Annotated in this window: 54 protein-coding genes and 1 pseudogene; 40 read left to right on the top strand and 15 right to left on the bottom strand. The window is 61.4% G+C overall.

Annotated elements, in window-relative coordinates; genetic code table 11:
• A partial coding sequence (locus J6497_RS31905) for a transposase (protein ID WP_225705104.1) occupies positions 1-280 on the top strand: 280 nt, incomplete at its 5' end.
• 29 nt (positions 281-309) lie between these two features.
• Here the strand turns inward: J6497_RS31905 and J6497_RS31910 are convergent.
• A complete protein-coding gene (locus tag J6497_RS31910) occupies positions 310-897 on the bottom strand; it encodes an ANTAR domain-containing response regulator (RefSeq protein WP_225708192.1) in 588 nt (195 codons plus the stop codon).
• On the bottom strand, positions 894-2,069 hold the full coding sequence (locus tag J6497_RS31915) for a transporter substrate-binding domain-containing protein (protein WP_225708193.1): 1,176 nt from the start codon (positions 2,067-2,069) through the stop codon (positions 894-896). The genes J6497_RS31910 and J6497_RS31915 overlap by 4 nt, the downstream gene beginning before the upstream one ends.
• A gap of 419 nt (positions 2,070-2,488) precedes the next feature.
• Between J6497_RS31915 and J6497_RS31920 the strand changes: the two genes are divergently transcribed.
• The 9 genes from J6497_RS31920 to J6497_RS31960 all read left to right on the top strand — a co-directional run bounded on the left by J6497_RS31920 (position 2,489) and on the right by J6497_RS31960 (position 11,988).
• Positions 2,489-3,889, top strand: coding sequence for an amidase (locus J6497_RS31920; protein ID WP_225708194.1), 1,401 nt, complete (start codon positions 2,489-2,491; stop codon positions 3,887-3,889).
• A gap of 18 nt (positions 3,890-3,907) precedes the next feature.
• Entirely contained in the window at positions 3,908-4,900 is a 993-nt protein-coding gene (locus J6497_RS31925) for an acetamidase/formamidase family protein (protein ID WP_225708195.1), read from the top strand.
• Between the two features lie 33 nt (positions 4,901-4,933).
• Complete coding sequence (locus tag J6497_RS31930) at positions 4,934-6,172, top strand: urea ABC transporter substrate-binding protein (RefSeq protein WP_225708196.1); 1,239 nt, start codon at positions 4,934-4,936, stop codon at positions 6,170-6,172.
• A 104-nt stretch (positions 6,173-6,276) separates the two neighbouring features.
• On the top strand, positions 6,277-7,143 hold the full coding sequence (locus J6497_RS31935; RefSeq protein WP_225708197.1) for an ABC transporter permease subunit: 867 nt from the start codon (positions 6,277-6,279) through the stop codon (positions 7,141-7,143).
• Between the two features lie 11 nt (positions 7,144-7,154).
• Positions 7,155-8,228: a branched-chain amino acid ABC transporter permease gene (locus J6497_RS31940; RefSeq protein WP_225708198.1), complete on the top strand. Its 1,074-nt coding sequence runs from the start codon at positions 7,155-7,157 to the stop codon at positions 8,226-8,228.
• A 1-nt stretch (position 8,229) separates the two neighbouring features.
• The gene (locus J6497_RS31945; protein WP_225708199.1) at positions 8,230-8,949 is read left to right on the top strand and encodes an ABC transporter ATP-binding protein; all 720 of its coding nucleotides are present in this window, start codon (positions 8,230-8,232) and stop codon (positions 8,947-8,949) included.
• Positions 8,939-9,649 carry an ABC transporter ATP-binding protein gene (locus tag J6497_RS31950; RefSeq protein WP_225708200.1) on the top strand — a complete coding sequence of 237 codons (711 nt, stop codon included), beginning with the start codon at positions 8,939-8,941 and terminating at the stop codon, positions 9,647-9,649. The genes J6497_RS31945 and J6497_RS31950 overlap by 11 nt, the downstream gene beginning before the upstream one ends.
• 87 nt (positions 9,650-9,736) lie before the next feature.
• The gene (locus tag J6497_RS31955) at positions 9,737-10,498 is read left to right on the top strand and encodes an SDR family NAD(P)-dependent oxidoreductase (RefSeq protein WP_225708201.1); all 762 of its coding nucleotides are present in this window, start codon (positions 9,737-9,739) and stop codon (positions 10,496-10,498) included.
• Positions 10,499-10,584: 86 nt separating this feature from the next.
• A complete protein-coding gene (locus J6497_RS31960; RefSeq protein WP_225708202.1) occupies positions 10,585-11,988 on the top strand; it encodes an amidase in 1,404 nt (467 codons plus the stop codon).
• A gap of 129 nt (positions 11,989-12,117) precedes the next feature.
• Here J6497_RS31960 and J6497_RS31970 read toward each other — a convergent pair whose 3' ends face one another.
• Positions 12,118-12,483, bottom strand: coding sequence for a hypothetical protein (locus J6497_RS31970; RefSeq protein WP_225708203.1), 366 nt, complete (start codon positions 12,481-12,483; stop codon positions 12,118-12,120).
• Between the two features lie 252 nt (positions 12,484-12,735).
• A complete protein-coding gene (locus J6497_RS31975; protein ID WP_225708204.1) occupies positions 12,736-12,891 on the bottom strand; it encodes a hypothetical protein in 156 nt (51 codons plus the stop codon).
• Between the two features lie 160 nt (positions 12,892-13,051).
• Between J6497_RS31975 and J6497_RS31980 the strand changes: the two genes are divergently transcribed.
• From J6497_RS31980 to J6497_RS32005, 6 genes are all read left to right on the top strand, one after another.
• On the top strand, positions 13,052-13,621 hold the full coding sequence (locus J6497_RS31980; RefSeq protein WP_225708205.1) for a cytochrome c oxidase subunit 3: 570 nt from the start codon (positions 13,052-13,054) through the stop codon (positions 13,619-13,621).
• Between the two features lies 1 nt (position 13,622).
• On the top strand, positions 13,623-13,889 hold the full coding sequence (locus J6497_RS31985) for a cytochrome C oxidase subunit IV family protein (RefSeq protein ID WP_225708206.1): 267 nt from the start codon (positions 13,623-13,625) through the stop codon (positions 13,887-13,889).
• Positions 13,890-13,993: 104 nt separating this feature from the next.
• Positions 13,994-14,446: a c-type cytochrome gene (locus J6497_RS31990; RefSeq protein ID WP_225708207.1), complete on the top strand. Its 453-nt coding sequence runs from the start codon at positions 13,994-13,996 to the stop codon at positions 14,444-14,446.
• Between the two features lie 40 nt (positions 14,447-14,486).
• The gene (locus J6497_RS31995; protein ID WP_225708208.1) at positions 14,487-15,833 is read left to right on the top strand and encodes a cbb3-type cytochrome c oxidase subunit I; all 1,347 of its coding nucleotides are present in this window, start codon (positions 14,487-14,489) and stop codon (positions 15,831-15,833) included.
• A gap of 61 nt (positions 15,834-15,894) precedes the next feature.
• Entirely contained in the window at positions 15,895-16,707 is an 813-nt protein-coding gene (locus J6497_RS32000; RefSeq protein WP_225708209.1) for a CbbQ/NirQ/NorQ/GpvN family protein, read from the top strand.
• A gap of 9 nt (positions 16,708-16,716) precedes the next feature.
• The gene (locus J6497_RS32005) at positions 16,717-18,630 is read left to right on the top strand and encodes a nitric oxide reductase activation protein NorD (RefSeq protein ID WP_225708210.1); all 1,914 of its coding nucleotides are present in this window, start codon (positions 16,717-16,719) and stop codon (positions 18,628-18,630) included.
• Positions 18,631-18,881: 251 nt separating this feature from the next.
• Here J6497_RS32005 and hemN read toward each other — a convergent pair whose 3' ends face one another.
• The 3 genes from hemN to nirK all read right to left on the bottom strand — a co-directional run bounded on the left by hemN (position 18,882) and on the right by nirK (position 22,371).
• Complete coding sequence (gene hemN, locus J6497_RS32010) at positions 18,882-20,234, bottom strand: oxygen-independent coproporphyrinogen III oxidase (RefSeq protein ID WP_225708211.1); 1,353 nt, start codon at positions 20,232-20,234, stop codon at positions 18,882-18,884.
• Between the two features lie 83 nt (positions 20,235-20,317).
• Positions 20,318-21,181 carry an SUMF1/EgtB/PvdO family nonheme iron enzyme gene (locus J6497_RS32015; RefSeq protein WP_225708212.1) on the bottom strand — a complete coding sequence of 288 codons (864 nt, stop codon included), beginning with the start codon at positions 21,179-21,181 and terminating at the stop codon, positions 20,318-20,320.
• Between the two features lie 68 nt (positions 21,182-21,249).
• Positions 21,250-22,371 carry a copper-containing nitrite reductase gene (gene nirK / locus J6497_RS32020; protein WP_225708213.1) on the bottom strand — a complete coding sequence of 374 codons (1,122 nt, stop codon included), beginning with the start codon at positions 22,369-22,371 and terminating at the stop codon, positions 21,250-21,252.
• 220 nt (positions 22,372-22,591) lie between these two features.
• Here nirK and J6497_RS32025 point away from each other — a divergent pair, with 220 nt between their 5' ends.
• From J6497_RS32025 to J6497_RS32055, 7 genes are all read left to right on the top strand, one after another.
• Complete coding sequence (locus J6497_RS32025) at positions 22,592-22,756, top strand: DUF1858 domain-containing protein (RefSeq protein ID WP_376708302.1); 165 nt, start codon at positions 22,592-22,594, stop codon at positions 22,754-22,756.
• A gap of 512 nt (positions 22,757-23,268) precedes the next feature.
• The gene (locus tag J6497_RS32030; RefSeq protein ID WP_225708215.1) at positions 23,269-24,576 is read left to right on the top strand and encodes a hypothetical protein; all 1,308 of its coding nucleotides are present in this window, start codon (positions 23,269-23,271) and stop codon (positions 24,574-24,576) included.
• A gap of 17 nt (positions 24,577-24,593) precedes the next feature.
• Positions 24,594-25,097, top strand: a complete 504-nt coding sequence (locus J6497_RS32035) for a DUF2249 domain-containing protein (protein ID WP_225708216.1) — start codon at positions 24,594-24,596, stop codon at positions 25,095-25,097.
• Positions 25,094-25,408: a metal-sulfur cluster assembly factor gene (locus J6497_RS32040; protein WP_225708217.1), complete on the top strand. Its 315-nt coding sequence runs from the start codon at positions 25,094-25,096 to the stop codon at positions 25,406-25,408. The genes J6497_RS32035 and J6497_RS32040 overlap by 4 nt, the downstream gene beginning before the upstream one ends.
• 234 nt (positions 25,409-25,642) lie before the next feature.
• Positions 25,643-27,502 (top strand): flagellar hook-basal body complex protein, encoded by a 1,860-nt coding sequence (locus J6497_RS32045; protein WP_225708218.1) that lies wholly within the window; start codon positions 25,643-25,645, stop codon positions 27,500-27,502.
• 43 nt (positions 27,503-27,545) lie between these two features.
• A complete protein-coding gene (gene flgK / locus J6497_RS32050) occupies positions 27,546-29,438 on the top strand; it encodes a flagellar hook-associated protein FlgK (RefSeq protein WP_225708219.1) in 1,893 nt (630 codons plus the stop codon).
• Positions 29,439-29,445: 7 nt separating this feature from the next.
• Positions 29,446-31,014: a flagellar biosynthesis protein FlgL gene (locus J6497_RS32055; protein ID WP_225708220.1), complete on the top strand. Its 1,569-nt coding sequence runs from the start codon at positions 29,446-29,448 to the stop codon at positions 31,012-31,014.
• Between the two features lie 117 nt (positions 31,015-31,131).
• Here J6497_RS32055 and J6497_RS32060 read toward each other — a convergent pair whose 3' ends face one another.
• The 4 genes from J6497_RS32060 to J6497_RS42210 all read right to left on the bottom strand — a co-directional run bounded on the left by J6497_RS32060 (position 31,132) and on the right by J6497_RS42210 (position 36,014).
• Positions 31,132-31,602: a hypothetical protein gene (locus J6497_RS32060; protein ID WP_225708221.1), complete on the bottom strand. Its 471-nt coding sequence runs from the start codon at positions 31,600-31,602 to the stop codon at positions 31,132-31,134.
• 68 nt (positions 31,603-31,670) lie between these two features.
• Positions 31,671-32,888, bottom strand: coding sequence for a S1C family serine protease (locus tag J6497_RS32065; protein WP_225708222.1), 1,218 nt, complete (start codon positions 32,886-32,888; stop codon positions 31,671-31,673).
• 301 nt (positions 32,889-33,189) lie between these two features.
• A complete protein-coding gene (locus tag J6497_RS32070) occupies positions 33,190-35,556 on the bottom strand; it encodes a lytic transglycosylase domain-containing protein (RefSeq protein ID WP_225708223.1) in 2,367 nt (788 codons plus the stop codon).
• Positions 35,475-36,014, bottom strand: a complete 540-nt coding sequence (locus J6497_RS42210) for an SH3 domain-containing protein (protein WP_376708301.1) — start codon at positions 36,012-36,014, stop codon at positions 35,475-35,477. Before J6497_RS42210 ends, J6497_RS32070 begins: the two co-directional genes overlap by 82 nt.
• Positions 36,015-36,327: 313 nt before the next feature.
• Between J6497_RS42210 and J6497_RS41695 the strand changes: the two genes are divergently transcribed.
• The 4 genes from J6497_RS41695 (at position 36,328) to J6497_RS32095 (ending at position 41,023) form a co-directional block, all read left to right on the top strand.
• Positions 36,328-38,451, top strand: a complete 2,124-nt coding sequence (locus tag J6497_RS41695; protein WP_225708225.1) for a sensor histidine kinase — start codon at positions 36,328-36,330, stop codon at positions 38,449-38,451.
• A complete protein-coding gene (locus tag J6497_RS32085; RefSeq protein ID WP_225708226.1) occupies positions 38,423-39,076 on the top strand; it encodes a response regulator in 654 nt (217 codons plus the stop codon). Before J6497_RS41695 ends, J6497_RS32085 begins: the two co-directional genes overlap by 29 nt.
• A gap of 1,188 nt (positions 39,077-40,264) precedes the next feature.
• Positions 40,265-40,453: a hypothetical protein gene (locus tag J6497_RS32090; protein ID WP_225708227.1), complete on the top strand. Its 189-nt coding sequence runs from the start codon at positions 40,265-40,267 to the stop codon at positions 40,451-40,453.
• A 228-nt stretch (positions 40,454-40,681) separates the two neighbouring features.
• A complete protein-coding gene (locus J6497_RS32095) occupies positions 40,682-41,023 on the top strand; it encodes an amidohydrolase family protein (RefSeq protein WP_376708303.1) in 342 nt (113 codons plus the stop codon).
• A gap of 122 nt (positions 41,024-41,145) precedes the next feature.
• Here J6497_RS32095 and J6497_RS32100 read toward each other — a convergent pair whose 3' ends face one another.
• The 3 genes from J6497_RS32100 to J6497_RS32110 are packed head-to-tail and all read right to left on the bottom strand — an operon-like array spanning position 41,146 to position 44,055.
• Complete coding sequence (locus J6497_RS32100; RefSeq protein ID WP_225708242.1) at positions 41,146-42,144, bottom strand: SIS domain-containing protein; 999 nt, start codon at positions 42,142-42,144, stop codon at positions 41,146-41,148.
• A gap of 11 nt (positions 42,145-42,155) precedes the next feature.
• Positions 42,156-43,112 carry an N-acetylmuramic acid 6-phosphate etherase gene (locus tag J6497_RS32105; RefSeq protein ID WP_225708243.1) on the bottom strand — a complete coding sequence of 319 codons (957 nt, stop codon included), beginning with the start codon at positions 43,110-43,112 and terminating at the stop codon, positions 42,156-42,158.
• A 19-nt stretch (positions 43,113-43,131) separates the two neighbouring features.
• Complete coding sequence (locus tag J6497_RS32110) at positions 43,132-44,055, bottom strand: glucosamine kinase nucleotide-binding domain-containing protein (protein ID WP_225708228.1); 924 nt, start codon at positions 44,053-44,055, stop codon at positions 43,132-43,134.
• Positions 44,056-44,173: 118 nt separating this feature from the next.
• Between J6497_RS32110 and nagA the strand changes: the two genes are divergently transcribed.
• Both nagA and J6497_RS32120 read left to right on the top strand, forming a co-directional pair.
• Positions 44,174-45,349 (top strand): N-acetylglucosamine-6-phosphate deacetylase, encoded by a 1,176-nt coding sequence (gene nagA / locus J6497_RS32115; RefSeq protein WP_225708229.1) that lies wholly within the window; start codon positions 44,174-44,176, stop codon positions 45,347-45,349.
• Positions 45,350-46,552, top strand: a complete 1,203-nt coding sequence (locus J6497_RS32120) for an aspartate kinase (protein ID WP_225708230.1) — start codon at positions 45,350-45,352, stop codon at positions 46,550-46,552.
• Between the two features lie 221 nt (positions 46,553-46,773).
• On the opposite strand, the gene J6497_RS42215 is transcribed toward J6497_RS32120, so the two are convergent.
• Positions 46,774-47,550, bottom strand: coding sequence for a thiamine pyrophosphate-binding protein (locus J6497_RS42215; protein ID WP_225708244.1), 777 nt, complete (start codon positions 47,548-47,550; stop codon positions 46,774-46,776).
• A gap of 242 nt (positions 47,551-47,792) precedes the next feature.
• On the opposite strand from J6497_RS42215, the pseudogene fdxA reads away from it, so the two are divergent.
• From fdxA to J6497_RS32180, 11 genes and pseudogenes are all read left to right on the top strand, one after another.
• A pseudogene (fdxA, locus tag J6497_RS32130) lies at positions 47,793-48,119 on the top strand (ferredoxin FdxA); the annotation flags it as partial.
• A 104-nt stretch (positions 48,120-48,223) separates the two neighbouring features.
• Complete coding sequence (locus J6497_RS32135) at positions 48,224-48,472, top strand: DUF2249 domain-containing protein (RefSeq protein WP_225708231.1); 249 nt, start codon at positions 48,224-48,226, stop codon at positions 48,470-48,472.
• Between the two features lie 65 nt (positions 48,473-48,537).
• Positions 48,538-48,726, top strand: coding sequence for a hypothetical protein (locus J6497_RS32140; RefSeq protein WP_225708232.1), 189 nt, complete (start codon positions 48,538-48,540; stop codon positions 48,724-48,726).
• A 26-nt stretch (positions 48,727-48,752) separates the two neighbouring features.
• On the top strand, positions 48,753-49,280 hold the full coding sequence (locus J6497_RS32145; RefSeq protein ID WP_225708233.1) for a DUF2249 domain-containing protein: 528 nt from the start codon (positions 48,753-48,755) through the stop codon (positions 49,278-49,280).
• Positions 49,277-49,594 carry a metal-sulfur cluster assembly factor gene (locus tag J6497_RS32150; RefSeq protein WP_225708234.1) on the top strand — a complete coding sequence of 106 codons (318 nt, stop codon included), beginning with the start codon at positions 49,277-49,279 and terminating at the stop codon, positions 49,592-49,594. Before J6497_RS32145 ends, J6497_RS32150 begins: the two co-directional genes overlap by 4 nt.
• A complete protein-coding gene (locus J6497_RS32155; RefSeq protein WP_225708235.1) occupies positions 49,591-49,827 on the top strand; it encodes a hypothetical protein in 237 nt (78 codons plus the stop codon). The genes J6497_RS32150 and J6497_RS32155 overlap by 4 nt, the downstream gene beginning before the upstream one ends.
• 132 nt (positions 49,828-49,959) lie before the next feature.
• Positions 49,960-50,388 carry an RrF2 family transcriptional regulator gene (locus J6497_RS32160; RefSeq protein WP_225708236.1) on the top strand — a complete coding sequence of 143 codons (429 nt, stop codon included), beginning with the start codon at positions 49,960-49,962 and terminating at the stop codon, positions 50,386-50,388.
• 321 nt (positions 50,389-50,709) lie between these two features.
• Positions 50,710-51,366, top strand: a complete 657-nt coding sequence (locus J6497_RS32165) for a secretin and TonB N-terminal domain-containing protein (protein WP_225708237.1) — start codon at positions 50,710-50,712, stop codon at positions 51,364-51,366.
• A 103-nt stretch (positions 51,367-51,469) separates the two neighbouring features.
• Complete coding sequence (locus tag J6497_RS32170; protein WP_249793843.1) at positions 51,470-51,946, top strand: RNA polymerase sigma factor; 477 nt, start codon at positions 51,470-51,472, stop codon at positions 51,944-51,946.
• A gap of 104 nt (positions 51,947-52,050) precedes the next feature.
• Complete coding sequence (locus tag J6497_RS32175) at positions 52,051-52,986, top strand: FecR family protein (RefSeq protein ID WP_225708239.1); 936 nt, start codon at positions 52,051-52,053, stop codon at positions 52,984-52,986.
• 389 nt (positions 52,987-53,375) lie between these two features.
• Positions 53,376-54,555 (top strand): two-partner secretion domain-containing protein (locus J6497_RS32180; protein WP_225708240.1); only part of this gene is annotated, 1,180 nt, incomplete at its 3' end.

Genomic DNA, 54,555 nt, shown 5'->3' on the forward strand with positions numbered 1-54,555 from the left:
GGGATTGGCCTTCGACGCGCTGATCGCCGACAAGGCGTTCGACAGCAACGCCATCATCGCCGAACTCGATGCGCGCGGCGCCAAGGTCGTCATCTCCCAGCATCCGCGCCGCGCCAAGCCTCTCACCATCGACGAGGAGATGTACAAATGGCGGCATCTCATCGAGAACTTCTTCGGCAAGCTCAAGGAGTTCAAACGCATCGCCATGCGCGCCGAAAAGACCGATCAAAGCTTCGCCTCCATGATCCATCTGGTCGCGGCCGTGATAAACTCCCGATGAATCCCAACAGACCCTAGATCATGGTGAAGCTACCCGGTAGCGCGGGGTAGGCTCCCCTTTGCGGCGATCTCGGCCGACATCTGCTCGATGGTTTTACGCTGCTCCATGGCGGCTCGCCGGATCAGTGCAAAGGCGGCCGGTTCGGCGACGGAGTGGGTATGCATCACCTGGAGGACAGCAGCCAACACGAGGCGGCGCGAGCGAAGGCGCTCTTCCAGTTTGACGACCTGCTGCCTCAGCTCGTTGGTGCGCTCGGCCCGTTCGAACGCCATCACCAGCGCCGCGTAAATGCCCGCGGAGCGCAGCGGCTTGACCAGAAACGACGCCGGATCGAGTTCCAGCAGTAGCTTCAGCCGGCTTGGAGTCTCCGTGCCCAAGAGCGCGATGACGGGACATTGTCCAAGCAAAGCCCGCTGCGTAGGCGAGGTAAGCGGCAGGAATTCATCGTCAATCAGCGTCACATCGGCATGACACCCGAGCGCGCCATCTAGCTCCCATGTGAGGACGTCGATGCCAAGACGTTCGAACTGGCGCCTGACGATCGACAGGTCGCGCTCATCCTTGATGGCGACGAGGGCCTTGCGGCCGCGAAGGGAAAATGAAGACGGCTTGCTCATTTCACAACCCGCAAGTGGAGCGCACTCGGCGACGATCCGTCCTTTAACTTCTCACGCGCAGGGCCGACGGCGACGTCGAGCTGCGTCAGGTAGGGATCCGGCTTAACGGGCGCGTCGGACTCCCAGAAAATGTCGAACTGTCCTTGCGCGTTGGAGACGGCGAGGCGTGACGTGAGGACGCAATGGTTATTGCCACCGTCGATCCAGACCGGTCCCTGCGGCGAATTGTAGCGATAGCCGGCAGCCGCGCGACGTACTTCACCAATATTGGATGTTCCGGCTCGCTGCAGCGCACGCGCCAGCAGATACACCGCGACATAGGCGGATTGTCCGTCGACCGAGGGGCTGCTTGTTTCGCCGTGACGTGCCTTCCAGCGTTGCACGAAGGCGAGGTTCTCGGGCAGGCGGATGCTCTCGAAATAGGCTGAGGACGTGATGCATCCGGCCGACGCGGGTCCGACGATCTTAAGCTCCGGTTCGCAGAGACTGCAGCTCAGCATCGGAATGTTGAGACCGGCGGCCGTGGTGGCGGCGTGGAAGGCGCGGATGAAATCGTAGCTCGAGCTGCCGACGAGCGTATTGAAGACGACCGGCGGCTTGCGGCGGACGATTTCGTCCACGATGTGCCCGACTGCGCTTTCGCCCAGTTCGAGCAGCCGTTCGGCCAAAATGCTTCCTTGCGCTGCCGTCACCAGTTCGCGGGTGACGCGATTGGTCTCCCATGTCCAGACATAGTTGGATCCGACGCAGAAAATGTGCCGTGACACGTTGTCGAGCACGTATCGCACCAGCGGCAAGACATTATGGTTGGGCGATGCGCCAACATACATGACATTGTCGGAACACTCGAACCCCTCGTAACGGGCGGGGTACCAGAGCAGCCGATCGGTGCGCTCGACGATCGGCAGCACCTGCTTGCGCGAGGCCGACGTGTAGCAGCCGATGATATGCTCGACCCCAGCGCTGCGAATAAGGTCATCACAGACCGTATGGTATTCCGAAATGATTCCGCGGGGATCGCGGACGTGCGCAGCGAGCGAGAAATCAAAATCGGGGTGATCGTTGATCTCGTCGACCGCCATCAAGGCGCTCTTCAGGATCTCGCGCCCCATGGCCTGATAAGGGCCGGACTGCGAACATATGATTCCAACTGGAACAGACGGCTTTGTCATTGATGGCTTTCGAGGCGGCGGAGCCTTGAGGAAATCATCATCGCCGATGTCGGTGCAAGAGGGCTTGCCGATTTGCTGCGCACGACGCTTGTGAAATTTGTGCAACCTCCCTCGTTGACAATGCGCTGCACACGAACCTAGACTTTTTGACTACCGGGTTTACTGTCGAACCTTAATTTGCTTCGGTCGGGCCGATGACGTCCTGATCTGTGCAGCGACTGCTTCGTTCGATCTTAAGCCCATGCGATAGACCATAGCAGCGGCATTTGAGCCATTCGTCACCTCATTCGGGAGGGGCGGGTGGCTTTTTTCTTTTGCCGCACAAGAAGCTGGCGAAACATGCGTGTCGCCAGGCTGATGGCGCATGCGCGACGATCGGCCGTGATGCGCTTGGGAAACGACGAGCGGGGAACAAGGCGATGCCGACGACAGATATTTGCTATCTCGGGTTGGTTGAGGTTGGGCAGCAGATACAGGCGAAGAAGCTGTCGCCCGTCGAGGTGACGAAGGCGATGCTTGAACGGATTGAGCGGCTCGATGCCAGGCTCAAGAGCTACGCCTATGTCACGGCCGACTCCGCGCTTGCGGAAGCGGCCGTTGCCGAAAAGGAAATCTCCTCCGGCAAGATCAAGGGGCCGCTGCACGGCGTGCCGGTCGCCGTGAAGGATCTTTGCTGGGCAAAGGGGGCACCGGCCGCGCACGGCATGACCATCCATCGCGACTTCCGTCCGAAGGAGGATGCCACGGTGGTCGCACGCCTGAAGGAGGCGGGCGCGATTATCCTCGGCAAGCTGCAGCAGACCGAAGGTGCCTACGCGGACCATCATCCGAAGATCGATCCGCCGAAAAACCCGTGGAATGCAGATCTGTGGTCGGGAGCTTCGTCGAGCGGGTCGGGCTCCGCCACCGCGGCTGGCCTCTGCTTCGGATCGCTCGGTACCGACACTGGCGGATCGATCCGTTTTCCTTCCGCAGCCAATGGCATCACGGGGCTGAAGCCGACCTGGGGGCGGGTCAGTCGCTATGGCGCGTTCGAACTCGCGGCCACGCTGGATCATATCGGGCCGATGACGCGCAGCGCGGTCGATTGCGGCGCCATGCTCGGCGTGATCGCGGGCCAGGACCCCAAGGACACCACGGCTGTGCCGCTGCCGGTGCCGGACTATCTTGCCGGCCTGTCGGGCAATCTGCGGGGCGTCGTGATCGGTGTCGATCGGCGCTGGACCAGCGAGGGCACCGACGAGGCCGCGAGTAAGGTCCTCAGTGAAGGTTTGCGGGTCGCGGCGGACCTTGGCGCTGAGATCAGTGAGATCGCCTTTCCGGATACCAAGGCCATTGTCGACGATTGGTTTCCGCTTTGCGGCATCGAGGCGGCGGTCGCGCACGAGGCGACCTATCCCTCGCGCAAGGACGAATATGGCCCGGCGCTCGCGGGATTGCTCGATCTTGGCCTCCAGCAATCCGGAACTGACTATCAGAAGATCGTGCTGCGGCGTGAAGCGTTTCGCGGCGCGGTGCGGCGGCTGTTCGAGACGGTCGATCTGATCGCTGTGCCGGCGCAGGTCCTCGCTGCGCCGACGCTCGCCAAGATGGCGACGCTTGGCGAGGATGCTTCCCTGATCGCCGGATTGCTGCGCTTCACCTGTCCGTTCGACATGACCGGCAGCCCGACCATTACGCTTCCGGGCGGCTTCGCGCCGAACGGCGGCCCGATCGCCTTCCAGTTTGTCGGCCGCCACTTCGACGAAGCGGGTCTCGTCCACGCGGGTGATGCATTCCAGCGCGTCACCGATTGGCACAAGCGTCATCCCGCTCTCTGAATCCAAGGAGCCGTTCGCATGAAAGATTGGTTGCAGAGTTCCATCATGTCGAAGCGCGCCGTCGCCAAAGGGGCGGCCGGCGCGCCGCGCAGTCTGACGATCGAGCAGCAGGGAGCCTTTCACTATGTCTACGGCCCCTATGCGAAGCCGACGCTGTCGATCGATCCGGGAGAGGTCGTTGTCGTCGAAACCGAGGACGCTTTCGGGGGCGCGCTCACCAGCGAGAGCGACAGTCCGACGGCAAAACTGAACTTTCCGTACCTCAACCCGCAATGCGGACCGATTGCGGTCAAGGGCGCCAAGAAGGGCGATTGCCTCGCTGTCTACATCCACGACGTCGAGACGCGCGGCGAGCAGCCGGCCGGAACGACCTGCATCATTCCCGAGTTCGGCGGACTTGTCGGGACGGGTTCCACGGCAATGCTCAATCCGCCGTTGCCCGAGCGCGTCCGCAAGCTGCATGTCGACAGGAACGGGGTGCGCTGGAACGACAAGATCACGCTGCCCTACGAGCCATTCATCGGCACGATCGGCGTGTCGCCTGAGATCGAGGCGATCTCCTCCCTGCAGCCGGACTATCATGGCGGCAACATGGACCTGCCCGATGTCGCACCCGGGGCCGTTCTCTATTTGCCCGTGCATGCCGAGGGTGGGCTTCTCTACGTCGGCGACTGCCATGCAACACAGGGTGACGGCGAACTCTCCGGCGTCGCGCTCGAGCAGCGCGCAACGGTCACGCTCCAGATCGATCTGATCAAGAACTGGAGCTTTGCCTGGCCGCGCCTGGAGACCCGCGACTTCATCATGACGATCGGCAGCGCACGCCCGCTCGAGGATGCGGCTCGCATCGCCTATCGCGAACTCACGCGATGGATGAGTGCCGACTACGGCTTCGACGAGATCGACGCGTACATGCTGCTCAGTCAGGCGGGACGCATGCGGCTCGGCAACATGGTCGACCCGAAATACACGATGGGTGCATCGATCCTGAAAACTTATCTCAAGGCGTGAAATTGAGCGGCTTTTCAACAAGGGGACATTTCAATGAAATCAGGACATCTGCTTAAGGCTGCGTTTCTTGGCTTCGTGCTGGGAACGGCGGCGTTCGGCGCCGCTCTGGCAGCCGAGCCTCCGTTGAAGGTCGGCCTGCTCGAAGACGTCTCCGGCGATCTCGCGTTCATGGGCATGCCGAAACTCCACGGTTCGCAGCTTGCGGTCGAGGAGATCAACAAGAGCGGGGGCATCCTTGGGCGGCAGATCGAACTGATCCATCTCGATCCGCAGGGCGACAATGCCCGCTATCAGGAGTTTGCGCGACGCCTGCTCAGCCGCGACAAGGTCGACGTGCTGATCGGAGGCATCACCTCTGCGTCGCGCGAAGCTGTCCGGCCGATCATCGATCGGACGACCACGCCGTATTTCTACACCAACCAGTACGAAGGCGGCGTCTGCGACGCCAGCATGATCAGCATGGGGGCGGTGCCCGAGCAGCAGTTCTCGACGCTGATCCCCTGGATGGTCGAGAAATTCGGCAAGAAGGTCTACGTTATCGCCGCCGACTACAATTTCGGACAGATCTCGGCAGAATGGAACCGGAAGATCATGAAGGATCTCGGCGGCGAAGTCGTCGGAGAGGAATTCATTCCGCTCGGCGTTTCACAGTTCGCGCAGACGATCCAGAACATCCAGAAGGCGAAGCCGGATTGGCTGTTGACGATCAATGTCGGCGCCGCCCAGGACTCGTTCTTCGAGCAGGCTGCCGCGGCGAAGCTCAATTTGCCGATGGGCTCCTCGATCAAGATCATGCTCGGCTTCGAGCACAAGCGGTTCAAGCCGCCGGCGCTCAACAACATGCACGCGACGGCGAACTGGTTCGAGGAGATCGATACGCCGGAAGCCAACGACTTCAAGAAGCGCTGGCGCGCGAAATTCCCTGATGAACTCTACATCAACGACATGGGCTATAATGCCTATAATGCGCTCTACATGTACAAGGCGCTGGTCGAGAAGGCGAAATCGACCAAGCTCGAGGACATGCGCAAGGTGATCGCAACTGGTGATGCCTGCATCGATGCTCCCGAAGGCAAGGTCTGCATCGACCCGAAGAGCCAGCACACGTCTCATCGCATGCGCCTGATCTCCGTCGGCCCCCAGCATGAAGTGACCGTGGAGAAGGACTACGGAACGATCAAGCCGTATTGGCTAGGTGATATCGGCTGCGACCTCACCAAGAAGAACCCCAAGGATCAGTACACGCCGAGTCATTTGCCCAACAAGTCGTAACGGATTCGGCGCGAATCTTGCGTCTGTAATCGGATCATGACTTTGGACTGCACGGGGCGCCGCATCGCTGCGGCGCTCTGCGATGAAGGAGCAGGAGACCGACGATGTCGGCTGAACTATTCTCGGTATTCTACCAATTTGCCGACGTCTTTGCGTTTCTGATCCTCTCGGCCGCAGGTCTCGCCATCGTGTTCGGCATGATGGGCGTCATCAACATGGCGCATGGCGAGTTCATCATGTGCGGCGCCTATGTGACGGTCGGACTCGTGAAGCTCGGCGTGCCACTTGCCATTGCCCAGGCGCTTGCCGCAGTGACGGCGGGATTGATCGGAGTTGCCGTCGAATACCTCATTGTGCGTCGCCTGTACAAAAGGCCGCTGGATTCCCTGCTTGCCACTTGGGGACTCAGCCTGATCGTCACGCAATCGATGCTTCTGATCGTGGGATCATCGATAACGGGGATTGGCACGCCGGAGGGCAGCTTTGCGATCGGCGGCTACACATTCTCGACCTATCGCCTCGTGCTGTTCGCCTGCGCGGTCGCGGTGCTGATCGGTCTCTACGTCACCTTCATGAAAACACGGTTCGGCGTGATGGCGCGGGCGACGATGCAGAATGCCGCCATGGCAAAGGCGTTGGGTGCGCGCACGGGGCGAATCTATGCAATCAGTTTCGGCATCGGCGCCGGGCTCGCAGGCCTTTGCGGCGCGCTCTATGCACCGACGATGACGCTGATCCCGACGATGGGTGCGACGTTCGTGGTGGAGAGTTTCGTCACCGTCGTGGTCGGCGGCGCAAATGTCCTGCTTGGCACCGCGCCGGCCGCCGTGTTCCTGGCGATGATTCGAATGGCCCTGAATGCGAGCTACGGGCAGATCATCGGCCAGATCGGCATGCTGTTTGCAGTGATCCTGATCATCCGTGTCTTGCCCGAAGGTCTTTCCAGCGTGCTGGTCCGTCGCGGGCGCTAAGCGGGGGTGTGATGTTCAAACTGCTTGATGGTCCGCAGACGTTAGGACGAGGACGGACGTTCTGGTCCTGCTTCCTTGCTGTGTTGGCAGCCGCGCTGATCTATCCGGCCTTTGCGGACTCCTACGATGTCGGCAACTTCTCCTATTTCCTGATCTGGGTTTTCATGGCGCTCGGCCTCTGCCTGATGTGGGGCTATGGCGGCATGCTCTCGTTCGGCCAGACGTTCTTCTTCGGCATCTCCGGTTATGCCTACGGCGTGCTGGCCATCAACATGGGCGGAGGTTCGACGACGATCGCCGCCCTCGTCCTGTCGGTGATCATCGCGATGATCGCGGCCGGGATTCTCGGCTACTTCATGATCTGGGGCGGCATCAGCGGTATCTTCTTCGGTATCGTGACGCTGTCGGCGACGTTGGTGCTGGCGTTCTTTCTCGGGCAGACGGCCGGGCCGGAATGGCACATCGGCACTGCGCGGCTGAACGGCTTCAACGGCATGAAAGGCATGGATCCGCTTACCGTCGGCGATTTCTACATCGAGGGATCCGCGCTCTACTATGTCATGGTGGCGCTCATCGTGGTCGTCTACATCGCGCTGCGCATGCTCGTGAACTCGCGCATCGGCAACGTGATTGTTGCAACGCGCGAGAACCCGCAGCGCGCCGAGATGCTTGGCTACGATGTCCGCAAGTACCAGTTGTTCACATTCATCATCGGAAGTGGGCTCGCGGGCCTCAGTGGCGCGCTTTACACGTCCTGGGGCCAGTTCATCACCCCGTCGAGCATCGGGTTGCCGGCGGCCGCGATGCCGATCGTGTGGGTCGCATTCTCCGGACGAAGCGATCTGACGGCGACGCTGGTCGGCTCTTTCCTGCTGCTGTTCGGCTTCCAGACCATCACCGTCTACAGCCAGCAGGCGGCGCTCGTGCTGATGGGCACACTTCTGCTCGCCACCGTGATGTTGGCGCCGCAGGGCTTTGTGCTCGGTGTCGGCAAGCTTGTGGTCGATCGATGGACAGGTCGTCGACGGCGCGGGGCGAATCCCGCTCTGGCGGAGAGCAGCCGGCTGCAATCGGACGAGGCCTAACATGGCGCTTGTCGATGTGAAGAGCGTAACAAAACGCTTTGGCGGATTGACGGCGGTCTCCGACGTCGATCTGACTGTCAATACCGGGGAGGTTCACTGCCTGATCGGTCCCAACGGAGCGGGCAAGAGCACGCTGTTCAAGCTGATTGTCGGCCTCTACCCGCCGACCAAAGGCAGCATCTTCTTCGACTCCGTCGATATTACCCAGGAGCGCCCTTTTGCGCGTGTGCAGCGGGGCATGAGCATCAAGATGCAGGCGCCGAGCGTATTCAAGGAATTGCCGGTCCGGCAGAATATCCAGATCGCGCTGCAGGAGCGTTTTTCAGGCGCGGAGCGCGACCTCGAAGAAGAACGGCTCCTTACGATGCTCGATCTGGCGTCGGAGAGCAGTAAATTGGCTGGAGCTCTTTCGCACGGCCAGCAGCAATGGCTCGAGATCGGCATGGCGCTGGCGCTGCAGCCGCAGCTATTGCTGCTGGACGAGCCGACCGCCGGCATGTCGCCGGAGGAGACGTTCAAGACCGGAGAGCTCATCAAGTCGTTCAATGCCGAGGGCATGACGGTTCTCGTCGTCGAGCACGATATGGCGTTTGTGCGTCAGATTGCGCAACGCGTGACCGTGCTGCACCTTGGCAAGATATTTGCGCGAGGCAGTCTCGAGACGATCATTCAGGACGAGAACGTCGCTGAAATCTACCTTGGTAAGACGCATGCCCACTGACCGGATTCTGGACGTATCGGAACTCTGGGCGGGCTACGGCGCCACGCCGATCCTGCAGGGCGTGAGCATGTCGGTGTTGCGCGGCGAGATCGTCGGCGTGATCGGCCGGAACGGCGTCGGCAAGTCAACGCTGATGCGATGCCTCATCGGGCTCCTGGAGACGTGGCGCGGCACGATCACCTTCATGGAGCGGGATGTAACCCAGTTGCAGGCCGACGCGAGGGCGCGCGCCGGCTTCGGCTACATTCCGCAGGGACGGGATGTGTTTCCGCAGATGAGCGTCGAGGAGAACCTGCAGGTCGGTGAACTGATCGGTGGACCAGAGGGCCGGAAGCTGCCGGAACTCGTCTACGAGTATTTTCCGCGGCTAAGAGAGCGCCGGCGGCAGGTTGCCGGCACCATGTCGGGAGGCGAGCAACAGCAACTCGCGATCGGCCGGGCTCTGATCGGAAACCCGACCCTGATGATCCTCGATGAGCCGTCCGAAGGCATTCAGCCGTCGATCGTGCAGCACATCTGCGACGCGCTGAAATCGTTCCGGGCTGAGCTGGGCACCACGATCGTGTTCGTCGAGCAGAATCTCGACACGATCCTGGAGATCGCGGAGCGCTGCTACATCATGGAAAAAGGCAAGATCACGCGATCACTGGCCGGCGAGGACGTCAACGCTGACAGTGTCCGCGCGCAACTGCTGTTGTGAGGCCGATCCGCCTTCTTTCAGGAACACGCCTTGTTGTTCATCAACGTATTGTTTGAAATCAAAATGATCAGGGAGAGGGAGACGAACATGGATTTAGGACTTAAAGGAGCCAAGGTTCTCGTCACGGGCAGCACGAGGGGCATCGGCAGGGCGATCGCCGAGACCTTCGCGGCCGAAGGCGCCAATGTCGGAATTTGCGCGCGCAATCAGGCGGACGTGGATAGCACCGTCGCAACACTCAAGGCCAAGGGCGTTGCGGCATATGGCGGGTCAGTCGATGTGTCCAATGGTACGGCACTGAAGGCCTGGGTGAGTGATATGGCATCGAAGCTCGGAGGCGTTGATGTCGTTGTCGCCAATGTCAGCGCCCTCTCCATAGGGCAGGACGAGGAAAGCTGGGAGAAGGAATTCTCCACCGACATGATGGGAACGGTCCGCCTGGTGCAGGCCGCGATGCCCTATCTGGAAAAGAGCAGCGCCGCTGCGATCGTGACGATCTCCAGCGTCTCGGGACGCGAGGTCGACTTTGCGAGCGGCCCCTACGGCACCTTCAAGGCTGCGATCATCCACTATACGCAGGGCCTGGCCTATCAGCTCGCGGCGAAGGGCATACGGGCCAATTCCGTGTCTCCGGGCAACACCTACTTCGAAGGCGGGGTCTGGCACATGATCAAGGACAACAATCCCGAACTATACAAGACGGCGCTGGCGCTCAATCCGACCGGCCGGATGGGCACGCCGCAGGAGATGGCGAATGCCGTCGTGTTTCTTGCGAGCCGGGCCGCCAGCTTCATCACGGGAACGAACCTTGTCGTGGACGGCGCCTTGACGCGGGGCGTTCAGTTCTAGGCGTGGCGAATGAAACGTCCTTGCGCCCGAGGCCGGAGCATCGGGCGCCGGCGCGAGCGCATTCCCGATGACAACAGGAAATCGATATGTCTGTGGATCGGCTGCACTACAAGTCCATAACTGAACTGTCCCAACTGTTTCGCCGCAAGGAAGTCTTGCCTTCGGAGGTCACCGAAGCAACGTTGAACCGTATCGATAAGCTCGATGGCAGCTTGCACGGATATGCCGTTGTCCTTGCGGAACGGGCCATGGCGCAGGCAAGAAAGTATGACGATGAGATCGCCAAGGGCATTTGGCGCGGCCCGCTTCATGGCGTTCCGATAGGGCTGAAGGACCTGTGCTACACGACGTTTGCGCCGACGGCGGGCGGCACGAAGATCCATGCGAAATTCGTGCCGTCGTTCAATGCGACGATCGTTGATCGGCTCGAGCTCGCCGGCGCCGTCACGCTCGGAAAGCTCAAGATGACGGAAGGCGCCTATACCAGCCATCATCCGGACGATCAGGCTCCGCTCAATTCCTGGAATGCGGATTATTGGGTCGGCTCTTCGTCAAGCGGATCGGGCGTCGCCACTTCTGCCGGGCTCTGCTACGGATCGATCGGAAGTGACACCGGCGGTTCGATCAGATTTCCATCGGCGACCTGCGGGTTGACCGGGATTAAACCGACATGGGGTCGGGTGAGTCGATACGGAATTTTCCCGCTGGCGGACTCGCTCGATCATATCGGGCCGATTTGCCGAAGTGCTGCGGACGCCGCGGCGATGCTGGGCGTTATCGCAGGCGCGGATGCCAACGACCCGACGGCTTTGCAGGCTCCCGTTCCGAATTATCTGGCTCGAATTGGAGATGGCGTCCGCGGCCTCAGGATTGGGGTGGATCGCAAATACACGCAGGAAGGAATCGACCCGCAAGTCATTGCGGCGTTGCTGGAAGCCGAACGCAGGCTCGTGGATCTCGGTGCTGAAATCCGTGAGGTTCATTTTCCCTCCTACGAGAAACTGGTCAGCCTATGGATCCCGATGTGCTCGGTGGAGACGGCCGAAGCGCATCTCAAGACGTATCCGTCGCGGAGATCGGAGTACGGCCCGGACCTTGCTCAATTGATCGAGCAGGGCAGGTCGGTGAGCGGTATCGAAATCGCGGCCATTCATCATGAGCGCCTCAAGTTCTGCGGCAGCTTGGCCGCGTTGTTCGAAGACATCGACCTTTTGCTGATCCCGACGATGCCGGTGCCGATCCCGACCCTTACCAGGATGAGTGAATATGGCGCCGATCCGAACGTGTTGTTGAGCATTCTGCGCTTCACCGCGGTGTTCGACTTCAGCGGAAGTCCGACCATTACCCTTCCCATGGGCATGGCGTCCGACCGGATGCCGCTCAGCATGCAACTGGTCGGTCCGCATCTGTCTGAGGATGTGCTTGCTCGCGCAGCTCACGCGTTCCAGTCGATCACGGACTGGCATACGTTGCGGCCACCGATTGGATGACCGTGTCTCATGCGGTCGGCCATCCCGGCAGAATCTCACCGTGTGCTCGATCTCGGCTCGGCTGACAACACCAATGTCTCGCAGTGTCCGATCGTCGAACTCCAACAAAGCGGCGACCGCCTTTCTGATCTATCGTTCTCGTTGCCAATAAGCATGCAACGATAGGATGGCTTTCTTCAATGAGGTCAGCCAGCGGAAACCACCTGCATCTGCAGTGGTCCGTTCGAGTTGGACAACGTCATTGTTAAAGGAAGAGGCGCGGGGACCTGGCGCTTGCTCGACGGAAGCCCCGTCGAGGTGTGTGACGTGCGAGGCGGCGCGCATTCGGTCGAATGCCGCAACTATGAGCATGGCCGAGTGCAGATCCAGTACGGCTGGCCATGCATGGGCGAAGAACTGCATATCGGTAAATGCCACGCGGACAGCCTCATCGCTTCTCATCGCGTAAGGTTCGACCTCGCTCTTCACATCCTGCGACGAATGCCTGTTCAGCATGGACCGTCTCCCAAGGAAAAGCCCCAGAGAGATTCTGAAGATCGCGCGTTACGGCGTTGTCACCATCTCGAGGAAAATGGTTACGTTTGCAGCTTGCGCTGCAATGCTGTGGCCCGCTCGGAACTTGAACGCGTCGTATGACGACGCCGTTTGAGCATTCGTGAATTCGGCTGCGTTCGAAATCACGCGCACGAGGACAGGAGACTTGCCGGAGCGGGTCCCGTCACCCCTTCGGATTTCGCCGGGATCGACCTACTGAGTCAAGAACAGCACCACGGCGATAGCGACCGACAGCGCAATCGCCGAGACCGTCGCCGTGGTCGACAGGACACCCATCGCGCGCAGCGCGCCGGCAAAGAGCATGATCAGAGGCGTCGCGGTGAGGAGGCCGACCTGCGCGTCGCTCATGGTTCCAACTCCGAATCTCAATATCTCGATGCCGTCCGCCTTCGCGCGGCCGTGCTGACCCGGACCCTAGGCGACGGGCTTCCTCCGTCTTTGTCCGGCGACAAAGATCAGGGCTGTCATCCCCGATAGCGATCCGAGCACGACCCCGTCCGGAGGATCCATGTCGGCTCAAGATTGCGAGATGCAGGAAAGCGGCCTGCTTGCTGAACTCCCTGGCGACCCGATGATCTGGGTGCTGATCTTCAGCGAGCTCGCCGTTTTTGGCCTGCTGCTCGGCGCATTCGCGGTCGCCCGCGCCGTAAACCCCGTCATCTTCGCCTCCGGGCAGGCGGTCCTGGATGCGGGCCTCGCGGCCCTCAACACCTTGGTGCTGGTGACCAGCGGGTGGGCCGCCGCACGCGGCGCGGCGGCCGCTCGCACGCGTGCAGCCGCGGCCTGCCGCCGCTGGCTCGTGCTCGCGATCGCGCTTGGATGCGTGTTCGTCGCGATCAAGCTTCTCGAATACGCAGGCGAGATCGCGACCGGTGCAGGCCTGGAGACCAGCACGTTCTTCACCCTGTACTTCCTTCTGACCGGGTTCCACCTGCTGCACGTCGTGCTCGGCATGGTGATACTGGCGGTGGTCCAGCGCGGTGCGGAACCTGGCGCGGTCGAGACCGGAACGTCGTTCTGGCACATGGTCGACCTGGTCTGGGTCCTGATGTTTCCGATCATCTATCTGGTGCGCTGACATGAACGCCCGCCACCCGCTCGAAACGACCCTGGTCCTCCTGATCGGCCTTGCGATCGCAACGCTCATCGCTGCTCGAAGTCTGCCGGTTGCTTGGCTGAGCAACGTCGTCGTGCTCGGGTTCGCAGCTCTGAAAGGGCGCGCCATCCTGCTCGACTTCCTCGGCCTTCGCGCAGCGCCGGCAATCTGGCGCGGACTGGTCACTGCATGGGTACTCGGCCTCGCGTCGTTCGCCTGGGCCGCCTCAGCCGCCAGGCTGCTGATCTGAGCGGCGAATGCTACGCTGGTTGCTCCAGCACAAAGACCCGATGGGCCCGCTGCGTAGATTGACCGCGCGCTCGCACCACTCACAAGAACGGGAAAGGATAGGTGATGGCTGAACGCCTCACGAAAACGGCTGCCCGGAACGTCTTCTACGGAGGATCCGCGTTCTTCTTCGCGATCTTCCTCGGCCTGACGGCTCACAGTCACTACTACATGGTGAATACCTCCACGAATGCCTCGACCCTGACGGATTCGGTCGCGCGCGGCAAACACGTCTGGGAGAAGAACTCCTGCATCAACTGCCACACGCTGCTTGGCGAGGGCGCCTATTTCGCGCCGGAAGTCGGCAATGTGTGGGAGCGCTGGGGCGGCAACGAGGATCCGGCCGCGGCAAGGGACATCCTGAAGGCGTGGATGCAGGCGCAACCGTCCGGCGCGCCAGGCCGGCGACAGATGCCGCAGTTCAACCTGACCGACCAGGAACTCAACGATCTCGCCGACTTCCTGCAATGGACCAACACCATCAAGCGCCAGGACTGGCCGCCCAACAAGGCCGGATGAGCACCGCGTCCCGACAGCCCTTCAACAAGAGAGCTTTTCGATGAAATACCAGACCCAGAAAGTCGCGATGCTGTACTTTTACGGCGCGCTGACGCTCTTCCTCGCCCAGGTCGTCTTTGGCCTGCTCGCCGGCACGATCTATGTCCTGCCGAACACGCTTTCGGTCCTGCTGCCCTTCAACATCGTCAGGATGATACACACCAACGCCCTGATCGTGTGGTCGCTCATCGGCTTCATGGGCGCGACCTATTACCTGTTGCCGGAGGAAACCGAGACCGAGCTCTTCAGTCCGCTGCTCGCCAAGATCCAGTTCTGGCTGTTCTTCGGCGCGGCAGGTGCCGCGGTTGTCGGCTATCTCTTCCATTACCATGAGGGACGCGAATTCCTCGAGCAGCCCTTCATCATCAAGGTCGGCATCGTCGTGGTCTGCCTGATGTTCCTGTTCAACGTGACGATGACGGCGCTGATGGGCCGCAAGACCACGGTGACGAACATCCTGTTGTTCGGCCTGTGGGGCGTCGCGATCTTCTTCCTGTTCGCGTTCTACAATCCGGCCAATCTTGCAGTCGACAAGATGTACTGGTGGTACATCGTGCATCTGTGGGTCGAGGGCGTCTGGGAGCTGATCATGGCCTCGGTGCTCGCCTTCCTGATGATCAAGCTCAACGGTATCGACCGCGAGGTGGTCGAGAAGTGGCTCTACGTCATCATTGGCCTCGCACTGTTCTCGGGCATACTCGGCACCGGCCACCACTTCTACTGGATCGGTGCGCCGGGATACTGGCAGTGGATCGGCTCGCTGTTCTCGACGCTGGAGGTCGCGCCTTTCTTCACCATGGTGATCTTCACCGTCCAGATGACCTGGAAGGCCGGACGCAAGCATCCGAACCGCGCGGCGCTCCTGTGGTCAGTCGGCTGCTCCGTGATGGCGTTCCTCGGGGCCGGCGTGTGGGGCTTCCTGCACACCCTGTCCTCGGTCAACTACTACACGCACGGCACCCAGGTGACTGCGGCACACGGGCACCTCGCGTTCTTCGGCGCCTATGTGATGCTGAACCTTGCGGTGATGGCCTACGCGATCCCGCAGATACGCGGACGCGCGCCCTACAACCAGTGGCTCAGCATGGCTAGCTTCTGGATCATGTGCACGGCGATGATGACGATGACGTTCGCGCTGACCTTCGCCGGCATCATCCAGGTCCATCTGCAGCGCGTGCTCGGCCAGGGTTACATGGAAGTGCAGGACCAACTCGCAATGTTCTACTGGGTCCGTCTCGGTTCCGGCGTGTTCGTCGCGATCTCCGCGCTGATGTTCGTCTGGGCGGTGCTGGTGCCCGGACGTGAGAAGCAGCCCTTCGCCGGCGGCGCGCTGCAGCCCGCCGAGTAGAACAAGGCGGCGGCCGCGCACGTCGCGGCCGCCATTCCCCTGGATGTTCCGGAGAACCACCATGAAACCTGTCCTTCAGGCTGTAGCAAAGCCGATTCCGGAGATTCCGGCCTATGTGCCGAGCGGAAACGAGTGCGCGCTGTTCGAGCACGCGTGGTCTCACCGTCTGCCGGTGCTGCTGAAAGGCCCCACGGGCTGCGGCAAGACCCGCTTCGTTGCCCACATGGCCGCACGGCTCGGGATCCCGCTGCATACCGTCGCTTGCCACGACGATCTCACGGCGGCCGATCTCACGGGCCGCTACCTGCTCAAGGGCGGCGACACGATCTGGACGGATGGTCCCCTGACCCGCGCGGTGCGCGAGGGTGGCATCTGCTATCTCGACGAGGTGGTGGAAGCCCGCAAGGACGTCACAGTAGTGCTGCATCCATTGACCGATGACCGCCGGATCCTGCCGCTCGAGCGCACCGGCGAGGAGCTCATCGCGCCGGCAGGCTTCATGCTGGTCGTCTCCTACAATCCCGGCTACCAGAGCCTGCTCAAGGCATTGAAGCCGTCGACGCGGCAACGCTTCGTCGCCATCGAGTTCGATTTTCTGCCGCCGGAGCAGGAGATCGCCGTCGTTTCGGCGGAAAGCGGGCTTCCACCGGATCGCGTGCGCCCGCTGGTTCTCCTCGCCGGCCGTCTGCGCGCGCTGAAGGGGCATGACCTGGAGGAGGGCGTCTCGACGCGCCTCATCGTCTATTGCGCCACCCTGGTCGCGGCCGGCGTTTCCGTCACTGATGCCGTCCTCGCCGGCATGATCGAGCCGCTGACGGACGATAGCGACGTCAAGGCCGCGCTGGTGGAAGTCGCCCGGGCCGTCATCGGATAGGCCACGCCGATGCTGGATTTTCTCGAACTGGAGGAGACCGTCGGTCGCGCGTGGCATCGCCTGGTCGGCGCGACCGCGTCCTATCCGGTTCATGCCGAGCAAGCCGTCGCACTCTCGGAGATGCAGGGACAACTCTCCGTCATGTTCCGCGCGCTGGGCGGCGAGGCGGGCGTCGCGCTCGCCGGTGCGGGCGCGCGCAAGTCCGGACACCGGCTCGCCTGGAGGCAGCGAATTGGCCTCGGCGACGAATCCCTTGCCCATCCCGGGCGCGACGCGGCGACCGTCTTCCTGCCTGAGCGCATCGCCTTGTTTGCGGACCGCGGTCTGAATGCGGCTCTCTATCGGTGGCTCGCCGCATGGTTTGCGGTCGTGCCGTCGGCAGCGATCGACGAGACCGATCCGCTGCGGCGCGATCTCCTCGGGCTGCGTCGTGCCCGCGCCACTGCCGCCGCTGTCATTGCTCGATTTCCTGGATTCGTAAGCTCCTACGCACGACTCGCTGCGGCGGCGGCATCTGCCCGGCCGCAGCGGCCATTGCCTCGCGTGGAGCGCGAGGTCGAACAAGTCGTGCTCGCGCTCCTTGGAGCTGCTGTGCCGCCGCAAGGGGACCTGTGGTCTTCGATGATCGGCGAGAAAGCGCTGCCGTTACGGGCGCCGGCGGGATATCGCCCGGTTCTGCCATGTCCGTTGTGGGGCGATTATTGGACCCGCGACCTGGGGCCGGTATCTCAGGAGCAGGACGATGCCTCGCACGAGGCTCAAGCCGCTGCGCCGGACTCGCGGAAGCGCTTTGCGACACGCGAGCGGGAGAACGGAGCCAACAAGAGAGATCCGTTCATACTCAACCGGTTCGAGAAGATCCTGGCGATGGCCGAGATGGTGAACGTGGACCGTCCCGCCGACGACAGCGAGGACGAGAGTGCGCGCAAGGCGGCCGACGATCTGGAAGAACTGTCGATTGGGCGGCGGAGCGGAAAGCCTGCGACGAAGCTGAAGTTCGATCTCGATCTGCCGCCGGAGGCGGTCGATCCCGCACGGCTCGACGGCGAGCGGCTGTATCCGGAATGGGACTATCGCAACCGCACTTACCTCCAGGACCACTGCCGGGTGCTGACAGCGGATGCGCGCGAGACCGGCGAAAGCTGGGCCGCGGGCCAGGCCACGCGCCGCCGCATCCGCCAGGTGCGGCGCCAGTTCGAGGCGTTGCGGCCCCGCCACGAAATCGCAAGGGCACAGCCGGACGGGTACGACCTCGACATCGACGCGCTGGTCCGCGCTCGTTGCGATCTCCGTGCCGGCAGCGGCACGCTCGATCGCGTTCATCTCGCGATGCGGCCGCAGGGTCATGATCTGGCGGTGACGCTGCTCGTCGACGTGTCCCTCTCGACCGACGCCTGGGTCGATGGCTACCGCGTCCTGGACGTGGAGAAGGAGGCATTGCTTGTCCTCGCTCACGGACTGTCGGCCTGTGGCGATCACCACAGCATCCTGACCTTCACCTCGCGGCGGCGGTCGTGGGTACGGCTCGAGACTGTCAAGGCGTTCGGAGAGCCGATGAGCGCGTCGGTGGAGCGGCGCATCGGGGCGCTCAAGCCCGGATACTACACGCGCATCGGGGCGGCGGTGCGCCATGCCGCGTCCGAACTCGCGGCCCAGCCGCAGCGGAAGAAACTGCTGATCGTTCTCACCGACGGCAAGCCGAACGACGTCGACCACTACGAAGGGCGCTTCGCCATCGAAGACACCCGCAAGGCCGTACAGGAGGCGCGCCGGCTCGGCGCCGCAGTCTTCGGCGTCACGATCGATGCAACCGCCCAGAGCTATTTTCCGACGCTCTTCGGGCGAAGCGGATATGCGATCGTTGGCAACGTCAGGCGCCTGCCCGCGGCCTTGCCGGCGCTCTACCGTCAGCTCACGCAATAGCCAACTTTGCGGCTAACGAGAGCATGATCCGATCACGCTGAATCTTCACCTCTCCCGCTTGTGGGAGAGGTCGGCGCACCCGGATCGGCGCTTCGCGCCGTCCGAGTACAGGCTCCGCGCAGGGTGAGGGCTCTTTCCACTCGGGGAGCCCCAATGCGGAGGCACCCCACCCCCAGCGCTCCCCCGCAAGCGTGAGAAGGAGCGCAGCTTCACCGGGCTGCGCTTTTAGCCTGATCGGCGATTGCTCTAATTCAGACTGCGCGACTGTGCGTCGCCACGGACCGCGGAAGATGCGCGTCGAATGCCGAAGCGACGCTTCGGACCAGGAACTCCGCGCCGTCGTTGACCGAGAGTCGGTCATCGAACATCGTCACAGCGCCATCGGCGATGAGGCCCTCTATCCGCGACCGATCCACGATCGCGGATTCCGGATCACGGCCGTGCAACCGCGATATCCTGGGGAGGTCGACGGCAAGATCGCACATGAGCCGCTCGATGATGTCGGCGCGGAAGCGGTCTTCCTCGGTGAACGCGTAGCCTTTGGCGGTGGCGAGCCGCTCCTCGACGATGCGCGCAAGGTATTCGCGTGTCGGCACGGCGTTCTGTACGAATCCTTGAGGCATGCGGCCGATGGCACTGGCGCCGAGGCCGATGAGCGTGTCGGCCGAATCGTCGGTATAGCCCTGGAAATTCCGCCGCAATTTTCCTTCCCGTTTTGCCACTGCAAGGTTGTCGGTGGGAAGAGCGAAGTGATCGAAGCCGATGCGCACATACCCGGCATCGAGCAAGGCTTGCGCGATCGTTTCCGACTGGATATGGCGCTGGATACTATCGGGCAAAGACTCTTCGGCGATCTTGCGCTGATGTTTCTTGAAAGACGGAACGTGCGCGTAACCGAACACCGAAAAGCGATCCGGACGCAGCTCGACACATTTTGCAACCGTGTCCAGGCACGAATCCACCGTCTGCAGGGGAAGGCCATAGAGCAGGTCGAAATTGAGCCGGCCGACGCCGGCCCGGCGCAGCTGCTCAACGGACGCGGCGGTCTGTTCGAAGCTCTGCCGCCGATTGATGGCGCGCTGCACGGCCGGATCGAAGCTTTGAACGCCGAGGCTCGCGCGGTTGACGCCGCAGTAGCCCAGCGCCTCCGTCATCGGCTCGGTCAGCGTGCGCGGGTCGATCTCGACGGCAACCTCGGCATCGGGCGTCACGAAGAACGAATAGCGCAAGGCGCCGACGAGGTCCGCGAAGGTTTCCGGCGACATGATGGTCGGAGTGCCGCCGCCGAAGTGGATGTGAGAGATCGGCAGCCTTTGCCCAATCGTTTCGGCGACAAGGAGCGCTTCCGTGCGCAGGCCCGCTGCGTAGACCGCGATCGGCTCGTCACGCTTCGTCACCGACGTATGGCAGCCGCAGTACCAGCACATGGATCGGCAGAACGGCACGTGGAGGTAGAGTGAAGCCGGTTGGCGGACGGGAACCGATCTGAGCCACTGCCGATAGACGTCTTCCCCAACCGCCGGCGAAAAATGCGGCGCCGTGGGATAGCTGGTGTAGCGCGGCAGCCTGTCCTGCCCGTAGGATTGCGCCAAGTCCGATCGCATCTGCTTTCCTTCTCCGTCTCCGCATCACCTAGCGGACTCCCGGCGGAATAACTTTGCGCTAGCTCAATCCATCCCGTGAACGTTCACGTCCGTCGCAAAAGCTTCGCTAGGTTCCGCGAGAATGCCGCGGCGACCGGGCTGGAGGGCTCGACGACGAGCCTGAAGCCGAGATTGGTCGGCGGAATCCCTACGGCGCATCCGCCGGACTTGGGATCGCGAATGAAGTCCGTCATGTAGGCGCGGTGGGCACCCTCCACGACGCGGACCCCGCAATTCGTGTTGGTGATCCGCTCGGCTCCGTCATCGAGCGAGGTTCGAAGGAAGCAGCTATCCGTCCACTCCCAGACATTGCCGGCCAGGTCGTCCAATCCGTTGCTGTTCGTGCCGAACGTGCCCGCGGGTTGAACGGCCTTCTCGGCGGGCTTGGAGCGGGCGGATTCGGCTTCATAGCGGGCGATCCAGGCCTGCGCCGGATCCGCGGGGTCGACCAGCGGCAACGCTTCGTCGCGCGCCTTCTCGGCGGCCGCGAATGTCCACTCCTCGTCGGTCGGCAGACGATAGGTAACGCCGGTTCTGCGCGACAGCCATGCAGCATAGGCTGAGGCGTCGTGCCAACTGACGCCGACGACGGGCACGTCCAGTGAGCCGTTGGGGACCGGCACCTTTGGACAGGCTCCGTCGTCGGCGCAGCGCGCGTACTCGGCGACCGTGACCTGCCGCTTCATGATGATAAGATCAGCAGGCAGGCTCAGTTTGCGCATGAGTCCTTCGACCGGTCTGCCGTTCCGCGAGAAGTCGCCGGCAGCCCGATAGCTGAAGGAAGCGGGAGAGAGGCGCACGGCCCCGTCGTCATCGTGCGGAGGTGCGGGCGAGAGCACGGTTGCCAGGATCGGCGCAGCCAGTGCGCCAGCGAGCATGGCCGTCTTCATTTTCATCAGGATGAGCATGATGTCGCCTCCGCTCCGTGAAACGGCCCGCGGGTAGGGACCGCGGGCCGTCCCTTTTTCGGCTCCATCTAGCGGCTGAAGGTCGCCGGGTCGGCGGCGCCGAGCTTGTCCGGCGGGATCGGGCCGGGAGGAGAGACCTGCTTCATGAGGTCATCGCTCCACTTGCCTTCCACCTTGATGTGCGCTGCCGCGCCGAGTTCGAAGGCCTCAATCAAGTTGTGGTTGAGATAGGCGTACACGCCGGGCTGGCGGAAAGTATACAGCGCGGCTGCCGCCGAACCGCCGCGCACCAGCCAGGTCTCGAGATCCTTCTCCGGCGGGTTGTTGAACTTGCCGGTCTCCCAGACATAGTCGCCGTGCCCGCCGATCAGGTGCGGACGGGTGTCGCGGTTGGCTTGCGAATGCACGATCATCACGGTCTCGCCGACCTTCGCGGTCAATGCATTCTTGCCGGTCAGGGCGCCGACCCGCCCGTTGAAGACTACGTGTGTCGGGATCAGCTTGCGCATGACCTCGGTGGTGTCCGCATAGGATTCGCCGACCGTGTCGTAGGTTTTGTACTTGCCGTTCTCATCCTTCGGTATGTAGAGGTCGTTTTCGCCGATGTAGAAGATCTTGTCGTAGTGCAGCGGCTTGCCGTCACGGTCCTTCAGTCCATCACGCGGCAGCACCATCACCGTGCCATGCATGCCGGAGACCACGTGCCATGGAACCATGCCCTCAGGAGCGCAGTGATAGACGAAGACGCCGGGACGCGTCGCCTTCCAGCGCAGCACTGCCTGTTCGCCCGGATTGACCTTGGTCAGGGCGCCACCGCCCAGCGCGCCCGTCGACGAGTGAAGGTCGATGTTGTGCGGCATGGAATTGGTCGCGGGATTGACGAGTGTCAGCTCCATGTAGTCGCCTTCGTGAACTACCATCATCGGGCCAGGCATCGAGCCATTGAAGGTCATCGCATGAAACTTGGTGCCAGCGTCGTCGATCACGACTTCCTTCTCTTGGACCGTGAGCTTGAACTCGACGATCTTCGGTCCGGCCTTGGTTGCCTGTTCGTGTGGATGCACGAACGGCGGTGCGACCAGCTCGACTCGTTCGCGCGGCAGCTTGAGATCGTCGGCGGCCAGCGCCGGCGCGGCTATCATCAGCGCCGCGATCGCGGCTCCCATCAGGGCGGTCCTTCTCGTCAGCATGATGCTCTCCATCGCTTCAATCGTCCTAATTCGATGCGTGCATCATGTGCGATCAGGTCGCCAGACACGTTGCGCTGCAGCAAAGAAATGTCGATTTTTTTGACGAGGCGACCTGCTCGAGAATTTGCGGACGAGCAAAGAGGCCTGGAAGCCGCCACGCTACAGTAGCAGCATGAGAACAAGTTCAGCGCCCACCGCGGATATGATGGTCGACAACGTGATGCGTCGATGGCCGCGCACGATACGCGTATTTCTCGATTTCAGGATGCCATGTGTCGGTTGTCCGATCGCCGCTTTCCACTCGATCGAAGAAGCATGCGGCGAACATGGCATTGACGTCCGCGTCTTCGTGTCGAAGCTCATGGATACGGCGAAAGCCGCTTAGGGCGCGCTTGCGCACCTGAACGACATCCGCGAGCTTCTCCAGTGATTCGGATGGACAGGCACCGCCTCGTTCGTCCAGACGTTGTTCAAACACCGGACTTGCAAAGCAGGCCTACTGACGCGGTTTCTCATCGGTCGAGCAGCAAGCAGCCTTGCTCTCGGGGAAGGCCAGGATCGTAGTTCCGTCCTCGAGCTTTCGCAGAAGATCGGCGATGATAGCCTCGAAAAGCTTGCGTTCGATGGCGCGCTCGCTTCGGCTCTGTCGTCGCAATCTTTCGAAAATCCGCATCGCGTCCCCCGTTGATGACCGATTTGATATTGCAGATCAGGGGCGCGCCATCTTTGTCGGGGATCAAACACTTAGGTGAACGACGCGGCAATTTGTGCCGCGACAAAGAGCCTGCGATCGCGACTGCCTACGATTACCGCCGTCGAACGAAGGCCGTCCATGGCGACGATGCAGAGAAAAGTTCTGAGATCATGATGATCGGCGCCAGCATATCACGATGGACGATGAGCTATTTCGCGATGGCGGTCGCCTGGTTGTTCGTAGTGCTGGCGCTGATGGTTGGGGGCGTCGGCTTTCCCGCAGCCGATCTTGCATCACCTGATACGCTCGTCCTGGTCCACGTGGTCTGCATCGGATGGCTCAGCCTGGCGATGTGTGGCGCGCTATTTCAGTTCGTCCCCGTACTCGTCGCGAAGCCGTTGTTTTCGGAGAATTGGGCTTTGCCTGCTCTGGGTCTGTTGAGCGCTGGTCTCGCCTCGCTGCTCGCAGGTTTCCTGGCATTGGAAGGTCGGCTGCCAGCCTGGCTCTGGCTGCTTCCGTTCGGCGCGATCCTGTTGATCGCCGGTTTCGGGCTGATCATCGTCGATCTCGGGCTGACCGTATGGCTGCGGCCGGTGGGGCCGGCCCGCTTCGTGCTCGTTGGGTTGGCCTCGCTCTGTGCTACCGTCGCCTTCGGCGCGGTCTTCGCGTTCGCGCTTGCGGGGTGGGCGGGATCGACCGGGCAATTGATGCTGGCCGGCGGCGTCCCGCTACATGCGATCGCCGGTCTTGGCGGCTGGCTGACGTTGACGGCGATGGGCGTCAGCTATCGGCTATTGTCCATGTTCATGCTCTCGCCTGATATCGACGACCGGAAGAGCGGCGCAACGTTGGCCACGGGCGCGCTCGCGATCGCCGTCGCAGTAGTCGGCGGTGTCCTCCCGATCGGGTTCCTTGCCGCATTGGGCGTCGTGCTATCGATTGCCGCCGTCCTCGGCTTGGCGACTGTTGCCCTATACGGGCGCGACGTGCTCGCAATCTTCCGTGCTCGCAAGCGGCGCCAGCTCGAGCTCAATACGCGGATGGCGACGCTCTCCTTCGCGAGCCTGGCGGGCACGGCGCTTCTCGGTGCGGCGCTCGTCGTGACCGGCGGTTTTGCCGGGCATGTCGGAGCGTTCGTCTTCCTTGCCGTTTTCGGCTGGCTGTCGGGCCTGGTCCTCGCCAAGCTCTATAAGATCGTGGCTTTCCTGACCTGGCTTGAGACCTATGGTCCGGTGATGGGACGGACTCCCACTCCGCGCGTTCATGACCTCGTCGCGGAGCGGAGGGCATCGAAGTGGTTTGTGATCTACTACGCGGCCGTCTGGAGCGGAACGCTGATGCTGCTGATCGGCCAACCGTCGGGATTCCGGCTCGCCGCGATGGCGATGACGGCGGGAGTCATCGGCATCATTCGCGAGGTGATCCGGACGCGGCAGCTTGCGGATGTCGCGAGCCCGCTGCGCCTTCCCGCTGGGGCCTGCGCCCCCCATCTACTGTTCGCAAGAAACTAAAGACGAAAGGAAGAAGCATGACCGAATACATCGATGTAGATGTCCGTCCGATCCTGCGCGCAGGTGGCGAGCCGTTCTCGGTCATCATGTCCGCACTTGAACGCCTCGAGCCCGGGCAGGGGCTCCGCCTCTTCGCCACGTTCAAGCCGGTCCCGCTGTTCGCTGTCATGGCAGACAGAGGTTTCATGCATTCCGAGTGCGCGCTCGACGGCGGCGAGTGGGAAGTTTTGTTCACGCCGGCGGCGGCCAAGCAGACGGACGCGCCAGCCGGCGCACCAAGCTTTGGCAATTGGCCTGAGCCCGCTGTGACGCTCGACAATCGCGACCTCGATCCTCCTGAGCCCATGGTCCGGATTCTTGCGGCCGCCGAGATGCTGGCGCCCGGCGAGACGCTTTCGGCGCTGCTGCGCCGCGAACCTGTCTTTCTGTTCCCGCAGCTCGAGAAGCGTGGATACCGCTGGGTCGGCGGGTTCACGCCTGATGGCGCGACCTACGAGCTGACCGTGAGGGCTCCGTTATGACAGATGAACTCGTCGACCGGATCCGGGACGCGCTGCGCGTCGTGATCGATCCGGAGCTCGGTCACAACATCGTCGATCTCGGCTTCGTCTACGACATCTCGGTCGTCGGAGGCGCCGTCCGCATCGCGATGACGGCGACCACTCCGGGATGCCCCGCGACTGGTTTCCTGAAAGAGGGCGTAGCGAGCCGTGCCGCGCGGGTGCCGGGCGTCCGTTCGGTCGATGTCGAGATGACGTTCGATCCGCCCTGGACTCCAGCACGCATCGCGCCGGCCGTCCGAGCCTCACTCGGCTTCGCCACAGTCAACTAACCTCGGGACGACGATATCTCGGCCAGGCAACGTCGTATTCACGACGCGCGAACAGCTAGGCAAAAGTTGCTGGGTTCGGCAATTTTGATCTGGTATTGCCGGCGTCTTCCAGTCGTAATTATCTGATTTCATTATCATTTTTAATTGGCAAGTGGCTTGCAACAAATTCAACGGTTGCGGCCACGACACCCAAGACATCCCGGCGGCCGCCCGGATCCAATTGGAGATGATGTAATGGGTATCTTCGGCGCCCTGACCACGTCCGTTGCAGGACTGCGGGCAAACTCGTACGCGCTGGAAAACATTTCCGGCAACATCGCGAACTCGCAGACCACCGGCTTCAAGCGGATCGATACCAGCTTCCTGGACCTCATTCCCGACACCGGCACGAACGCACAGCTTGCAGGCAGCGTGGTTGCGAACTCCCGCAGCACCAACACGATCGCCGGCTCGGTTCAGTCGGCTTCGGTCGCCACCTACATGGCCATCAACGGCGATGGCTTCTTCGCTGTGCAGAAGCCGGGCAGCATGTCCGACAACCAACCGATATTCGACGGCGTCAACCGATACACAAGGCGCGGCGACTTCACGCTGGATCAAAATGGATATCTCGTTAACGGTGCGGGCTACTATCTCGAGGGTGTGAAGATTGATCCGACGACCGGAAATCCCACCGGAAGCGCGCCGGAAGTCTTGAGGTTCCAGAACGATTTCCTGCCGTCGCAAGCAACCACCAAGATCGACTATCGCGCCAATCTCGCCAGCTACCCGCTGACAACCAACCACCAAACATCGGTGCCGGGCTCAGAATTGCTGAGGCCTGCGGATTTCATATCCAATCCACGGACGCTTGGAACGGCTGCGACGCCGTTTGCCAATACAGGCGTAACCGGCAATGCGCGGAACAACTTTGAGACGATCGCGCAACCGATTTCCGCAGCGACGGCCCTTGCGGGCGCATCGGGCACGAATTCGCTCACGGCGGGCTTTGCGAGTGGTGACACTCTGGTGCTGAAGACCACCACCGGCGGTGTTACCACGACCAATACGATTTCATTCTATACCGGAGCCGCGCCCGCGCCTGTCGCTGGCACTACGTTTGTCGATCTCGCCACCGCAACGGTTGGGAGCCTCTTAAGCACGATTGACGGCCTTACGGGCAATGCTTCTCCATCGCCGGCGTCGAGCGTGTCGAGTAGCGGCGCAATCACCTTGAATACTGGTACGGCAAATGACTTCAGCCTTGCTGCAGGTGCTTCCGCATCGGCTGTCGCGGCATTTCAAGCGCTGGGCTTTTCGGGCACTGTTACCGGATTGCGTGCGGGCGGCGGGACAGCCGGTACCGGCATCGTCATTGGCAGCGACAATCAGACCTTTTTGAATGAGTCGATCAGCGGCGGTACCACGACCGCGTATGACGGCAACGGCGCTCCAGTCAGCCTGCAGTTCCGATGGGCCAAGGTTGAATCGTCCACCATGGGTGGGACCGATACCTGGAATCTGTTCTACCAGGTGAATTCCAACGCGACCGGAAATACCGTTGCCTGGCAGAACGTCGGAACTGACTTCAAGTTTGGTGCGAATGGACAGATGCAGCCGGTGATCGGTCAGATCACGCTGGCCGGGCTCACCGTCAACGGCACCAGCCTGGGCAACGTCACCATGGCATTTGGCACCGGCGGACTGACACAGTTTGCGGACACCAATGGCAACGTGCAAGTGAACCAGCTGCAGCAGGACGGCTACGCCGCAGGTCAACTGCAAAGCGTGTCGGTCAGCGACGAGGGACGTGTTGTCGGCACCTATTCGAATGGCCGCAATATCGATCTCGCGGAAGTCAGCATTGCCACCTTTAACGGCGCCAACTTCTTGAAGCGTGTCGACGGCGGCGCCTTTGAAGTGACCAACGAATCCGGAGAAGCGCTCTATGGAAAAGGCGGGAGCATCTCGGGCTCGTCACTCGAATCTTCCAACACGGATATCGCCGACGAATTCACGAAACTGATCGTGACGCAGCAGGCCTATTCGGCGAACACCAAGGTGATCACGACGACGAACACCATGGTCCAGGATCTGCTGAACGTGATGCGGTAATCGACACCGGCCGCGCACGTAATCGCTTGGGAGCATTGTTGTTATGAGTCTGAATGACGCCCTCGCCATCGCCATGTCCGGCCTCCGCGCCAACCAGGCGGCGATGTCGCTGGTCTCGTCGAACGTCGCCAATGCGGAAACGCCCGGCTACGTTCGCAAGACGATCGACCAGGTCACGTCCTATTCTGGTGCATATGGCAGCAACGTCGTCGTTGCCGGGATCAATCGTGAGCTCGATCAATATATCCAGGCGCAGTTGCGCACGGAAACGTCCGGAGCGGGTTACGCCTCGTTGCGCTCAAGCGTTCTGCAGCAGCTGCAAAGCCTCTATGGCGATCCGGGCTCAATCGGAACGCTGGAGAGCGCGTTCAACGACCTCACGACGGCCCTGCAGGCGCTCAGCACCAGCGCTGACAATCAGTCGGCCCGAATAAGCGTTCTCAACGCGGCGTCGACGCTCACGCAGCAGCTAAACTCGATGACGCAAGGCATTCAAACCTTGCGCGGCAACGCCGAGACCGGCATCAGGGACTCCGTTGCGACGGCGAACAATCTGCTGAAGCAGATTGCGTCAATCAACAACCAACTGATGGCCAATCCACGCGGCGGCACGTCGACGGATGCGTCGACTGCCGCCTTGCTTGATCAACGTGACCAGTATGTGACTCAGCTCTCGGAGCTGATGGATATCCGTGTCACAACCAATAGCGCCAACCAGATCACGGTTTTTACCGGCTCCGGCATTCAGCTCGTGGGCAACGAAGCTGCGACTCTGACGTTCAACGCTCAGGCCACTGTTACTGCGGGTACGACTTGGAGCAGCGACCCCAGTCAGAGCCAGCTCGGCTCTGTCATGCTTGAGTTTCCAGGCGGTGGTGGGTCGGTCAATCTCACGGCTACCGGTGCGATCAAATCGGGTCAGATCGCGGCTTATACCGAGCTGCGAGACAAGACGTTGGTCTCGGCACAGAACCAGCTCGACCAGTTTGCGGCCTCGCTGTCAAGCGCGTTGTCCGATCAGACAATAGCGGGCACGGCGATAACGGGTGCGCCGGTCCCAACTGGGACGCCTGCAGGATTTGCGCTCGATATCTCGGGTATGAAATCCGGCAACGTCATTCATCTCACCTATACTGATGCGGCGACCAATCAGCAGCGTCAAATCTCCCTCGTGCGCGTTGATGACGCTCGCGTGCTGCCTTTGTCGAATGACGTCACGGCGGACCCGAACGATCAGGTGATCGGGATCGATTTTTCCGGATCGTTCTCCTCGGTGCTCAATCAGCTCAATGCTGCACTGGGCGGCGATGTCACGTTCAGCGGGACCAGCACATCGCTGAGCGTTCTCAACAATCCCGCCTTCTCCCGGATCGATAGCGCCTCGGTTACGGTCACCAAGGACCCAAGTGCCTTGAACGACGGCAGCGCGCAGATCGCTCTGTTTACCGACAACGGTTCATCTTACAGCGGTGCGATTGGCGCGTCCGGATCTCAGATGACGGGTCTTGCGGGACGCCTGACCGTCAACAGCGCGCTGATCAATGATCCCGCCAAGCTCGTGATGTATGGGAGTTCGACGCTCGCTGGCGACACCACGCGGCCCTCGTTCATTCTCAATCAGCTAAGCACCGCGACTTACACATTTGGTGCGCAGGGTGGCGTTGGCAGTGCGAGCGCGCCGTTCAAGGGAACGTTGCTTAGTTTCATGCAACAGTTCACCAGTCAGCAGGGAGCAGACGCCGACGCGGCGAAGCAGTTGGCCGATGGCCAGAACGTCGTGCTCAGCACGCTCGAGCAGAAGATGTCGACGTCCTCGGGCGTCAACATGGACGAAGAGATGGCGCATCTTCTGTCGCTGCAGAACGCTTATTCGGCAAACGCGCGCGTGATGTCGGCGGTCAACGACATGTACAAAACCCTGATGCAGGTATTCTGAGGCAGCCATGACAATATCCGGGGTCAGTCAACGTACGTCCTACATCGGCTCAGGCATCCTCGATTTGCGCAGTCAGCTGGATACGCTGACCCAGCAACTCGCGTCCGGCAAGATTTCCAATACTTACGCGGGGCAGGGGAGTGGCCGTAGCCTTGCAATCACGCTACGCGCCCAGATCACCGGGATAGGGGCCTATTCCGATACTGCGACCAATCTGAACACACGCATTGGTGTCGTCAACCTCTCACTGCAACAGTTGGTGAAGATCGGGTCGGAAGTGAAGGGTGCCGCCGTCGGCGCAAGCGCGGATCTCGACGATACGGGCCATACCTCCGGCCAGAAGACCGCATTGCTCAACTTCATCGATTCGGTCGACATGCTCAACGCGCAATCAGGTGACCGTTATCTGTTTTCGGGCCGCGCCACGGATACCGCTCCCGTGGCATCGGCCGATGAGATCATGAACGGTCGGGGCGCGCTGGTGGCGGGATTGAAGCAGGTCATCGCGGAGCGAAAGATCGCGGATCTCGGCGTCAATCAGAATGGCCGCGTCGGCAGCGCCGTCGGCACGCCGGCAACATCCGTTGTCCTCACCGAGGAGGATGCAACGCCGGCACCGCCACAGCAGGCGCAGCCGTTCGGGATCAAGCTCACCGGCGTATCCACAAACATAGCGGGCGCGACCGTCACTCAGCCCGTGGACCTGCCCGCGACCGTTCCGCCGGCGCCACCGGCAACGCCGGTGCAAAAGTCGATGTCGGTAGACCTTGGCACGACCAATCCGAAGGCCGGCGATCAGGTCAAGTTCACCTTCACCATGCCGGACGGCACGAAGGAGGATATCGTCATGACGGCATCGGACACCACTCCGCTTGCCGCCAACAGCTTCTTGATTGGTGCTGATACCACCGAGACCGCAGCCAACCTGAACACAGCGCTGGGAACCTCGATGAAGAATCTGGCGAACGGTCCGATGGTGGCGGCCTCGGCGATGGAGGCCGGTGAAAATTTCTTCGATCAACCTCCGCTGCGCGTCGATACGACGCCGCTTGCCTCGGCCACCGCGCTTGTAGCCGGCACGCCCGACAACACCGTGATTTGGTACAACGGTGAACAGAATACGCCGGCGAACGGTTCGGCGCGTGGATCCGCGGTAGCCCAGATCGACACATCCATTGCGGTGCAGTATGGCGCCAGAGCCGATGAACCGGCATTGCGTGCGCAGTTGCAGACGGTGGCGGTATTCGCGGCCGTGAGTACGTCGGCGACGGATCCCTATGCCAATGCCCAGGTGACTGCCCTCAACCAGCGCGTCGCGAACACTCTGGCAACGGTCCCGGGGACCCAGACGATTGAAGGTATCCAGGCCGACTTCGCCGGCGCGCAGGGGTCCATCAAAGCTGCCACCGACCGGCAGGTTCAGACCAAGGCGATGGCCCAAACAATGCTGGACTCCATCGAAGGCATCAATGACGACGAAGTCGCGACCAAAATCCTGGCACTACAGACGGCGCTGCAGGCATCATATCAAACGACATCGATGCTTTACCAGATGAGCCTGGTCAAATTTATCTAGCCACAGACTTGGTCGCGTTCGTCGGCGTGGCGATTGAATATGCCGGCGTTCAACTTGAATCGTTAGCAGCCAGTATCTTTCCGACGCTTCTACGGCTGAGCGGGCAGTGAAAATGCCTCAGTGTCCGGCAAGCCGCTCGGCATTCCGCGCCACCGACGCGGGCTGGCGCCGCTCGGATTCCAACCGCTTCCCATCAGCATTATCGCTTGTAGGAAGTTGCAGCACCGTCGCCCTCTGGCCAGGCCGAAGCCTTGTAAGGAGCACAATCTTGCCGTTCGCAAACTCCAGCGCGTCGTGGTGCGTATCTGTCGTCCGCTGATTGATCTTTCGGAAACGCGCGAGCCGCGCTCCAATGCTGCCGAAGTGCATTCTTGGGAAGAGCGTCGCAAACGAATGGTTGCAGACAGCCTCCTCGCTGAAAGCAAGCTCGGTGCCTGGCAAGAGGCACACCGCCATTCCCGGCTCCGCAGCCGCTGAGAACCCACGGGTAGTGGTATTGGGGAATTCGCTCGTAATCAGCAGATCCCCCGCCTTTGCACGACGCGAGTGGATGGCATGCAAGCTGTAGTCACACATTAGAAGCTCCATCTTACTTGCTTCGTAGCGCCTGGGCAGGGAAGACAGGCCAAGGAGATTCCTTTCGCTCCCACGATTGACTATCCGGGATTGTCTCGTGATGACTTGGGCTGATCGGGCAACTGACCCAACGTCACATTGAGAGAATTCTCCTTTCCGTGCCGAACTGTCGCAAGCTGGATCGAGGAGCCGGGCGCCATCGCATGGATCTTCTTGGTCAGTTCGTTCGCATTTTTGACCGGCTCTCCGCCTGCGGACGTAATGACGTCCCCGCCTTTTAGTCCAGCTTTCGCAGCCGGGCTGTTATCTTGAACGCGCGCAACGATGGCACCACGGAGATTGTTCGCGCCGAGGCTCTCAGCAATTTCAGGGGTGACCGACTGAACTTCAGCCCCGATGGATCCGCGCGTCACGGCTCCCTTATCCTTCAGCTGTGGTATTACCGATTTGACAGTGTCAACCGGTATTGCAAAAGCCACTCCCGCCCAGCCTCCAGATGGTGAAAAGATCATACTGTTAACGCCGATCACATCGCCATTGGTGTTAAAGCTCGGCCCGCCGGAGTCGCCGTTGTTGATGGGGGCATCAATCTGGATGAACCCCTCGCTGGAGCCAGTCCCGAGTTCGCGCTCGCGCGCCGAGACAATGCCCGCAGTGACGGTGCCTCGAAGTCCGAATGGATTGCCCGCAGTGAGGACCCAATCGCCGACACGAGGTGATTGGTCAGCGAGTCTCACGTAGCTGAAGTCGGTGCGTCCGTCGACCTTGATCAGGGCAAGGTCGCTCAGTGAATCCTTTCCTACGACTCTCGCCGGGTAGGTCTTTTCATCGCTAGTGCGGATCTGAGCCGTATCGGTATCTTCAACCACGTGGCTGTTTGTTACGGCATAGCCATCCGCCGAGATGAAAAAGCCTGATCCGATCGCAATCGTTTCGATTGTGTTCGGGGCTTTCCCTGGATCCGAGCTATGCGGCCCAGGCGCCTTCTTCGGGTGGCCCCGATCTGGGGCACCAAACCCGAACGGCTGATTGGGCAGCGCTCTTTGTGTCGCGGTACCCCTTGATGTGACCCCAATCACTGCTGGTCCAATTTTTTCAGCGAGATCGGCGAAATTGCTAAGTTTCCCGTTATGCCCGGCGTCCGCAACCCGATGCATTGAAGCTGGGGGCGTCCCTGCGGAACTGGCGGCGACGGCCTGCGAGTGCGCGGCATTCGGGCTCACCAGGATCGCAGATGTGATGATGCCACCCAAGGCCGACGCGCGACGATAGCTGAAGGACGAATTCCGGTATTCCATTTCCCCTCCCACTGCTGGTCGCGGCCCAGGCCCATTTCGGCGCAGTTCCCAGCCCGCTTTGGAATCGTGGTTGGTTCCCTTGGCTGTGCTCCAACACTCGCTGCGGAAGACATGGCCCAACACTTTGCGGAGGAAGCAGTTCCTCTCCAGCGGGCCAGGCAACCGTGCGGACTCACTTGCCGGCTACAGTGTCGGCCAGGACGGCACGCTGCTCAATAGGCCTGCGCCGAGACTGTCCATGCGACCGTTGAATCGGGCAGGGATCGTTCCCAACTGCACTGCGGACCCAAGGGCACCGAGGCTATCCGTTGCCTCCGCGCATATCAGCTTCGATGGTCAGGCGCGCGGACTCACTGAAGCGTGATCGATAGACTTGCAGGTTTTCCATCACCCGTTGCACGTAGGTTCGTGTCTCCACAAACGGAATGCGTTCGACCCAGTCTACCGCGTCCACATTCGGATCGCGCGGATCTCCATAGAGCGCGATCCACTCCCTGGCGCGCCCGCGTCCGGCATTATAGCCGACAAACGCTAGGACATGGTTGCCGTCGTATGTGTTGACGAGATCGGCGATTTCCGCCGAACCTAGTTGCACGTTATAGCTAGGATCGCTCAGGAGTCGCTTGGGCTCGAATTTGGTGCCCAGCCGGCGGGCGATGGTTTGCCCTGTCTGGGGCGTCACCTGCATCAATCCATGGGCGTTGGCGGACGAAACCACCCTCGCATTGAAGGCGCTTTCCGCCCGCGCGAGGGCGTAGACAAGACTTAGGGGTGCCTTCGGTCCAACCGCAACATATTTAGGCAGGCCGAACCGGGGAAAGGCATAAGGATCAAAAGCAAGACCGCGCACCAGCGCGTTCTTACCCAGCGTCAGCATGGCACGTGCATCCCTGTATCTCGCGGTTGTTTCAGCGATCAGCGTCAGCACGCCGACATCGTCGATGCGATCGAGGTCGGCGACGAACGGAATGACCAAGTCCTGATTGCCGGTTGCGTAAAGAAGCTCGACGGCTCGGACCAGATCGATATTGCGCAAGGTCGCGCGCTGCGTGTCATTCAACTTCGGCGGCCGGCGTAACGCGATCTTGCGCTGACCGAGACGCGCGCCTGCAAGCTGTCCGTAATAGGCCGCGGAGTGCCGCGCCGCTCCCTCGTAATAGCGGCGTGCCTCGCGACTGTGGCCGGCGGCTTCGGCCGCTCGTCCGAGCCAATAGCCGGCGCGGGCGAGCGATGTCGGATGCGTTGTGATCTGCGGCATGCGAGCGAAGTGCTGCGCTGCCGTATGTGGGTCGTTGAGAAACCGAAGTGCAATCCATCCTGCGGTGAACAGTTGGTCGACGCGCAGGGATTCCTTGGACGGGAGGACGGCCTCGCTGGCGATCCGGTAGGCGAGGCGGACCTTGCCGTCGTCAAGCAGCTTGCGGACCAGGATGCGGCGCTCGGTCCACCACGCATCGGGATCGCGGATTGCGCCGGGATCGCGAGAGACCGACAGCATCAGTGCGGCGGCCTCGCCAACGTGGCCGCCGCGGCGCAACCATTGAATGCGAGTGAACATATAGGCGGGGTCGGCACGCGCGGCCATCGGCACGGCGTTGAGCAGCGTATGCGCATTGCCCGCCTTGTGGTTAACGGCCGCACGCGCCTTCACGATGGCCATCGCGGTCGCTCCGAGGCGACTTGCCGCGCGCATTGCACCATCGAGATCATTGGCATAAAGCCGAGAACTCATGCGTGCCCTGTGATCGGCCGTTGTCAGGAGCGGCCCAAAGGTCGCGAGCACCTGCTCTTCGAGCTGAGCGGAGAAGTTGCCGTCGTGCCAGGCGGAGCGGGCGTATTCTTGTGCCGCGCGTCGATTGCCACGGGTCAGGTGCGCGCGGGCGATAGCGAGCTTACCAAGCGCGCTGAGCGGCTCTTGCCCGGAGAAGAACGCGAAGACGACGCTGGGCTCGCTCCGCTCGATCCAAAGCCGGACCTCTGCACGTCGCCGAAATAAATTGATACTGGGCCAGGATGGGTGGGCGCGCACGAACACGGCGTAACGGGCCGAACTCATCGCTTCGTTGCCGATATCACCGGAGCGCAGCGTCACCCACTCCACGAGTCCCTTGCCGATGGTGTCATGAACCTGGTCGCGCCGATCTGCCGCCGCGTTTATTTTGCCTCGACGCGCCAAACGGATCGCATCTTTGATCGTTTGGATCTCCGCGCGGGACGGCATACCCAGGGGTGAAGCTGCGGATGTCCGTGCCATCGACGAAAGAAAGCGGCCGATCGCGTCAGGGGCTGTTGGAGCAGCCGTTTGGTTCGGGTGAGAAGGTGACACAGGGGAACGCTGCTGGATCTTGCGCAGATTCGCCGCAAGGTGCTCCTCCGGCGCAGTCGCACCGCCCGTACGCGGTTTGGCCGCGAGCTTGCCGCCGTCAGACACCTCAATATCGCGCTGCTTCTCGTCATTTGGCGCACCAATCGCGTGAGAGCCGAACAGAACTGCGCCGGTCACGAGCGAAATTTGCGCAATGCGGATATGAATCATCTGGCCATCAAAGTCCCTGCTGCGATAGGGGCCGGTGAAAGTGGATGGGACTAGAATTTTTCGCCTGGATACGCGCCCCACAATTTTGTTTGACGGATATATCCTCTTCGTCCCTTGACGCGCACGCGGCACCAGCGTCCGTCGCACCGGTCGATGTGAACCAGCACGTTCTGCTGCACGATTGCGACAATCGGTGCGTCTGCGGCCGGACTGGCGCGCAGCGAGACCGGCTTGGCTCTATGCCATGGAGCGACCAGTGCCGTCTTTTTGCCGGAAAGCAAGGCGCCCAACATCCATCCCTCCTGCCCCTCCCAATCGCGGATTCGCCGCCAATGTTCGAATTCGGCAGTTATCTCGACCGGAACCTCCTGGCCGACGAACGTCCATTTAAGAGGGTAGTCGATACCCGGTCCCAGACGCACGTTCGCAGGCGCGGCCTTTACAGAAGCGAAGCGAGGTAGCGGAAGGCCGGTCGTCTGTCCGACATCCGATGCGGATGCGTGGGCCGTGTGCAGACCCAGGACGATGGCTGAGAGGATCAAGCGCCGGAAGAAGTGGCGCTTCGGAACTCGTAGCGTTGAGTGCGACAAAAGGTGACCGGTTCAGATGTTCGGACGGAGTTCGAGCTTGCAGCTCAACCTCGGTCACATGTTATGAACATCGTCTTAAGCAGCGAGTCGAACCGGCCTCCATCGTGCAGTAGTGCTTGTGGTCAGCATCGTAGACAGAACAGAGCTTCTGTCGCCAATTCCTATGGTGTTGTCTGCGTTGTTATCGACGGATTTTGACCTGAGAGGAAGACCGTCGGTTTCAACGTCAGGATTTTCCTGACAGAGCAGCCGCGGATATGATCCTTGGCAAGACAAACTCTGAACTAAGACAGGCCAGGAAGCTTGCAGATGAGTGCCCATCATTGTTGAATCTGATGCGAGAGAGGATGCACGCGAACATATGAATGTCGTCGAGCGATTTTCTAAAGGCGGCGGCAAGCAGGCTGTTTGGCTGTTCATCGCGCTTGCTCTGAGTGCGGCTATTCCGGTGCTTCTGCTCGGGGGATGGATGGCGTATATTACGGCTGACCGTGAGCGCAGTTACGCACGCCAGGTGGCCACAGAAGCTCTCACGCAAGTCGCGCACCGAATTGAAGGAGAGATTTCCAGAGAAATGCTGGTTGCCAAGACGCTTGCGAACTCGACTGCGCTTGACCGTGGTAACCTGAATGACTTTTACCAGGAGGCGACGCGGCTAGTCGCCGACCGTCCCTTGTGGGAAACAGCGTCGCTGACGAAACCGGATCTGGAGCAGGTCCTTAACGTGTTGCGGCCGCTTGGTGATCCTCTCGGCCCGGTAACGGATATGGACAGCTTTAATGCTGTCCTCCGCGCCCGCAAGCCCGTCTTGGGAGGACTCGGCGCCTACCAGCCTGCAATCGGCAAAAGGCTGGTGGCTTTGCGTATCCCCGTTATCCGGGATGGCGAGCTTCGCTACGTGCTGACCATCGGCCTCCTGCCTGACCAGATCAGCACGATCTTGGGGGAAGCCGGATTGCCCGCCGGGTGGGCGGGAACGGTCGTTGATGCAAAGGAAAGAATTGTCGCCCGCACTCCAGACAACGAACTTGCGAGCGGAGATGCCAAGACGCCTGCCGTACAGGAAGCTATTGCTCGCGGCAAATCCAATTCGTTGCGCACCAAGACCAGTGAGGGGCTCGACGTTGAAACCGTCCATCGCGCGTTGGCTGGCACTGACGGCTGGTCGGTGCATGTGGGGGTGCCTGTATCGGAGCTTAATGCGCCCGTATCTCGCTCCCTGCGCCTGTTGATCGGAGGAACGACCGCGAGCTTGGCATTGGCACTCGCCCTTGGATTGGTGATCGCGCGGGAAATCGCCCAGCGACGCCATCTCGAGGCGCTCCGCTCGGCTGCCGCGCTGCTGGACAGTGAAAAACGGGGCGCATTGGCCATTGATGCCGCGGAACTCGGTACGTGGCGCTGGGATCTGGCCGCAAACGAGTTCAACGGCTGCAATCGCTTTTGTATGCTGCTTGGGTTGCCTGGCGCTGCATCCGGTGCAACGAAGTGGTCTGCAGATGAAGTTTTTGCACTGGTGGAGTCATCGTATCGATCTGCTCTGTCGTCGTTCGCCACGACTTGCCTTGAAAGCGGCAAATCAAGCAGCGTCGAGTTTCCCATTCGGACACAGAATCGCGGTGAGTATTGGCTACGGGCTGCCGGAAGGGCTGAGGGGCAATCCAATCACCGTCGTGTAATTCACGGAGTATTGGCCGATATCGACGTCCTCAAGCGCGCGGAGACCGAGAGATCCCATTTGCTGCGGCGGTTGGCATCAGCTCAGGAAGAGGAGCAGCGGCGGATTTCCCGCGAATTGCACGATCAAGTTGGACAAACGGTAACAGGACTGTCGCTTGGACTAAAGGCGCTTGAACAAGGATTGGCCCAAGGAAAAGATTTAAGTGTGGCAGGCGAGCAAGTGCGCTGGCTTCAGGAGCTTGCCATCCAGATCGGTCGTGACATTCATCGCTCTGCTTCGGACCTGCGGCCAACAGCCATCGATGATCTGGGCCTTTTCAAGGCTATCGGAGCCTACGTCGCGGAATGGCAGGAGCGCTATGATATCGATGTCGATATGCAGACGTTTGGGCAAGACAATCCATTACCGCTTGACGCCGCAGTCGTACTATACCGGATCGTGCAGGAAGGGCTGACCAACGTTCTCAAGCATGCCCACGCAAGCAAAGTCAGCATCATACTTGAGCGGAAGTTGGAAGTGTTTGTGCTCGTTCTTGAGGACGATGGAGTTGGTTTTGATCCGGACGACCGGGTGCGGCCAGACGGCGGCGAGGTCTCGGGTCTGGGGCTCTCTGGTATGAGAGAACGGGTAGCGCTTCTGGGCGGCACTATCGCCGTGGAATCTGCTCCAGGGAGAGGGAGCACGATCTTTGTGAACATACCGTTGGAGGAGCCAGACGGCGAAACAGATGACACCCATTCGCATCAGCCTGGTTGATGATCATCCCGTTGTGCTCGCCGGGATCAGGGCCCTTCTACAGGTGGCGCCTGAGGTCGAGCTTGTCGGCGAAGCGAATACCGCTGCAGCGGGTCTAAAGATCATTTGCGAATGCTCTCCTGATATCGCCGTAATCGATCTTTCGCTACCGGACATGAGCGGCATGGAACTTGCGCGCAAGGTGAGCAAACACTGCCCAGAGGTGAAAATCGTTGTGCTCACCGTTCACGAAGATCGTGCTTACGTCCATCCCGTCTTCGAGGCGGGGGCCAGGGGCTATCTCTTGAAACGGTCGGCTGGGGACGAATTGCTACGCGCGATCCGAATCGTGAAGCAGGGCGACACCTATCTTGATCCTGCAATAGCCGAGAAGACGTCGGTGACCGTTCTTCATCCGCCTTCCGCAGCTGGCGCTGATGACGGGAAACTCAGCCGGCGCGAAGAGGACGTACTCAGGCTTGTGGCTCAGGGACTCAGCAACAAGCAGATCGCCGGGCAGCTAGGGGTTAGCATCAAAAGTGTTGAGACCTACAAGGCGCGTGCGTCTGAAAAGAAGGGGCTCCGCAGCCGCGCGGATATCGTTCGCTTTGGGGTCAGCCACGGCTGGCTTATTGCGCCCAACTGAATAACGCATTTCGACCGAACGCTGCGGATCGACTTCCTTGAGAATACGATCCTTGGGCTGGTAATCCGGGCACTCTAGTAGCTTTTATCCGGTCTTCCCGACAAAGCATCAGGAACAACCTTTCAGACTGGGCGGCAGACCATCAACTGATAGCTAAGACCTAGAGATGCGTCGTCTAGCCAACGGTGCAGGAGACTTGGCCGACTCCTTGGCTTCGATGACCACCTCCACATGGCTCAGATGTCGTTTTCGAGCAGATGCGTCGGCAGCAAAAGGTCCGCCCTGGGACTTGTTGATCGCATCGATTCAGGCGAGCGAACCGTTCAACTTCTGCTGAACGTCCTCGGCCCGAGAGTCGTTATTGCAGATCAGGCAGATTGCTTTCGACGTCAGCTGGCCGTTTACACCTATCCGTTCGTAACGGTGCGGCGTTCTCTCCGAACACGGCTCGCAGTAGGCCAAAGGTCGATTCTCACTTCTTTTGCCGCTGAACATTTCATAGCCCCCAGGTTGTGTATTGAACGTCGCTACCTTTTCCTCGTCGCAAGCAATTCAATTGTCACCAACCCTAGAATAATGATCGCCGACGTTAGAGCTTGGCTCCTGAGCGCGGCGCTTGGTATTCCAAACTCGTAGTGAGCGATGTACGCCAGGGAATAGGCAACGAATGCCGCGGTGCACGAAACGAATACAAATGTGAGTGCGAGATCAGCAAGCTTCTTCACGTGCGCTTACCTAGTGCGATCAACACGCCGGCCAGACTTCGTGACAGTTTGTTGTGTGGGAGCCGAGGTTGCTTCAAAAGACCCTGGGCCGTTTCGATGCAGAGCGATCGCCAGCATTCTCGTGGAAGGGAGAGCATGAGCCGAAGCGTAAGGTATCCGACTGACAAGGAGGTGTTGGCTCCGGCGTTTGCGTCGGCCGGATCTGGCAAGGTCCTTCGCTGAACACGGCCCAGCACGGGGATGTTTTTGCTCCGATATTAGCTCCAGTCATCATAAAGGGAGCGCGACGTTAGAAATGTCAGGAAAAGCCTGTCAGAAGCGGAGGAAGAACAATTGTGATAGGCGGTTGGGTGATCACCCACCAGCAAGACTCGCTGACCTGTCAGGGCTTTCCTGACAAGACGGCGTGTCGGCGTCCTCTTAAACGGTCCATGGAGTATTATAGGATCCGGATGATAATAGCATGATCGCTACCGTGGGGTTGGCACTTTTGGTGCTTCTTGTGGCGCTCATCTATATCCTAGGACCGACCTACGGCAACGAATACCCGCATTGGCGCCGGATCAACTCTGCGCAGTCGCTTCATGCGCGCATCGTGCTGATCTGCTTGGGGTTCGGAATAGCGGCGCTTCTGAAATCAATGCCGAGCTAGCGGCATTTTGGCGCTTACCATATTGGCAGGAGCGAAGCGCGATCGATGGTTTCTCAGTTCGGAGCAGCTCTAGTCGTCCTAAAATCCGTCATCGTAGCTGGAACATCCCGAATTGTTGCGCAGCAGGAGACGAAGCCGATGATCGGTGTTTCAGTCGCTATTCTGATCGCGTTGAGCATAGGAATATTTATCGCACATGCGCTCGATGCCTGGCGAGCAAACTGATGGATCAATTGCGGCGAGCAAGCGATCCAATGTAGCAAGGACGATCCGAATCTGCGGAAGATGCTCGAGCTGCTGTCGAAGGGCAATTTCTGGGTCATGCTGTCGCTCGGGGAGAAGACCTCAAAAGCCGATCCGCCTTGGGACGATGTCATCCCCATCGCACGCACCTATATCGTGGCCGCGCCGGACCGCTGCGTCTGGGCCACCGACTGGCCGCATCCGGTTTCGATCGTGCAGCCACCCAACGCCGCCGATCTGCTCGAGCTCATGTACAAGTATGCGCCTGATGAAGCGACGTTGGAAAAGATCCTCGTGCACAATCCGGCAAAACCATTCGGATTCTAGCCTGGATCATGATCGGCTTGCGCGCGAGACGCGTTTGTTACGTTTCGGCGAGGTCGTTTCCGGCGTGAAACTGGTGCGGCGGCGCTCCAGCTTGCGATTGCCACCCAGCGATTAGTCAGCTGTCAAAATGTCTCGGTGATCTTGCTCAGGCGAGGAGGACGATCCGGGTCAAATCCGCAGGCGCGCGCCGTCTGCTCGATCATCCGATAGGCTGGAACGAGCATGGTGATCGGGTCGGTGGCGGGGTCATCCTCGGCCAACCAGGGCAGCGAGCCACGCGGTCCGCCGCAAAGATGCAGCGCGATATCTTGCTCGCGCAATTCGTCTGCAAGCGCGTCCACCATAGCCGCCGTTTCATCCATGAGGCGCATCATCACAACCGGCGTGCGCGATGATAGCGCGGCCCGCGGCCCATGCTGCAGCTCGGCGGCGCTCAGACCGATGGAAGGCAGGCGCAGGATTTCCGAGAGTTTGAGCGCGATCTCCCGCGCCGAACCCAGGCCCAGGCCCCGCGCCGCCACAAACACGGCTGATGCCTTGGCGAGATCATCGGCAACCTCGGACCAGTCGAGCGCCAGCGCGCGGTGCAGGCGCTCAGGCAGCCTGTCGAGGGCTGACCGCAGCGCACGATCTTCCGCCAGCTCGGCAACAAGTCCGGCGCTGGCGGCCATCGAGCCGATCACGGTCTTGGTCGCCGCTACAGAGTGCTCGCTGCCTGCTTCGATCGGAACGACGAACTCCGCTTCGTCAGCCACTGGCGAGGAGGTCGCATTGACGATGGCGATGGTGCGGGCGCCCGCGGCGCGCGCCGACCTCGTCGCTGCGACAAGATCCGGACTGCGCCCGGATTGCGAGATCACGATGAACAACGCATGGCGCAGCATCAAGGGCGTGCGAAATGCCGTGATCACCGAAGGAGCGCTGGCTGAGACGGGAAGGCGAAGCCGCGTCTCGACAAGATATCTTAAGAAAACCGCAGCATGCCCAGAGCTTCCCCGGCCGCACACGACGCACAGGGGAGCGGAGCCAATCCCAATTCGCTGTGCGACGTCGCGCGTGGCGTGACGGTTACGAACGATGTTGGCGACAACATCCGCGCTTTCCCCGATTTCGCTCGCCATCGCGGATGTTGTCACGGCTCAACCGCTCCGCCCTGCTTGCGTGACGCCGCTCCCTCGGGATGCCGGTCACGATCCTTGGCGAGATCCTTGGCGAGCTCGGCAAACACGCGCCGAAGGTTGCCGTCACAGCTTTTCAGCATAGTCTCCGCATCAACCCTATCGACACCCAAAGCCAGGAGGCCTGCCAACTTGATGTCTCCCTCGGCCTGCTCAAGCGAGCGTGCCGCGTGCGACGGATCACAGTGCGCGATTTGCGCCACCATGGCCTCGGCACGCCGCTTCAGCTTGGCATTGGTCGGCTGCATGTTCACCATCATGCCGCGATACACCCGGCCAAGGCGCAGCATGATCCCCGATGATATCAGGTTTAGCACAACCTTCTGCGCGGTGCCCGCCTTCATCCGCGTGGAGCCGGCAATCAGCTCGCGGCCGGTCTCGATCAGGATCGGAAACTTTGCCGATGCCAGCAGTGCGGTGCCGGGATTGTTGGCGACACCGATCGTCACTGCACCGAAAGAGCCAGCCTGCTGCAGCGCCGCGACCGTGAATGGCGTTGTCCCGCTGGCGGCAACAGCGATCACCACGTCGTGCGGTGTGAGCCGCGCGGCATTGATCTGGGTGACCGCATCATCGACATTGTCCTCCGCGCCCTCGATGCTGCTGACGAACGCGCTGTCTCCGCCGGCGACGATGAAGCGGACGCGCTCGTTGGGCCAGGCGAAGGTCGGCATCAGCTCGGCGCCATCCTGGACCGCCACGCGGCCCGAGGTGCCGGCACCGACATACACAATGCGTCCGTGATCGCCCAGCGCCGCCTTGGCCGCTTCGGTCGCCGCAGTGATCGCGGGGAGCGCGTGGCCGATCGCCGCGACTGCCGCAAGCTGGCCCTCCCACATCGCTTCCATCGCTGACGTCAGCGGCCATGCATCAAGATCGGCAAAACGGGGATCGACGTCTTCGGTGGCCATATAGTTGATCCATGTGCCATCAAGCGCGGAACTCTGGAGCCTGTTCATGATCAGTTTCTCTCTTGGGCAGGTCAAGCCGCCCTCGCGCCACCAGTAACGCGCCGGCCGCCGCGTCGGCGTCAGGACACTTCAGGCGGGCGCGCAGATCAGGCGTCAGCCAAGGCGTAATGGCATCCGCGAGTCCACCCACCAGCGAGAGCCGGTCAATCCCTCGGGCCAGGAACAGATCGAGCAGATCGCCAATGGCATCGGCCGCGCGTTCGATAATGCGACGGCCAACCGGATCGCCGTGATTGGCGTGCCGCATCACGATCGGCGCGAACGCAGCATAGTCTGTGGCCCTGGCTTCCTCAGACCAAGCCACCGCCTGATAAGGATCATGATCGAACGCGCCCAGCACTTCTGAAAGCAATGGGGTCAGCTCGCCGCGGCGATCCGCGGCCCGCAGCGCCAGTCGAACAACCTGCAGGCCGATGTCGGCGCCGCTGCCTTCGTCGGACACGGGAAAGCCGTAGCCGGCGAGACGGATTTCGCGGCCGTCGATCAGGCCGACACCTACCGAGCCTGTGCCGGCTACCACTATGGCCCCGTCCGCGCCGCCATGGGCGCCGAGACAGGCCGCCAGGCCGTCGCTGATGAAGATGACGGATGCAAAGGGATGCGCAATCTTGTTGAGCGCCGCTTCCGCGCCCCGGCGGCCAAGACCGGCAAGACCAATTCCGGCGCGCATCCGCGCGAAATCCTCGCGGGTCAGTCCGGCCTGTGCGGCTGCCGTTTCGGTAGCCTCCATGATGGACCGCCAGGCGTTCTCGAAGCCGATCCGCGTCGTGGCCGGTCCCGAGTTCGCTTCACCGAGTACCCTGCCGTTTTCGTCCTCAATCCGGGCGCGGCAGCGGGTTCCGCCGCCATCAATGCCGAGATATGTGGTACCTTTTGTTCCCATGGAAAGTTAACGCGAGGGTTTCGCTCCGGGTCCTCCCAAAAGCCCCTTCGTGTACATATGAAGTCTTGTACAGGGCTCGCCTCACGAGTCCGTGACTGCCATTCTTGGATCAGTACTGATGGGCCACGCTGGGTCTTCTGTCTCACTCTCGATTGCCGCGCAGCAGATATTTGATGGTGCCGATATGCGCGGGCCGGGTTCGGTCAGGATATCGCAGGAGCGGATTGAAAGCATCACCTCCGGCGGGGCGGAGGCGCGCGCTTCTATCCACCTTCCCGCAGATGCGATCCTTGCACCCGGACTCATCGACGTCCAGGTGAACGGAGGCGGGGGCGTGCTTCTCAACGACCAACCGACAGAGGCTGGTGTTCGACGCATTGTTGAGGCGCACCGCAAGGAGGGGACCACGGGCTGCTTGCCGACCCTCATCACCGATCGCCGCGAGGTCATCGAGCGATTGGCTGCAGTCGCCGAGGCTTGTTTGAAGATTCCCGGCGTGCTCGGGTTTCATCTGGAAGGGCCGGCTCTCAACAGGTCTCGCAAGGGCATTCATCCGGAGGCCGAGATACGTATACCCAATCGGCGGGATCTCGCTGCGATCAAGAGTTTTGGGGGCCGCGGCCGCTCCATTGTGACCTTGGCCCCGGAATGCGTGCCTGCGTCCATGATCGATGAATTGATCACCGCCGGATTGCATATCGCGGCTGGCCACAGCGACGCCACCGCAGCCGAAATCGGGCAGGCCGTCGATCGCGGTGTCTCGGGGGTGACCCATCTGTTCAATGCCATGTCCCAGTTGAACGCCCGGGAGCCGGGCTTGGTGGGCGCCGCGCTTGTGGATGACCGGCTGTTTGCAGGGATCATCTGCGACGGCATCCACGTTGACCGCGCCGGTTTGCGTGTTGCCTTTCGCTGCAAGGGACGCGATCGGTTGATGCTGGTCACCGATGCCATGCCATTGGCGGGCACGAACGACCGGCAATTCATGCTGCAAGGAAGGCAGATCACGCTGCACGAAAATCGCCTGACTGGCCCGGATGGCACACTCGCGGGCGCTCACCTCACCATGATCGAGGCAGTGCGCAACGCTGTTTCGCTGCTCGGAATCTCCCTGGTCGATGCCCTCATCATGGCCTCTCGGACTCCAGCGGCATTTCTCGGTCTTGAGTCCGACCTTGGACGGATCGCGCCCGGATACCGCGCGGACCTTGTCGCCTTCAATCCGAACTTTGAAGTCGTCGGCACATGGATAGGCGGTGTCGGTTCGATGAGCGAGGCTTCCCACCGAGGTTAAATGAGCAATCATCCCATCATCGTGCAAAAATACGGCGGTGTCTGTCTTGAAACACCGGAGAAAATTCGCGCGGTTGCGCGCAGTCTCGCCGACCTGCATGGCCGCGGCTATCGTGTCGTGGCGATCGTCTCCGCGATGGGCAAGACCACCGACCAATTGATCCAGATGGCTTATCAGGTAAGCCCTGCTCCCAATCGCCGTGAACTCGACATGCTGCTAACGACCGGCGAGCGCATCAGCATGTCCCTGATGAGCATGGCGCTTTCCGACCTCGGCGTATCAGCGATCAGCTTCACCGGCAGCCAGGCCGGCGTGATGACCGACGACTCCCATTCCTCGGCTCGCATTCTGGATGTACGGCCCATTCGCGTGCGTGAGGAACTTGATCGTGGGCGCGTTGTGGTGCTGGCAGGATTTCAGGGCGTGAATCCGGTGACCAGGGAAATCACCACGCTCGGCCGGGGCGGCAGCGACACCACGGCCGTTGCGATCGCCGCGGCCCTGAAAGCCGAACGCTGTGAAATCATCAAAGAGGTCGACGGAATTTGTTCGGCCGATCCGCGCGTCGTGCCGGATGCAAAGCCCCTGCGGCGAGTGGATTTTGCATCCCTCTCCGAAATGTGCTTCTGGGGTGCAAAGATCCTGCATTTTCGCAGCTTAGAGCTGGCGCAAAGTCAGGATGTGCCTCTGGTTCTCAAGCAGTGGGGTGGCGTTGAACACAGCACGGAAGTGGTGAAAGAGGTTGCAGGCATGGAAAACGGAAAGGTTCTGGCCGTCAACTCGATGGCTCGCATTGAACATGTGGAAGTCGATTCCAAAGATCTCAATCACGGTTTCGAGAAATTCGCGCAGCATCTCAAGCAAAACAGCCTGTCCTGGCCGCAGCTCCTTGCCTCGAGCTTCACTGCGGGAAAAACCAGCATGACCGTGGCCTGTGATTCAGAGTGGCTCGACGCCCTGTTGCGCACGCTGGAGCACGCCAAAGATCTGCGCAAGCAGCGGGAGGCTTCAAGCTCGGTGAGTCTCACCTGCTTCGGCGGCGTCTCGTCGGAATTGCCGTTCACGGCGTTGCAGGTTCTCGGACATCACGGGATTGTCCCTGACAACTACGTGTTGTCGCCGCATTCGGTCAGCCTGTTCATCCCTGTGGAGAGCCGCGAGGCCGCGGTTAAGGCGCTGCATTCGCTTGTCCAGCGAACATAGGTTCGAGAAGCGGCAGGGATCGCGTCCGCTGAGGTTGTTCGTGTGTTCCAGCCCACAAATGAGCTGCCAAAATCGAAAGGGCCGCCTTGCAGGTCGGCCCTTTCGATTTGCAATCGCCAGAGGTGGTCAAGCCGCGCATCCGCGCGATATAGCGCGCTGTTCAAGTTCGGCTGATCCAGGAGATGCCGCCGGCGATCTCCGGCGGCATCCTGCCGATGCCTCTATTCGGCGGCCATCGGCATGGTCGATGCGCCGGCTTCGATCGCGACCGCCACCGACTGGATGATGGCGGCAAAGCGTACCGCGGTCTGGATCACGCTCGACGTTACAGCGGCCTCTTGCAGCGCCTTCTCATGGGCGTCGATACAGGCACCACAGCCGTTGATGACTGAAACCGCCAGCGACCACAACTCGAAATCGGCCTTGTCGATGCCAGGATTACCGATAACGTTCATGCGCAGGCGCGCCGGCATCGTTCCGTATTCCTTGTTGGAGGCAAGGTGCACGAAGCGATAATAGATGTTGTTCATCGCCATCACGGAAGCCGCTGCCTGGTCGAAGCGCTGGTGTGAGACGTGGTCGTTGGTGCCGTCATAAGCGTCGGCGAGGACCATGAGCGGCGCGCGGTCCAGCGTGGCATAGGCGACGCCGTTCATGGCGTTTGCGATGCCGGGGCCGCGCGAGGTCATAACGACACCAGGAGTTCCGGTGAGCTCGCCGGTTGTCGCGGCCATGATGCTCGCCGCCGGCTCGGTGCGTGCGAGGACGAAGTCTATGCCGTGGTCGGCCGCCGCCTGGACAATGTCCAGGCTGCAATCGCCCCCGGGGAACACCGAAGAAACGTTTGATGCCGTAGGACGCCAAACGTTCAGCCCAAAGATTGGCAACAGATCTTCTTGCCCATGCTTTCTTCCCTGGCACGCGCGGCTTCGACCGACTTTGGCACTGCCGTCTCGTTGCACCCCGCGATCATCGCGAGGAGTGCGAGAAGCTAGCATGCGGGCATTGTCGGCGACTGCCCCAATGACGAGAATATCTGCGCATTCTGGGATAACTCGATTGTTATGCTGGCTTGGTGGCACATGCGCGCAGAAGCCCAGATGCCTGGAATACAGCAAGTCTCGAGCCAGGCGACCCGACTAAAAAGATATATATTTCGTATTGCATTTAGCCGCGCAAAAAAGAGACATTAAAAATATATCTTATACGGACGCCAGAGCGCTGGCGAAAAGGCAGGCTGATGACCCACGTCGTCACGGATAACTGCATCAAATGCAAGTACATGGATTGCGTCGAAGTGTGCCCCGTCGACTGCTTCTATGTCGGCGAGAACATGCTCGTCATCCACCCCGATGAGTGCATCGATTGCGGCGTTTGCGTTCCGGAATGCCCGGCCGAGGCCATCTTCCCGGATAGCGATGTCCCGCCCGACTCGCATTGGCTCGGCCTCAATCGCAAGTACGCAGAGCTCTGGCCAAACATCGTCGCAAAGAGCGCGCCGCCACCGGATGCCGACGTCTGGAACGGCGTCCCCAACAAGTTCTCCGAGCACTTCAGCCCGAACCCGCAGGGAGCTGAAGCCCTCGGTGAGTCAACTGATCTTCGAACCGCCGCCGAGGTCGCCGGCGGCAATCGACCGAATCTTGGAGCGACCAAAGGAGACGTTTAGGAATGTCCAGCGCCAACACTTCGATCATCGACGTGCGTGAGCTCCCACCGGCTCAGCGCCACCAGAAGATTTTTCAGCTCGTCAACGAACTTGCGATCGGCCGCTCGTTCATTCTCGTGAACGATCACGACCCGAAGCCGCTCTACTACCAATTGGAGGCTGAATATCCCAAGCAGTTCTCCTGGACCTATGTCGAGAGCGGTCCCTCCGTATGGCGCGTGGAGATCGGAAAACTCACCAAGGCGGCCTGAACGGCACCAGGCTCACGGTAGCGAGGCGATGTCGCTTCGCTCCCGTCCAATTTCAAGGGGAAGTCATGTTCGGCTTGTCGGGGCCGCATCTCTGGCGGCGTCTCTGGTGTTCCGGGGCGGCGTTCGCCGTGCTCATCGCCACGGCGAGAATATGCTTCGAACTCGTTCTGACCCGCAATCTGGCCGCGGTGCTGGAGGCGATGTTGCCTGAGGGCTATCGCGCATCTCCGCAGTTGCATCTGCCAATTCTGTAACGTCCGCAAGAATGGAGGACTGACAAATGACGCAAGCTTCCTACGAACTCGACGTGCGGCCGATTCTGCGCTCCGGAGGCGAGCCCTTCTCGGCCATCATGCAGGCCGTCAATGGCCTGAGCGCTGGACAGGCGCTCCGGTTGCTGGCGACATTCGAGCCGGTGCCGCTCTACACCGTGCTGGGCAAGAAGGGATTCGACCATGCCGCGCGAGAGATCGGCGAGGGCGATTGGGAAGTGCTGTTCACGCCGCAGGCTCAAGCGGCAAACGCTCAGCCGACACACGACGGCGCCGCGGCTTCAGCATGGCCCGAGCCCGTGCATCAGCTTGACAACCGCGATCTCGAGCCACCGGAGCCGATGGTGCGCACGCTTGCGGCCGTCGAAGAATTGCGCCCCGGCGAAGTGTTGTGCGCTCTTCTGTGCCGCGAGCCTGTGCTCCTGTTGCCGGAACTCGGCAAGCGAGGGCTCGAATGGCTGGGCGCGTTCGAGGCGGATGGGACGATGTACAAGCTCCTGATACGCAGGGCAGCCGAAAGGGAGGCGGCCAAATGACTGACGCCAGCGATCTGGTCGAGCGGGTGCGCACGGCGCTTCGCGACGTGATCGATCCTGAGATCGGCTTCAATATCGTCGATATCGGGCTCGTCTACGACATTGCCGTCGAGGAGGACGGTGTGGCCCGGATCTCGATGACCACGACGACGAGAGGCTGCCCCGCGACCAACTATCTCCGGGACGGTGCCGGCGAAGCGGCGCAGTCCGTGGCCGGGGTTCATTGGGCCGACGTCCAGCTCACCTATGATCCCCCATGGACCCCGGACATGATGAGCCAGACGGCGAAGGACTATCTGGGAGTCGGGCGATGATGCAGGCGCCAGCCGGTCCCGGTCTCGATTACTCCGCGCTGGCTCCCCTCGTCTCGCCGCACGAGCAGATCAACTTGCTGTTGCTCGATGCCTTGCAGAAGCTTGCCGACGCCGGCGAGGTGGACGCAGCCTGCCGCATCGCCGGCAAGGTCTGCGTCATCCTCGCCCGAACCGCGGCAAAGGATGAGAGGCGCTTTAACGCCTTGTTGCATCACCTCGTGCGCAAGCTGTGATTGATCTCGCGGAGGGGGCCGCATCGCCAGCCGGTCGGGGCTGCAAACGGAAGCGCTGCAATTTGCAAAACATCGAGGCCATGTATACCTTTAGTTCTCTCCGCGCCGCCGGTTAGTCAATTTGGGATCCGTATGCGACTGACGAATTTTACCGACTACGCGCTCAGACTGCTGATGTATGCGGCGGCCCATCAAGACCGTCTGATCACCATCGAGGAAGTGTCCGAGGTCTACAGGATCTCGCGCGCGCACCTGATGAAGATTACGAATACCCTGACGCGGGCCGGTTTCCTGAAGGCCGTGCGCGGACGCTCCGGCGGGCTGACGTTGGCAAAGCCTCCGCGCAAGATACGCCTGGGCGATGTCGTCCGCGCCACCGAACCCGATTTCGCGCTGGTCGAATGCTTTGCAACGGGCAACCAATGCATCATCACACGCAGCTGCCGGCTGCGCGGCATCTTCCACGAGGGGCTGGATGCATTCAATGCAGTGCTTGACAAGTACACGTTGTCCGATCTGATGCTTAGGCCCAAGGATTTTGGCGTGCAACCCGCAGCATGATTTCCATCCTCTCCGCGCGATCGGCGGCCATCACGGGGCCATCGCGGCGGCTTGCCATCCGCCGTGAGCCGCTGACCGCAGCGGCAAGCCAATCAGCAAAGCGGCCTGTCGTCAAATTGCAATATTGCAAATATAGCGTCGCGCATGCTGGGAAGGGTTGCGCGCAGGCAGGCAGGATTGTTGGTCCTCAGCTAGGCGTATCGTTGGGTCTCGCGGACCGACATTGCCACCCTGACTTAAATGGAAGGGCGGCACAGGTGTATTCTCCACCGAGCATGAATGCTTATGAGCGGGGACCGCACACAGCCGCTGGACGCGTTGATGTTTTCCAGATTATTGGTCGCCGTGCTTTTGATCGCGGCTCTAATCGTTACCGCAGGGGCGGTTCAGGCGCAGAATCCGGCCGACAACGCCGAACTCGTCTTCGATATCCCGGCGCAATCTCTGGAGACGGCGCTTGAGGCGTTTGGAGAGCGGAGCCGCATGCAGGTCCTCTATGAGACGACGCTGACAACGGGGCGTCGTTCCAGCGCCGTGAAGGGCATGTTCACGCGGGAGGCCGCGTTACAGCAACTGCTGGCGGGAACTGGCCTCGAACTCAGTTACACCGGCGAGCGCGCCTTCACCTTGACGCCGATCCGGACAACGGCAAGATCAAACCTGATTGTCGCGAACTACGATCGCTTCCTCGGCACCGTCCAGGCGGCCGTGCTCTCGGCTCTTTGCCAAAATCCCGAAACCAAGCCCGGAGCATTTCGTCTCGCGATGCAGTTTTGGGTCGCGACTTCGGGCCGGATCGAGAATCCGCATCTTCTCAGTTCGACCGGTGCGAATCGGCGCGATGCAATAATCATCGATGTTGTGCAGCGCCTCGCATTTGGACAAGCGCCCCCGTCCGGGATGCCACAGCCGATCACCATCGTCCTGAGAGCCGGTCCGGAAGGCTCGCACGGCGGGTGCGAGAACACGCGGCCATGATGATGAGCCTTTCGCGGCACAGGCGTCCCGTGGTCAGTCGCCATGCCGTGGCTGCATCATGAGTCGCCAGGACGAGGAAACCAGTTGGCAGACGCTGCGGCAATTGCTGGTCGAGCGCTATGATCATTTCCGGCAGCGCCTGACGCGACGGCTCGGCTCGTCCGACGCCGCGCAAGAGACGCTGCATGAACTCTATCTGCGTTTGGACCGTTCAGACAGCGCAGGCGCATTGCAGAATCCGAACACCTATCTGCTCACAAGTGCGGTCAACCTGGCGCGCGACCGCTGGCGCACCGAACATCGACGTGCCGGACGCGTCGATATCGACGCGCTCTATGCACTCATCGATGAGAATCCGGGGCCGGACCGAATTGTCGAGAGCCGCCTGGCAGTCGAGGCGCTAAAGCGCGCCTTGGAGGAGCTTACCCCGCGACAGCGCGAAATCCTGATTGCCGTCCGCTACGAGAGGCTGACCCAGGATGAAATCGCCAAACGCTTCAAGATCTCTGCGCGCTTTGTGCGAAGAGAACTGCAAACTGCGCTCGAACACTGCGAATCTCGCCTTGCAAAAAAAATCTGACAAAACGGTGCCGGTTTGCGGCTCTCCTGTCGTCTGTATAGAAGGGAATATTGTCATCACGCGGTCACGGGACCATGACTCAGCCTGAGCCCGAGCAGGACAGATTGACCCGCGAGGCATTGGACTGGCTGTCGCGCATCAGCCTGGGCGACGCCACGCAGCAGGATCTCGCCGGCTTGCGGCGCTGGCGTGACACGAGTCCCGCGCATGCCGCAGCCTTGACGCGCGCCGGGGACGTCTGGCGTGCGCTGGAAAAGCCTGTAGCTGAGTTCGTGAAAGACGATCCAAGCCGCAGGCGAGCCGTCTTCCACCCGAGCCGCCGCGCGGTTCTCGCTGGCGGAAGTGCCATCGCGGCCGCAATGGCCGGTGTGATGTTGGCTAGGCCGCCGCTTGATTTGTGGCCGTCCATTGCAGAACTGACAGCCGACTACCGTACCGGGACCGGCGAGCAGCAACAGGTGACCCTTGCCGAGACAGTTTCGATCGAGTTGAACACGCGCACCAGCATCGCCGTGCATGGCGGTGGACGAGAGGCGGCGATTGAGCTGATCTCCGGTGAAACCGCAGTCGCCATCGCCCACGTCGTGCCGCGGCCTTTCGTTGTCCTGGCGGGCGAAGGCCGCACAAGCAGCTATCGCGGAACTTTCAACGTCCGTCGGCGCGACGGCAATGTCGAGGTCGCCTGCATCGACGGCGAAGTGTCGGTCGAATGCAGCGGCTTTAGCGCAACACTCCAGGCCGGCCAGCGAATTGCCTACGACCAAGGCGGTATCGGAGACGTCGTCCCGGCAGATTTGGCAGTTCTCACGGCTTGGCGCGATGGGATGCTGGTCTTCCGCAACGCGCCACTTGCCAATGTCATCGACGAGGTCAACCGCTATCGCCCGGGCCGGATCGTCCTGATCGATTCTTCACTGGGGCAGCGTCTGGTCACTGCGCGGTTCGAGATCAAACGGCTTGATACGGTGATCGGGCAGATTTCCCAGGTCTTCAAGGCGCCGGTCAAGATGTTACCCGGTGGGCTTGTCTTGGTTGGGTGACGATCCGCTGTGGTCCCGCCTGCTGCTGATGATCGCGGTCCCAGGAAGCAGATGTGATTCGGACCCCGATGCGGCTTCAGAGAAATCGTAAAAAGTTAGTTCCGCTTCGGGTGGGTCATCTCGTCCAGAGAGTAGGGATGACTTCGCTGCGGCCAAACCTTGGCTTGGCTCGTCGTCCCCACGCTTAGACGCAGCCGGACCAGGACGATGATGATGCTTCCGCGCCTTTCGCAGTTGAAGACCTGCCTTCGCATGACGCTCGTGATTGAGAGTCCCTGCCCGCAATGCGTTCGATCCGGTTGCTTCCATGACACACAGCGCATCTAGCTGAACCTCGCCGTCCACAATTCAACATTCGCTTCACATTCGACTTTCTGGAAGACGCATCCATGACACATCGGGCCTTAGTGACGACGGTTTCTTCAGGTCATTTGGCCCAGGTGCCACGGGCGCGGCGGTACCTCGATCGCGCGACCTTGCTCGCTGGTGTGAGCGCGATGGCGCTGTTCTTCTCGAATCCGGATGCGATGGCCCGTCCGCTCGGCGGTAACTCGGTGAGCGCGCCGCTGACGGCGACCAACGATGCGGTCTCCAACGCGCAGCGGGCGGCACAAGCGACCCAGCAGGTCAAGCAATCGCTCACCCGCGCGACGCAGGCGTTGCAGGCGATCCGGAGCTTGCAGGATGCGGCGCGCGCGGCGGCGCAGGGTGTGCCGCATTCCGCGCGGTTGAACCTCAATATTCCGAACGGGCTGACGCCGGGCGGCCTGATGCCGGACATGGCCGCGGGGTGGAGCGGGGCCAATGCGCCGACGGAGGCCGCAAGCGGCGGCCAGACCGTCGTCGGCATCCAGCAGACCGCGCCGCGGGCGATCCTGAACTGGCAGACGTTCAATGTCGGCGCGCAGACCTCGGTCAATTTCAACCAGCAGGGCAATGCCGACTGGGTGGCGCTGAACCGGATCACGGCGAGCGGGGCGCCGAGCCAGATCCTGGGCGCGATCAAGGCGGACGGGCAGGTCTATCTGATCAATCCGAACGGCATCATCTTTGGCGGCGGCAGCCAGGTCAATGTCGGCGCGCTGATCGCCTCGACCGCGAAGATCTCGAACGACCAGTTCCTGCGCGGCATCTATTCGACCCAGACCGGCTCGACCTGGACCCCGAGCTTCACCGATGCGGCCGCGCTGCTCGGCAATGGTTCCGGGGGTGGTGTCGTCAGTGTCGAGGCGGGGGCGCAGATCCAGGCGCATGCACCGGCGTCCGTCACGTCCGGCGGCGGGTTCGTGCTGCTGATGGGCGGGCAGGTCGTCAATGCCGGCGCGATCACGACGCCCAACGGCCAGGCCCAGTTTGCCGCAGGCGATGACTTCGTGCTGCGGCGCGGCTATGGCACCGACCAGAACGTCGCATCGACCACCCGCGGCAACGAGATCGCGCCAGTGTTTCGTGCCGGGAGTCTCGCGGGACTGGTCCGCAATGACGGCATGGTTTCCAGCGCGCAGGGCGACATCACGCTGGCGGGCCGCACGATCGAACAGAACGGCGCGCTGATCGCCTCGACCTCGG

The organism is Bradyrhizobium cenepequi, from assembly GCF_020329485.1.
Taxonomy (GTDB): domain Bacteria; phylum Pseudomonadota; class Alphaproteobacteria; order Rhizobiales; family Xanthobacteraceae; genus Bradyrhizobium; species Bradyrhizobium cenepequi.

Bases quoted from the DNA above. Each gene is read 5' to 3' on its own strand.
- J6497_RS32145 (WP_225708233.1), top strand. From the start codon at position 48,753: ATGACGCAAGCTTCCTACGAACTCGACGTGCGGCCGATTCTGCGCTCC.
- J6497_RS31915 (WP_225708193.1), bottom strand. From the start codon at position 2,069: ATGACAAAGCCGTCTGTTCCAGTTGGAATCATATGTTCGCAGTCCGGC.
- J6497_RS32045 (WP_225708218.1), top strand. From the start codon at position 25,643: ATGGGTATCTTCGGCGCCCTGACCACGTCCGTTGCAGGACTGCGGGCA.
- J6497_RS32110 (WP_225708228.1), bottom strand. From the start codon at position 44,055: ATGGGAACAAAAGGTACCACATATCTCGGCATTGATGGCGGCGGAACC.
- J6497_RS31925 (WP_225708195.1), top strand. From the start codon at position 3,908: ATGAAAGATTGGTTGCAGAGTTCCATCATGTCGAAGCGCGCCGTCGCC.
- J6497_RS32160 (WP_225708236.1), top strand. From the start codon at position 49,960: ATGCGACTGACGAATTTTACCGACTACGCGCTCAGACTGCTGATGTAT.
- J6497_RS31910 (WP_225708192.1), bottom strand. From the start codon at position 897: ATGAGCAAGCCGTCTTCATTTTCCCTTCGCGGCCGCAAGGCCCTCGTC.
- J6497_RS32035 (WP_225708216.1), top strand. From the start codon at position 24,594: ATGACCGAATACATCGATGTAGATGTCCGTCCGATCCTGCGCGCAGGT.
- hemN (WP_225708211.1), bottom strand. From the start codon at position 20,234: ATGCGATCGGACTTGGCGCAATCCTACGGGCAGGACAGGCTGCCGCGC.
- J6497_RS32155 (WP_225708235.1), top strand. From the start codon at position 49,591: ATGATGCAGGCGCCAGCCGGTCCCGGTCTCGATTACTCCGCGCTGGCT.
- J6497_RS32100 (WP_225708242.1), bottom strand. From the start codon at position 42,144: ATGGCGAGCGAAATCGGGGAAAGCGCGGATGTTGTCGCCAACATCGTT.
- J6497_RS32005 (WP_225708210.1), top strand. From the start codon at position 16,717: ATGCTGGATTTTCTCGAACTGGAGGAGACCGTCGGTCGCGCGTGGCAT.
- J6497_RS32055 (WP_225708220.1), top strand. From the start codon at position 29,446: ATGACAATATCCGGGGTCAGTCAACGTACGTCCTACATCGGCTCAGGC.
- J6497_RS32065 (WP_225708222.1), bottom strand. From the start codon at position 32,888: ATGGAATACCGGAATTCGTCCTTCAGCTATCGTCGCGCGTCGGCCTTG.
- J6497_RS32090 (WP_225708227.1), top strand. From the start codon at position 40,265: ATGATCGCTACCGTGGGGTTGGCACTTTTGGTGCTTCTTGTGGCGCTC.
- J6497_RS31940 (WP_225708198.1), top strand. From the start codon at position 7,155: ATGTTCAAACTGCTTGATGGTCCGCAGACGTTAGGACGAGGACGGACG.
- J6497_RS32150 (WP_225708234.1), top strand. From the start codon at position 49,277: ATGACTGACGCCAGCGATCTGGTCGAGCGGGTGCGCACGGCGCTTCGC.
- nirK (WP_225708213.1), bottom strand. From the start codon at position 22,371: ATGCTGACGAGAAGGACCGCCCTGATGGGAGCCGCGATCGCGGCGCTG.
- J6497_RS32000 (WP_225708209.1), top strand. From the start codon at position 15,895: ATGAAACCTGTCCTTCAGGCTGTAGCAAAGCCGATTCCGGAGATTCCG.
- J6497_RS32040 (WP_225708217.1), top strand. From the start codon at position 25,094: ATGACAGATGAACTCGTCGACCGGATCCGGGACGCGCTGCGCGTCGTG.
- J6497_RS31930 (WP_225708196.1), top strand. From the start codon at position 4,934: ATGAAATCAGGACATCTGCTTAAGGCTGCGTTTCTTGGCTTCGTGCTG.
- J6497_RS32030 (WP_225708215.1), top strand. From the start codon at position 23,269: ATGAGCTATTTCGCGATGGCGGTCGCCTGGTTGTTCGTAGTGCTGGCG.
- J6497_RS32105 (WP_225708243.1), bottom strand. From the start codon at position 43,112: ATGGCCACCGAAGACGTCGATCCCCGTTTTGCCGATCTTGATGCATGG.
- J6497_RS32140 (WP_225708232.1), top strand. From the start codon at position 48,538: ATGTTCGGCTTGTCGGGGCCGCATCTCTGGCGGCGTCTCTGGTGTTCC.
- J6497_RS32135 (WP_225708231.1), top strand. From the start codon at position 48,224: ATGTCCAGCGCCAACACTTCGATCATCGACGTGCGTGAGCTCCCACCG.
- J6497_RS31970 (WP_225708203.1), bottom strand. From the start codon at position 12,483: ATGCTGAACAGGCATTCGTCGCAGGATGTGAAGAGCGAGGTCGAACCT.
- J6497_RS31960 (WP_225708202.1), top strand. From the start codon at position 10,585: ATGTCTGTGGATCGGCTGCACTACAAGTCCATAACTGAACTGTCCCAA.
- J6497_RS32165 (WP_225708237.1), top strand. From the start codon at position 50,710: ATGTTTTCCAGATTATTGGTCGCCGTGCTTTTGATCGCGGCTCTAATC.
- J6497_RS31975 (WP_225708204.1), bottom strand. From the start codon at position 12,891: ATGAGCGACGCGCAGGTCGGCCTCCTCACCGCGACGCCTCTGATCATG.
- nagA (WP_225708229.1), top strand. From the start codon at position 44,174: ATGGGCCACGCTGGGTCTTCTGTCTCACTCTCGATTGCCGCGCAGCAG.
- J6497_RS31990 (WP_225708207.1), top strand. From the start codon at position 13,994: ATGGCTGAACGCCTCACGAAAACGGCTGCCCGGAACGTCTTCTACGGA.
- J6497_RS31950 (WP_225708200.1), top strand. From the start codon at position 8,939: ATGCCCACTGACCGGATTCTGGACGTATCGGAACTCTGGGCGGGCTAC.
- J6497_RS32085 (WP_225708226.1), top strand. From the start codon at position 38,423: ATGACACCCATTCGCATCAGCCTGGTTGATGATCATCCCGTTGTGCTC.
- J6497_RS31985 (WP_225708206.1), top strand. From the start codon at position 13,623: ATGAACGCCCGCCACCCGCTCGAAACGACCCTGGTCCTCCTGATCGGC.
- J6497_RS31935 (WP_225708197.1), top strand. From the start codon at position 6,277: ATGTCGGCTGAACTATTCTCGGTATTCTACCAATTTGCCGACGTCTTT.
- J6497_RS31980 (WP_225708205.1), top strand. From the start codon at position 13,052: ATGTCGGCTCAAGATTGCGAGATGCAGGAAAGCGGCCTGCTTGCTGAA.
- J6497_RS31955 (WP_225708201.1), top strand. From the start codon at position 9,737: ATGGATTTAGGACTTAAAGGAGCCAAGGTTCTCGTCACGGGCAGCACG.
- J6497_RS32015 (WP_225708212.1), bottom strand. From the start codon at position 21,181: ATGCTCATCCTGATGAAAATGAAGACGGCCATGCTCGCTGGCGCACTG.
- J6497_RS32060 (WP_225708221.1), bottom strand. From the start codon at position 31,602: ATGGAGCTTCTAATGTGTGACTACAGCTTGCATGCCATCCACTCGCGT.
- J6497_RS31945 (WP_225708199.1), top strand. From the start codon at position 8,230: ATGGCGCTTGTCGATGTGAAGAGCGTAACAAAACGCTTTGGCGGATTG.
- J6497_RS42215 (WP_225708244.1), bottom strand. From the start codon at position 47,550: ATGCTAGCTTCTCGCACTCCTCGCGATGATCGCGGGGTGCAACGAGAC.
- J6497_RS32120 (WP_225708230.1), top strand. From the start codon at position 45,350: ATGAGCAATCATCCCATCATCGTGCAAAAATACGGCGGTGTCTGTCTT.
- J6497_RS31920 (WP_225708194.1), top strand. From the start codon at position 2,489: ATGCCGACGACAGATATTTGCTATCTCGGGTTGGTTGAGGTTGGGCAG.
- flgK (WP_225708219.1), top strand. From the start codon at position 27,546: ATGAGTCTGAATGACGCCCTCGCCATCGCCATGTCCGGCCTCCGCGCC.
- J6497_RS32025 (WP_376708302.1), top strand. From the start codon at position 22,592: ATGCGTCGATGGCCGCGCACGATACGCGTATTTCTCGATTTCAGGATG.
- J6497_RS31995 (WP_225708208.1), top strand. From the start codon at position 14,487: ATGAAATACCAGACCCAGAAAGTCGCGATGCTGTACTTTTACGGCGCG.